A 57,671-nucleotide genomic window follows, 5' to 3' on the forward strand; every position below is an offset into this window, starting at 1 on the left:
CGGAGCAGGGCATTTCCCCGTTTACTGCGTTAAAACGACGGGATCTTTCCAAATGCATACTTCAGACCCCCGCTTGATGATTAAAACGAGGCGGGCTATTTATTCCACTGTAGCCGCCCGAAACGGTGATTCTCTAGGGAGGACAATGCTCCGGCGCACCGCTTATCGCGTTAGAACGATGGGGGTTCCTTTTGTTACAATGACGGTATGTTCCACTTGCGCTACAAAGCTTCCGTCCGGCGTTACATACGTCCAGCCGTCGCCCGATTCTACCACTTCATCAGCGCCGGTCGAGACAAACGGTTCAAACGCAATGACCATGCCGTCCTGTAACAAACCTGTATCGTCTGGGTCATAGTAATTTAAAATATACTCGGGATCCTCATGCAGGGCCTTCCCGACACCGTGGCCCGTCAAATTCAAGAGTACTTCAAAACCATTGTCGTACACTGCTTTTTCAACCGCCCGGCCGATTTGATTCTGCCGATTGCCGGCCCGGATTTTTTTCAGGCCGCTGTCAAACGCCAGCTGCGCACATTCGCACAGCGCAAATAATTCGGGATCTCCTTTTCCGACAACAAAAGAGATGCCTGTATCCGCATAATATCCATCCAGCGATCCGGATACATCCACATTCACAAGATCCCCTTCTTTTAACACGCGGTCTCCCGGAATGCCGTGCGCCACTTCTTCATTTACACTGATACAGGTGTAACCCGGGAAGTCATACTCTCCCTTTGGCCCGGAGACCGCCCCGTTTTCTGCAAACCTCTTGCCTGCCCATTCATCCAGCTCTTTTGTTGTGATGCCGGGCCTGGCTTTTTCCTTCAGCTCATCGCGAATGCTGGCAACAAGCCTCCCGATTTTTTTCAGTCCTTCCAAATCCGCTTCTGACTTGACGATCATGTTGAACGTTCCCTTCTGCTTTAAAGTCATGACTCCATTATATAGAAATAACGTTAGATATCAAAATCCATGGTTCACCCGAACAAAAAAGGATGCCGTGCCCCGCATGCCGGACGCCGTCAAACTTTTCACACTTTTGTCGTATACGTAATGTTTTTGTAATATTATTTAATGTGAGCGTAACCAAAGAATCGACAAATATTGGTATAGTGGGATTACAAGATTCATAGACAGAGGTGGGAAATTTGAAGAAAGTAGCTCCAATACTGCTTGCATTCATGCTGGGGACCGGTTTTTTACTGCCTGCTAAACAAGCGGCTGCTGCATCCTATTCCCCGTCAAAAGTCATCAGTACGGCAAAGAAATATATAGGGACGCCGTACAGGTGGGGCGGCACAAGCCCATCAGGTTTTGATTGTTCCGGCTTTGTAGGTTATACATTTAAAAAGAACGGAAAAAGCTTGCCGAGAACAGCAGCAAGCATTTACAAAAAAGGAAAAAAAGTCAGCAAGTCAAATTTAAAACCGGGCGATCTGGTTTTCTTCCATACTTATTCAAAAGGCGTTTCACATGTCGCCATTTATATCGGCCATAACCAAGTCATCCACTCCGTATCGCAGGGCGTAAAGATCGACAGCCTAAGCAATCCTTACTGGAAACCGCGGTACGTCGGGGCAAAAAGGCTTTGAGATCAAAAAACTTCGGAAAGCTCCCGATGTTTTTTTTTGCACTTTTTCTACCTCTACCCCTTCCCCGGGAATCTAAACCGGGATACAAAAATATGAATTAAAATTTTTTCAATAAATCTTATTTTTTTCTCCCTATTTACCATAAGAAACAAAAAATGCTATGATCGTGCTGCAAGTCTATTAAAAATTTACAGATTTAGGAAGGGGTTACAGCATGAAAAAAATTTGGTTTGCAACTTTTAGCCTTGCCCTTGTGCTTGCACTTGGCGCATGTTCCGGAAATTCAGGGCAGTCCGGGGCAAAGAAACCGGCAAAAAGCAGCACAAAAACAGCTTTGATGAATTTTTATATGAATCTCACCAATCATATCAATGCCCAGGACAGGGATTTAAATACGTATGAACAGGCGATCGCTAAGACGGACGAAAAACCGCCGAAAACTGAGCTTGCCACCATGCAGAAGGAAGCGCAGTCATCCGCAGAAAATGTAGTGAAAGAAATTAAAAATACGAAAATCCCATCCAAAATAAGTAGCTATCAATCGGAGATCAAAACGGCTGTAAAAGATTTGCAACAGTCCTACCAAATGAAAGCGGATGAGTTGAAAAAAACGAACCCTTCGCTGGATGCTGCGAACAAAAAACTGGAACAAGCCAACGATGAACTCGGCAAAGTATTTAAAAAAGCCGGCTTGTCACCGGCCAGACTCCCGGACGATGTTAATTCATAAGGAAGTTTCAAAATATAATCGGGCGATTGCCGACCCAAACGGCTTCCGCTGATGTCCATTCAGAGGGAAGTTTCGAAATACAATCGGGCGATGGCCAATGCCCATTCAAAGGGAAGTTTCAAAATACGACCGGGCGATTGCTGATACTCATTCAAATAAAAGTCTCAAAACACGACCAGGCGATGGCCGGTACCTATTCAAAAGGAAGTCTCAATACACAGCTGGACGATTGCCTATGCCCAATTAAAAGGAAGTCCAAAACAGAAGGCCTGCCGGAGAATCGATTTCCGGCAGGCCTTCTGCGGCATGAAAGACAACGAAACTTTGTATTTCATCTTTTTAAAGCAGAATAATCTTCCCGCTTTTGGAATCCGCCCAGGGAATGAAGCCATCCTCCGGACAAATTTTTCGCATTCAAAAAAACTGATTTGCCTATTCGGGATCTACCAGCTCACCGCGCTTTATGTCTTTTCGCCTCAATTCCACATGCTGCGCTTTTGCATATTTTTTCAACACCGTTTCTTCTTTCGGCGTGACAAGAGAGACAACTGTGCCGGGGTTTGAACCGAGCCGGCCTGTCCGTCCCGAACGGTGGACATATGCGGAACCATCTTCCGGCAAATCAAATTGAATCACATGCGTAATCGCCGGAATGTCCAGGCCGCGGGCAGCGACATCCGTTGCCAAAAGGAGCGGGACATCGCCGTTTTGGAACAACCGGATACTTTTTTCTCTTTCTTCCTTGCGCATATCGCCATGCAATTCGGCGATGGCCAGCCCTTTGAACCGGAGTTTTTCCACTGCAACCGAAACATCCCATTTATTATTAAAAAACACGAGTCCCCGGACCCCCATTCGGGCTATCTTTCGCAACTGCTCGATTTTGTCGCGCGGATCGCTGCTTACGATATAAATATGTTCAACCGGGCTCCGCGCCTCCTCTTTTGCAATGCGAATCAACAGGGGTTCTTTCATCTGTTCCATAGCCTTATGGGCTGCAGCATCAGGCAAAGTGGCTGAAAACAAAAGGAGCTGGCAGTCACGCATGGCGGATTTTACAATTTGTCCGACCGTGCGGCTGTATTCCTTTCCGAGCAGCTGGTCCCCTTCATCGAGCACCATCATTTTCACTTCATGCATTTTCAGTTTTTTCTGGTGGATCAATTCAAGGATGCGTCCAGGCGTCCCGATAACAAGGTGCGGGTGTTTTTTCAGTTTTTCAATTTGCCGTTTCACATTCGCGCCGCCGATCAGCGGGATGCTCCGGATTCCGCTTCCCTGTGACCATTTTCCGGCTTCCTCTTGGATTTGCATGACCAGTTCTTTAGAAGGCGCCAGAATGACAGCTTGAACCGTTTGTTTTCCGGGGTCCATCCGGTCGAGCACAGGCAGCAGGTAGGCGAGTGTTTTTCCCGATCCTGTCGGTGCTGCAGCAATCACATCCCGGCCGTCCAGCACAGCAGGAATCACTTTTTCCTGTACAGAAGCAGGATGTTCAAACGTTGAATTTTTCCATGCCTGTTGTAAAAAAGGCTGTAAATGATGAATGAATGTAGGTTCCATTGTTTTTTCCCTAACCTTCCTTTTCCAGTTCTTTTATCATACACTATCCCGTATGGAAAAGAAAAGTTATCTAACGTAGACCCGTTCTATGTTAAGGAAGATCGCTTAATATCGCCCCTATCTTAACGTAGAGGCGTTCTATGTTAAGGAAGACCGCCTAAAATCGTCCCTATCTTAACGTAGAGGTGTTCTATGTTAAGGAAGACCGAAAAAAAGTCATGCTTTCTTAACGTAGACCCGCTCTATATTAAGGAAGATCGAAAAAAATCGCCCCTTTCTTAACTTAGAGCCATTCTACGTTAAGGAAGATCGCCTAAAATCGTCCCTATCTTAACGTAGACCCGCTCTATATTAAGGAAGATCGAAAAAAATCGCCCCTTTCTTAACGTAGAGCCATTCTACGTTAAGGAAGACCTCCAAAAAGTCACGCTTTCTTAACTTAGAGGCGTTCTATGTTAAGGAAGACCGTTAAAAATCGTCCCTATCTTAACATAGACCCGCTCTACGTTAAGGAAGACAGAAAAAAAGTCATGCTTTCTTAACGTAGACCCGCTCTATATTAAGGAAGATCGAAAAAAATCGCCCCTTTCTTAACGTAGACCCATTCTACGTTAAGGAAGACCGAAAAAAAGTCATGCTTTCTTAACGTAGACCCGCTCTATATTAAGGAAGATCGAAAAAAATCGTCCCTTTCTTAACGTAGAGCCATTCTACGTTAAGGAAGACCGCCAGAAATCATCCCTATCTTAACGTAGATCCTCGTTCCTTACCTTAAAAACCCGTCTAAGTGAAGTGATCGCCAAAATTCTGGCTATTTCCTTCACTTAGACGGGCTCTATGTTAACGGATCAACAATTTTTAAATTGCTTCTTTTTCATAGACACGGGCTACATGAGCGTTTTCGCCAAAACCTCTTCGGTTCCCTTCACGTAAAGTGCGCCTCTTCCAAAATGAAAGCCATTATTTTGCTTCAACGCCTTCAAAAGCTTTGCGTAAAATGTCTTCCAATTCGCTGACAAGCGGCAATTTAGGGTTTGCAGGTGTGCATTGGTCTTCAAATGCGCGGTCTGCAATAATGGCAACCCGTTTTTCAAAGTCCGCCCGGTTCACGCCGGCTGCTTTTAGGCTAAGCGGAATATTGAACAGTTTGCACATCCGGATGATTTCCTGGCAAAGGCTTTCGACACCTTCTTCTGTCGTGCTTGCCGGAAGACCAAGTACGCGCGCGATTTCCGCGTAGCGTTGATCCGCAATAAAATGTTCGTATTTCGGGAATGCCGCAAATTTTTTCGGCTTTTGCGCGTTATAGCGGATGACATGCGGCAACAGAATCGCGTTAGCCCGGCCGTGCGGAATATGGAATTCAGCGCCGATTTTATGGGCAAGTGAATGGTTGATGCCAAGGAATGCATTCGAGAACGCCATCCCTGCCAAAGTCGATGCATTGTGCATTTTTTCGCGTGCCAGTGCATCATTGCCATTTGCGTATGCTTTCGGCAAGTATTCGTGAACAAGCTGGATGGCCTTAATTGCCAGGCCGTCCGTATAGTCGTTGGCCATGTTGGATACATAGGCTTCAATCGCATGGGTCAAAACGTCCATCCCGGTATCGGCTGTTACGGATTTCGGAACGGTCATAACAAACTGCGGGTCAATGATCGCAACATCCGGTGTCAGTTCATAGTCTGCGAGCGGATATTTTGTGTTGTTCTTTTTATCCGAAATGACGGCGAAAGAAGTCACTTCAGAACCGGTGCCCGATGTGGTCGGAATGCAGACCAGCTGCGCTTTTTCACCCAGTTTCGGGAATTTGGCAACCCGTTTCCGGATGTCCATAAATTTTTGCTTCAATTCGTTGAAATCAACTTCCGGATGCTCATAGAACAGCCACATGCCTTTTGCAGCATCCATCGCCGACCCGCCGCCAAGCGCGATAATGACATCCGGCTGGAAGCTTGCCATAGCTGCGGCACCTTTCCGAACCGTTTCAATAGACGGATCCGGTTCGACTTCTGAGAAAATTTCACAGTGCACATAGTCCGGGCGTTTCCGCAAGTAATACAGTACTTTCTCAACGAATCCAAGCCTGACCATATCCGGATCGGTGACAATAAAGGCACTTGAGATATCCGGCATTTTTTCCAGGTATTGGACCGAGTTCTTTTCAAAATACACGCGCGGTGGAATTTTAAACCATTGCATATTGACTCTCCGTTTCGCCATTGTTTTTACATTGTAAAGATTGATGACACCGACGTTTGTGGACACCGAGTTGCCGCCAAACGTGCCGCAGCCGAGTGTCAAAGAAGGCATGTAGGCATTGTAAATGTCGCCGATTGCCCCTTGCGAAGACGGGGAGTTGACAATGATCCGGCCGGCTTTCATTTTTAAGCCGTATTGTTCAATGACTTCATCGTTTGTCGAATGGATCACAGCCGAGTGACCAAGTCCGCCGAATTCGAGCATGGCTTCTGCAAATTCGAAACCTTGTTTTGTGCTGTTGGCTTTGTAACAGGCCAAAACCGGGCTTAATTTTTCTCTGGAAAGCGGGTAGTCCGGGCCGACACCTGTAAGTTCGGCGATTAAAATTTTGGTATCTTCCGGAACATTTACGCCTGCCATTTTCGCAATTTCATAGGCCGGTTTGCCGACAATGGCGCTGTTGACGGATTGCGTCTTTTCATTGATGACGGTTTTCTCAACCTTTTTCTTCTCCGCTTCATTCAGGAAGTAGCATTGATTTGCAATCAATTCGTTTTTCACATTGTCATAAATTTCTTTGTCGATGATGACAGCCTGTTCCGACGCACAGATCATGCCGTTGTCAAACGTTTTGGACAAAATCAAATCATTGACGGCGCGTTTGATATCAGCAGATTTTTCAATATAGCAAGGGACGTTTCCCGGCCCGACGCCAAGCGCAGGTTTCCCGCTCGAATATGCGGACTTTACCATGCCGGAACCGCCCGTTGCAAGAATCAGTGAAATACCCGAATGGTTCATCAATTGCTGTGTCGCTTCAATGGCCGGTTTTTCGATCCATTGGATGCAGTTTTCCGGGGCGCCGGCTTTCACAGCAGCGTCAAGCATCACTTTTGCGGCATGGCTGCTGCATTTTTGTGCGGACGGATGGAACGCGAAAATAATTGGGTTGCGTGTTTTAATGGCAATTAATGCTTTAAACATCGTGGTTGATGTCGGATTTGTTACAGGAGTGACCCCGGCAATAACGCCGACCGGTTCCGCAAATTTAACAATCCCTTCATTATTGTTTTCGTCAATGATGCCGACTGTTTTGTTATATTTAATGTTGTGATAGATGTATTCTGTTGCAAACAAGTTTTTTGTCATTTTGTCTTCATATACGCCGCGCCCTGTTTCTTCCACGGCCATTTTGGCGAGCACCATATGCTGTTCCAACCCGGCAAGTGCCATTTGTTTTACGATATTGTCCACTTGCGCCTGATCCAGTTCCATAAATTCATGCAGTGCTTTTTGCCCTTTTGCGACGAGGGAATCGACCATTTCCGTGATTTGCGCAGATTTGCCAACAACTTTTTCATCGATTGCCATGTTCGTGGCCCCCATTCTAAATGTTTTTGTGAATAATTTCACATGATAGACTAAAAAATATAATTTGTGAAGTATTTCACATGATTTTCTGCCGTTTTACATTTGTTTCTTTTCTTTATGGCTTTATTATAGGCGATTTCACATGCTATGGCTGTGTCAGATTGGTGACAAATGAATAAATCATTTATAAACTTTTTTCTTTAAAATATTGCTTTCCAGCTATGATTTAATTAAAATAAGTTTTTTCCGCCTTTTTACATTGTAAGTGCTTACATTTTATATTTGAATATTTATGCAAAATTCCGTATAGAAATTGCCGTAAAAAAAACCGCTTCTCGCTTGTGAAACCTGCACATTCACAAGGTAGAAACGGAAAAGGAGATGAATTTTATGCAAATCCATCTCCCAGGTGTGTTAGAAATATCTTTTTTTCCAAAAAATAAGGGCTGTAACACTGGAAAGAACCAGAGAGGCCAAAAACGCCAGCCAAAACCCATGGGGGCTTGATTGCCATGGCAGGCCGTGAAGATTCATTCCGAAAAAGCTGGATACCATCGTTGGCAGGGAAAGGATAATCGTGACCGTCGTCAAAAATTTCATCACGCCGTTCACGTTATTGGAAATGACAGAAGCATAGGCATCCATCATGCCGCTTAAAATATTGCTGTGCACTTCACACATTTCGATTGCCTGTTTGACTTCAATCATGACGTCATCCAGTAAGTCCATGTCATCTTCATATACTTTTAGAAAATGCTGCCGTGTCATTTTTTCCAAGACGATTTTATTGGCTTTTAATGAGGTAGTGAAATACACGAGCGTTTTTTCAAGGCTCAACAGTTCGAACAGTTCCTCGTTTCGCATCGATTCGTGCAATTCGCGTTCGATCAAGCTTGATCTGCGGTCGATATATTTTAAATAGTTCAAATAATAGCTTGCAACTTCATACAGAATTTGAAGGGTAAATCTGGTTTTCATGTAGGTGTAAAACCCGCGCACCCGTCTGTGGATAAATTTTCCGATAATCGGATTGTCCTCTAGGCAGACCGTGATGAAATAAAAAGGCGTGACGATAATCCCGAGCGGAATCGTATCATACAGCGCGGAGTCCACATCGTCCTTTACCTTAACCGGAAGGCCGACAATGATTAAAATATCATCGTCTTCTTTTTCAATACGGGAGCGTTCATCGACATCCAGCGGGTCTTTAATAAAATCGATCGGTATATTCGTTTGTTGGACAACCTGGTTGATTTCTTCTTCTGTCGGGTTCACCAGGTTCACCCAGCATCCTTTTGACAAAATTTCTGTTTCCTTCAGTTTGCCGTTTTCGTCCGTTAAATACATATTTAACATGCAGGCACCTCCTCTTCTCTTTTGAGGAAGCTCAAGCATACTTTACTCTTCCAGAGACTGATAACGTGTAGGATTGGTCGAGGCCAGTATGAAGACTTCCTCTTGCTTATGTTTCATGCACGACCTCGGATGCGCGTCAGAATCCATCAGTTATCATCTCCTTTTTTTCTTCGATTCATAAATAGCTGCGAAACCTGCAACCATTTTATTATACCACAATATAGTATGCCTGAATATGTCCGCTTGTTATTTTTTAGCCGGATTATCCGCACAAAAAACTTACATAAAAATAAAAAAGCAATATAATGGCACATTTGTGCATCATATTGCTTCGTGATGGGACATGAGGGGCTCGAACCCACGACCCGCTGATTAAGAGTCAGCTGCTCTTCCAACTGAGCTAATGTCCCGCAGATGACAATCATTATATTATCACAAATCCGGGAAAGATGCAACGAAAAATTTTTTTAGATCCGGGCCGGGCAGATGATTCGTCCCGGCCCGATTGATTCTTATTTTGCAGCTTTTTCCGGACATCGCACATTTTTAGCTAAAAATTTCAATTTGAGGCGCCTGTTTACTCGGCCCCGATAAGTCATAATGACGCGTGTCGATTGAACCGGTACTTTTACTTTATGCCCCATCGCGTTCAGCCCGAATGGCAGCTCTCTTGCGCCCGAAGAGAAGGCTCGCCGCGATAAACCCGGCGCAGGAAATAAGGACCGGCAGCACCACTGTATGCAATCCGAACGGGTTTGGATGCAAGCGGTCCAGCAGAATGTACGAGCCCATGCCGAGTATCATAGAACAAACCGCGCCGTACTTGTTTCCTTTATTCCAGTACAAGCCGAAAATCACCGGCCATATAAAAACGGATTCCAGGCCGCCAAAGGAAAACAAGTTGAGCCATATGATCAATTTCGGCGGGCTGAGCGACAACAGCACGACAATGACGGCAATCGCTGCGGTCACGCTGAAACTTGCCGCTTTCATCTGTTTTTCGGATGCGTTCGGTTTCACATAATTCAAATAAAGGTCTTTGACAAGCGCGGAACCGACGAGAATGAGGAGCGCATCAACGGTAGACATAATTGCGGCCATCGGAGCAGCAAGCACGATACCGGCCGGCACAGGCGGCAGCACTTTCATCGTTAACAGCGGCATTACCGTATCGGGCACTTTCACACCCGGTATGACAGCACGTGCCATCACGCCAATAAAATGCATGCCGAACATAATAAACCCAATGACAATGGTACCGATGATGATCGCCCTGTGCATCGCCCGGGAATCTTTGTAGGACATCGCACGGACCGTAATTTGCGGCAGGCCGACGACACCAATCCCGACCAAAATCCAAAACGACGACACATAGGCAGGGCTCAGGCTGTGCCCGTGTCCGAACGGCGTAATCAGATCCGGGTCCTCTGCAGCAAGTTTGTGCATAATCGGTTCCATCCCGCCGCCCGCTTTAATGGTTGCCACCAGTAAAATAAGCGTGCCGAGAAACATGACCGTGCCCTGGACTGCATCTGTCACCGCCACTGCGCGAAATCCCCCGACTACGACAAACAGCGTAACAGAAGCGGCAAAAATTAGGAGCGACGCCGTATACGACAATCCGGTCAGCGATTCAACAAGGCGCGCACCGCCGATCCACTGTGCCGTCATCGATGAAAACAGAAAAATAATAATGCTTGCTGCCGCCAAAATGACGACGGCATCACTTTGATAACGGCTTTTTAAAAAGTCAATCAGCGTCACCGCCTCATATTTGCGTGCCATAATCGCAAATTTTTTCCCGAGCACCATCAGGACAAAATAGCCGGTTGAAAGCTGTGCCATAGAAAGAAGCACCCAGCCAAGCCCCTGTGTGTACGCCACACCCGGCCCGCCGATAAAGCTGCTGGCGCTCCCGTATGTCGCCACCATCGTCATCGCGAGGATAAAACCGCCGAGCTGCCGTTTTCCGAGAAAATATTCCTGTACAAAAGATTGCGTTTTGATCACGTATTGATTGGCCCAAAAACCAACGGCAAAAATAATGAGCAAAAAAATGAGCAGTGGTGCCAATACCGGCCAGTTCATGGCTTGTCCCCCTCTTCATCATCGAAAGGGATATCCTTAAAAAAGAACTTCACAATGAAGATGACAAGCGCCGTCACGACAATATACCCGGCAATACAGCTGTAAAAAAACCATGATGGCATACCAAATATATAATGATACTGTTTGGCCGGCCGTGAACCGAGGCCGTAAGCAAAACCATACCACCAGAGAAAATTGAACAGCACAAGCCCGACGCCGATCCATGCTTCCTTATGCGCCTGTTTAAATCTTTGGTCACCTTTTTTCAAAATGTGCCATCCCTTCCTTACTTTTGCTACTATCTTACATCTTTTTCATCCGGCCGTGTGATTTTCACCATGAATCAGGTTTGTTTTGCATAAAAGCACTGGAACTTGCAAAATAAGCCGAACGAAACTGGATTCCTTTTCATGGTTGCCAGAAACAACCTCTCTTCTGATCGTCATTGATTTTGACGCGAAAAACTTCATTTCATTCTATATAAGTTGAGCTTAAGTTACATCAAGCCCGAGCGCCAATTTGCACGATGACGATTTTTTACAGCAGGCAACAAAAGCTGCGATATTTTAGCTGGAACTTCGGGTTGTATCCCGATCCCCATCGCACAGCCCGATAAAAAACGCCTGCGTTCGCATATTTCGCGAAACAGGCGTTTTTACCGGCAGACCTGCAAGTTTCAGATCTGATGGTTTTGAATTCTCCATTGCAAATCTTCCAAATACCGGAGCAAATCATCGCGCAGATCTTCCCGGGAAAGCGCCATTTCAATCGTCGATTTGATAAACCCGAATTTTTCGCCGACGTCGTAGCGTTTCCCTTCATAAGCATAGGCATACACTTTTTGGATTTCATTCAATTGTTCAATGGCATCGGTCAGCTGGATTTCACCGCCTGATCCCGTCTTCTGCAATGAAAGGAAATCAAAAATCTCCGGTGTTAAAATATACCGCCCGATAATGGCGACATTTGACGGCGCTTCCTCCACTTTCGGCTTTTCTACAAAGCCTTTCACATCATAAATTCTTCCCTTTTGATCGAGCGGGTCAATAATCCCGTAACGGTTTGTTTCCTCACGCGCGACTTCCATGACGGCAATCACGCTGGAATGGACCTGTTCATAAACATCGATCATTTGTTTCAGGCAAGGCGGTTCAGCTTGGATAATATCATCGCCAAGGAGCACGGCGAACGGCTCATTCCCGATAAATTTGCGCGCACACCAAATCGCGTGGCCCAGTCCTTTCGGTTCCTTTTGCCGGATATAATGGATATCCACTTCTGCAGGCTGGCGCACTTTTTCAAGCAGATCAAATTTTTTCTTTGCGATCAAATTGTCCTCAAGCTCAAATGCGTGGTCAAAATGGTCTTCAATCGCCCGTTTCCCTTTCCCGGTTACGATGATGATATCTTCAATGCCGGAATCAATGGCCTCTTCCACAATATATTGGATTGTCGGCTTATCGACAATCGGCAGCATTTCTTTCGGCATTGCCTTCGTCGCCGGCAGGAAACGTGTTCCAAGCCCCGCTGCCGGGATAATCGCCTTCTTGATTTTTTGCATCATTTGTCACCTCTTTATAAAACGGTCACCGTTTCCTAAACCCGGCGCTTTCCCTGCATCTTTTGCGGCCGTTTCCAATTGGTGCATCACTTTGGGAAGCAGCCGGGAAAATTCATGGGCAGTGAGTGTAGCGGACCCGTTTTCCCGGATCCACAAGTCTGCGCATGCCCCGTGAATATAAACGGCATTGGCAACCGCTTCCTTGATATTAGCATACGTGCATATATTTGCCAAGAGCATGCCGGTTAATGTATCACCGCTTCCGCCTTTTGCCAGGCTGCTGTTGCCGGTTGTGTTTACATAGCCGCTGCCATCCGGAAAAGCCATCACCGTGTACTGCCCTTTTAAAACAACGATGACCCCGTGTTCCTGTGCATATGCGGAAGCAAGCCTGATCCTATCTGCAGCGATTTGCCCGGTCGGTATGTCCGCCATCCTTGAAAATTCCCCTGGATGCGGCGTTAAAACGACCGGCGCCGTGCGTTTCGGGTATGTCCTTTTATGTAATGCACCCGCATCGAGGACAACAGGAAGCGGTTCTTTTAAAACGCCGTGAATGAAAGACTCCAGCTGCTCATCCGGCTCAATCCCGGGACCGATGGCCACCCCGGCAAATTTCTGCCCCAAATCGTTAAGCCGCTTTGAAAAATCCCTTTTTAAATAAGTCGCTTCCGGAACGAGTGTAGCGATCACATTCCGGGCACCGCTTTCCGTAAAAACGGAGAGTTTCCCGATCCCCATCCGCATGGCGCCGATCGCAGCCAGTGCCGCACTCCCCGGCATACCGTCACTCCCGGCAACCAAAAGCCCGGTCCCGAATGTGCCTTTATGGACATTGCCGCTTCTTTCGGGGAGCGAACGGATGACATCTTCTTCTGACCAAATTTTCCATTTTGAAGTATGCGGCAGACCGATCCCGACAGCCTTTGTTTCGCCGAAATAAGCGGAAGAAGGGAATAACAGGCTGGACGGTTTCAAACCATGAAGAGAAAACGTATAATCTGCGTGTACGGTATGCGGATCGGCATCACCCGTATCCCCCGCCACTCCCGTCGGTACGTCAATGGCGGCCACTTTTGCCTTCCGGGTATTGATCCAATCGGTTACTTCTGCAAGATCATCCCTGAGCGGCAGCCTTGTACCAACGCCAAGCAGCCCGTCTGCGATCCAGTCATAATGTTTCTCACGGTCAAAAGGGGCTGCTTCAAAGCCGCACGATTGAAAATAGGAAAAATGCTGCGCAGCCTCTTTCGTTTGCGGCGGGCCTAAAGGAAAGATCAAATCCGCGTTGTATCCGTTCAGTTTTAAATAGCGGGCAAGTACGATCCCGTCCCCACCGTTATTCCCTTTGCCGGAAAGCACCGCAATCGTGTCGCGTTTGGAAAGGAGCGGCGCAAGGGCGCGGTACAGACCGCTTCCGGCATTTTCCATCAGCGTAAACGTATCCATGCCGAAAGAAGCTGCATTTGCATCGGCTTCCTTAATTTCTTTGCTTGTATAAATTTGCATGGCCAAACCCCCCCGTTCTCATAGTTTTATTGTAACACTGCTTGAATGCGACAACATAAAATTTCTAATTTCCGAATCCTTTTTTTGTTTTTTTCGTATTTATGGAAGGGAATGGGTTTTATAGACAAGAAAGAAAGGGGTGGTAGAAATGAAACGAACTGCTGAAATTGTACTGAGCATCATTGGCGCGGTGCTAAACGGACTTGTCGCAATCCTCGTTATCTTCTTTACGATAGCCATGAAAAGCCAAAGTATTATCGACCAGCTGAAAAATGATGCCTCCATACGGGAAGCCGACTTTCAAACAGTCCTTCATACGATCCAGGCGCTCGGCTGGGGAATTGCTGTGGTGCTTATCATCGGAACGGTGATCGGCATTGTCGCCGCTGTTCAACTGAGGAATAACAAAAGGCCGAAGCTGTCAGGCATTTTGCTTATTATCGGTGCATTGCTTGTGTTCTTTTTCACCGTCGGATTCGGGGTGCTCCCGGCGCTGCTTTACCTGATTGCGGGCATTTTGAGCCTCGTGCGCAAACCGCCAGTCATCGTTTAATCGTTTAATAGAGCATGAGCCTTCCTGCATGAGGGAGGCTTATTTTGATGCAAAAAAATAAATACGGCCAAGCGCGATTCCGCCTTTCATGCCAGCTAATCCGGCAATTAAAAAAGCCGGATGAAGATTTCCTGTCAAACGGAACACGGGAGCACGGCGTTTGCCGGTGGCCGTTTCAAAAATTTACCTGTATCATCATCTTCCCGCTCCTTCCCGCCTGAGCCGGAAACGATGCGTGTTTCAAAAAAATGTGATAAAATCATAATAAATCGTTTCAATATTCCGCCATTCAAAGGAACCTGCTTCAACCCGTTCTGTGAATTCTTAAAGGAGATGAAAGAGATGGGTTTATTGCATAAAGGTGTCACGATATTGGCTTTTGACGAAACGTATGATGAACAAAAAAGGATCCAGTCTTTTCCCCATGAAACTATTAATCTGAAACATATCCGCCATACCAATCTTTTTTGTGAAAAACAGGCGCTTTTCCAAATTGAAACGGCACTGGACCGCCGCAAACAAAAAGGCATCACCTTTCTTGGAAGTGGCAACTACCATTATGTGACCTCCCTGCTTTTAAAAAAAGCGCCGAAACCGTTCACCCTTGTGCTGTTCGACAACCATCCGGACATGGACGACAGCTTTGAACAGACACTGCTATCATGCGGGTCGTGGGTATCCTACGCCTTAAAAACGAACCCGCTGCTGAAAAGAGTTGTCATCATCGGCCCGACTTCTTTCAAAACACATCGCCGCCCGCCACAAACCGTCCAAATTTTTCCTTTTAACGGCCGGAATCTTGAAAACCGGAAACGGATTTTATCCGCCATTCCAACAGATACCGTCTATATCAGCATTGACAAAGACGTCCTTTCCCCGGCTTTTGCCGAGACAAACTGGGATCAGGGGAGGATGGGCAAGCAGGAATTGCTGTCCTGTATTTCGGCCATTCTCGATCAAAAGCAAGTATTCGGCATCGATATATGCGGGGAAACCGCAGTCTCGCCGGCTGAACGCTTTCTCCCGCATGCATTTGAAATAAGCCAAAAAAACGACGCCATGAATGCTGAAATCCTCGAAGTTTGCCTGGAGCGGCACCCGCAACCAGCACTGCACGTCTGATTCTTTTTCTTACTTTTTAAAAAAGAAAGACTTGATCTTCCTCTGTAATCATGCTTTAATGTCTATTATACAAAGACATTTGTTTTCTGTAAAAATACATAAAGAGGTGTGATCAAATGAAATCGGACGTTTCAATCGGACTGCTTGGACTCGGAACCGTTGGCTGCGGCGTTGTCAAACTGATCCGGCAGCATCAGGAGGAACTCGTCCATCAGCTTGGGCGTGAAGTAAAGGTGAAACGAATTCTCGTGCGCGACACCGAAAAGGACCGCGGTGTAGACATTGATCCCGCCTCTGTCACTACAAATCCCGATGAGATACTAAATGACCCGGAAATCGATGTCGTCGTTGAAGTGATGGGCGGAATTGATGAAGCCCGCCGGTACATTGTCAAGGCGATTGAAAATAAAAAACATGTCGTGACCGCGAACAAAGATTTAATTGCTCTCTATGGCCCGGAGCTTCAGGAACTGGCCTGGAAAAACCAGTGTGACTTGCTGTATGAGGCAAGCGTCGGCGGCGGCATCCCGATTATCAGGGGGCTTACAGACGGCCTTGTTTCCGACCGGATCCAAAAAGTGATGGGGATCGTCAACGGGACAACCAATTTTATTTTGACCAAAATGATGGATGAAGGCGTTTCTTATGACGAGGCGCTGAAAGAGGCACAGGAACTTGGTTTTGCCGAAGCCGACCCGACATCAGATGTGGAAGGCCTGGATGCGGCAAGGAAAATGGCGATTTTGGCAAGGCTCGCATTCTATACAAATGTGAAACTTGAAGATGTGGAAGTGGAAGGCATTACCCATCTTTCATCCGCAGATTTGCATTATGGGAAAACGCTCGGGTATACGATGAAGCTGATCGGCATGGCGGAATGCCAAGATGAACATATTGAAGTGAGCGTGCAGCCGGCGTTTATCGCCCAAAACCACCCGCTTGCTTCCGTGAAAAATGAATTCAATGCCGTTTATATTAACGGGGAAGCAATCGGCGAAGCGATGTTTTACGGGCCCGGCGCCGGAAGCATGCCGACTGCGACCGCGGTCGTGAGCGATTGTATTGCCGCGATTAAAAACATGCAGCTCGGCGTGAACGGCCGGAACCTCAGGGGCCCGCGCTTTGAACGGAAACTCATGCCGCCTAAGCAGCGCTACGGGCAATTTTATATCCGTATGCATTTAAAAGACCAGGTCGGCGCATTTTCTAAAATTACAGCCGCCTTCAGCGCCCTCAATATCAGCTTTAAACGGATTTTGCAGACGCCTGATAAACGCGATGAGCTTGCGGAAATCATCATTGTTACCCACAAAGTGTCGCTCGACCGTTTCCAAAAGGCGCTCGAGCAGTTAAATGAAATGCCTGTTGTCAAAGAAGTGAACAGCTACTACCGTGTTGAAGGAGAGGCATAAAAACATGAATCAATGGCCAGGATTACTCAAACAGTACAAATCATTTTTACCCGTCACAGACAAAACACCGGAACTGACATTATTTGAAGGCAATACGCCGCTTATCCCGTTTGCCCACCTCTCGGAAAAGCTCGGCGTGGAATTGTACGGAAAATTTGAAGCCTTGAACCCGACCGGCTCTTTTAAAGACCGCGGCATGGTGATGGCGGTTGCGAAAGCGATCGAAAACGGCAGCAGGTCCGTTATCTGCGCCTCCACCGGCAACACTTCCGCTTCTGCGGCCGCCTATGCCGCAAAAGCCGGAATCCGGGCAATCATCGTGATCCCGAGCGGAAAAATCGCGCTTGGCAAACTGGCACAAGCCGTTATGTACGGCGCTGAAATCGTGGAAATTGATGGCAATTTTGACCAGGCGCTTAAAATCGTCAGGAAAGTAAGCGAAACTTCGCCTGTTACACTTGTAAACTCAGTTAACCCTTACCGGCTGGAAGGCCAAAAAACAGCGGCTTTCGAGATTTGTGAGCAGCTGGGTTCAGCACCTGATGTCCTTGCCATCCCAGTCGGCAATGCCGGAAACATCAGCGCGTACTGGAAAGGATTCAAAGAGTTCAATGAGAAATTCGAAACCGGCCTGCCGGAAATGCACGGCTTTGAAGCGGAAGGCGCAGCTGCCATCGTCCGGGACCGGGTGATCGAAAACCCGGAAACGGTCGCAACCGCGATTCGGATCGGCAACCCGGCAAGCTGGAAACTGGCTGTCAACGCCCGCGATGAATCAGGCGGCGTGATTGACTCGGTGTCAGACCCTGAAATTCTTGATGCGTTCCGGCTGCTCGCCCGCAATGAGGGGACGTTCGCCGAGCCGGGTTCATGTGCGTCCATCGCCGGTGTCGTCAAGCAGGTCAAAACGGGACAGATCAAAAAAGGAAGCAAAGTGGTTGCTGTCCTGACCGGAAACGGGCTAAAAGACCCGCAAACCGCCATGTCCCAAGTCGAAGTCCGGCCTGCCGTGCTGCCGGCAACGGAGGAAGCCGTGACAGATTATCTTTCGAATGTGATCCATGTATGAACAGGCTGGTTATCCGCGTCCCCGCAAGCACGGCAAATCTCGGGCCCGGATTTGATTCAGTCGGCATGGCGCTCAACCGTTTTTTAACGCTTGAAGTGCTCAGCAGCGAGGAATGGGTTTTTGAACAAGTATCGCCCCTTTTGCCGCCGCTTCCGGAACACGGTGATCCATTTATCTTAAAAATTGCGCGGCAGGTTGCGGATTTATACGGCGTGCAGCTTGCTCCGTGCAAAGTCATCGTTGACAGTGAAATTCCGCTTGCCCGCGGGCTTGGCAGCAGCGCTTCAGCCGTTGTGGCCGGGATTGAACTAGCCAACTTTGCCGGAAAACTCGGGCTTTCGCTTGCAGAAAAGCTGGACATTGCCACCCGGATCGAGGGGCATCCGGATAATGTCGCGGCATCCCTGTTCGGCGGGCTCATTGTTTCAGTCGAGCAAGGGGACGGACGAGTCGAAGTCGTGCCGTTTTTTGACATTATGGCGGATTTGCTCCTGTTTATTCCCGATTATGAGTTAAAAACGGAAGATGCGCGCAAAGTGCTTCCTGATTTTTATGCACGGAAAGAGGCGGTAAAAGGAAGTGCGGCCAGCAATCTTTTTATTGCGGCGCTCATAAGCGGCCAGTACGAACTGGCCGGAAAAATGATGGAACAGGACCGTTTTCACGAGCCGTACCGGACAAAATTGATCCCCGAATTTTTGGAGATCCGCCGGCTGGCCAAATCACTCGGCGCGTACGGGACGGTCATTAGCGGCGCCGGCCCGACGGTTATTTCACTCGTGCCGTCCGGGCAAGCAGAGGCCATGGCAGAAATGCTCCACGCCCATTTTCCGCATGTACTGGTTGAACCGGCCAAAATTGACCGGACCGGCCTTTCCGTCGAAAAATATGCGGCATCCAATATGCTGAACTTGTAAAAAAAGGTTTGGAGCATCTCCAAACCTTTTTTATTTCCCCAAAAATGAGGCAAGTTCTCTTAACAGTTCATCTTTGTCTTTTTTCAACGCATCCGAAGAGAGCATCTCCCATTTCCGCGGGCGCGGCAAATGCACCTTCAATTCGTGAATGATGGCGGACGGCTGCTGCGACATGACAAAAACACGGTCCGATAGCAGCACGGCTTCATCAAGATCATGGGTAACCATAAGAATCGTCTGGTTTCCTTTCTCCCATGATTCGAGCAGCCAGCGGTGGACATCCATTTTAGTAAAAGCATCGAGCTTCCCGAACGGTTCGTCCAGCAGCATAACCGGTTTTTCGCATAAATACGTGCGCAAAAAGCTGATCCGCTGCCGCATGCCGCCCGAGAGCGAGCCGGGATAGTGGCCGGCGTAATCCTCAAGGCCAAACTGCCGGAGCACCTCCATCCCCCGCAAAACCCGTTCCCGTTTCCGCACCCCTTTTATTTCAAGCGGCAGAACAATGTTTTGCAGTGCCGTCCGCCAAGGCAGAAGCAAATCCTGCTGCGGCATGAAACCGGCGGCATCCTGAACCCCATCCGGTTTGCCGTCAAGCAGCACTTTGCCACCATCCGCCTTTTCAATCCCGGCAATGATATTTAACAGCGTGCTTTTTCCGCATCCGCTCGGCCCGATAAAAGTACAGAATTCACCTTTCCGGATCGTTGCGGAAATGCCTTCCAGCACTTTTTTTCCGCCAAATGTTTTCGTAATACCTTCCAATTGCAAATACGTCATGGCCGGTTTGGAAGAAATTCATTTGTGTAGGCAGCCTTGATGTTGATTTTTTTCTTAATGACTTTATGGTCATAAAGGAAGTCCATATAACGGCGCCACACTTCTTCCTTCTGTACCCCCCATTCCGCGGCATCGTCCTGGTACTTCGTGCTTAGCCACTTCTGGCTGGCGCGGACAAGCCCTTTATTTGTATCCGGCACGTCCTTAATCAGGATATCGGCGGCCTGTTCCGGGTGCTTGATCGCAAATGTATAGCCTTGTGCCGTAGCCTTCATAAAAGATTTGACAAGGGTTTTATCCCCTTTGGCCAGTTTTTCGCTTGTAATGATGACCGGGCTGTAATAATCAAGCGCAGGGTCGAGATCTTTGACCATGATAAGATTCAGTTTTTTCCCGCTCCGCTCTGCCTGGATGCCGTCCCAGCCGTAATAAATCCATTCAAAATCCGCTTCACGCCCAATTGATTTGAAAAAATCCGTCTGGCCGAGCACAATATTTTTTACTTTGCTGTAGTCGGCGCCGTATTTTTCCATGACCGTTTTGATGACGGCTTCTTCAGACGGCGAACCCCAGCCGCCGTAACTTTTTCCTTCAAAGTCTTTCGGAGAAGTGATGTTGTCTTTTTTCAAAGAAGCAAAGCCGGAAGTATTGTGTTGGATGATCGCGGCAATGGACACAATCGGGATTCCTTCCGTCCTTGCCGTGGTGACATTTTCCTGATAGCTGACCCCGAAATCCGCTTTCCCGGAAGCCACCATTTGTTCAGCCGTAATATTGTCCCCCGGCTGGATGATTTTCACATCCAGGCCCTGCTTTTGAAAATAGTGCTTTGTTTTAGCTACATACAGGCCGGTATGATTGGTGTTCGGAAACCAGTCCAGCACAACCGTCACCTTTTGCAGCGCTTTTTGGCTGTTTTCTTTCTGCCCGCTGCCGGTGCATCCAGCAGCAAGCAGCAACATGGCCGCCTGCAAGATGATTAAAATTTTCTTCATTGATGATCTTCCTTTCGGTATACCCATGGTGCGGATAGCCTTTGCAAACATTCAACAGCGCCGTATAAAAGAAATGTGAGCCCAATGATGACAGCAGAAATGGCAAACAGGCGGGCAGTCATAAAAGATTTCGTCGCCCTTGTCAGCATGACGCCGAGCCCTTCGCTTGCACCGAGCCACTCACCGATAATAGCGCCCATCACACTATATGTAACGGCAATTTTTAAACCGGAAAAAAAGTAAGGGAGCACAGCCGGAAATTTGACTTTCCGGTATAACTGCCATTTTGAAGCATGCATGGTCTTTAACAGTTTCACCAAGTCATCATCCACCGTTTGAAACCCTTCCAGGATGCTCAATGCCAGCGGGAAAAAGCAGATTAAAATGACCACAATGATTTTTGACTGGAGCCCGAATCCGAACCAGACGATTAAAAGCGGCGCAATTGCCACAATCGGAATCGTTTGCGAAACGACCAGGAGCGGCCGGACCAGCATCCGGAAAACAGGAACCATATCCATAAAAACGGCAATTGCTGCGCCAATCATAATGGAAAAGGCAAGCCCGATCAATACTTCTTTTGCAGTTTGCCAAGTATTGGGCCAAACCATCCATTGCAGGCTTTTCAATTCCTGCCATACTTCCGTCGGTTTTGGCAACATCCATTCACTGATATGAAAGCCGGCCGTTACCCCTTGCCAGACGAAGAGCAAAAAAATGAGCCAGACAGCCGTGAGCGCCGTGTTAACGAACTGGCTGCGGCGTTTGTTCGCGATATTTTGCAATTTTTTCATCCATTGTCACCCCGGTGCTTGGCCGGTAATGGATTTTGATCGATGTGAGGACATCAATCGCACCGGCTTGAACGCAAGCATCCTGCGCTTTTTTGATGATTTCAAGCAGCTCGTCAAGATCGCCTTCCATCGTCGTTTCCATTGCCCCGACTTCATAACGTACGCCGGCGTTTTGGACGACTTCGATCGCGCGGTCGACGACACCGTATAAGTCATCACTTTTAATATGCGGAACAACTGAAAAAGAAATCGTTACCTGATTCGATTTTTCCATCAAATTCTCCTCCTTTTTTTCAAATAAAAAAGCTTTCATTGCATGCGCAAGAAAGCCTGTCCATCCAAAACATGCCGAAACATGCTTCAATATAAGACTCCCTACGCTGGCATTATCCAGATCAGGTGAAGGGTCGATGCAAAGCGGCATCCTCTCAGCCAAACCGGCTCCCCTGCTTTTTTTCCTTGTAATTTTATTGTAACATGAAAGCCATCCTTTTTGGCAAAAAATTTTCAATAGGATGGTGCGGTGCGCAAGCCGGCCTTTGCCTGCCTTGGTAAAGATTGGGGCGTTAAGATAGCGGGGATTTTTGACGGCCTTCCTTAACATAGAACGCCTCTACGTTAAGATAGCATGTCTTTTTTTCGGACTTCCTTAACATAGAGAGTTCTACGTTAAGATAGCGGAACTTTTTGCCGGCATTCCTCAACATAGAACGCCTCTACATTAAGAAAGCGGGCATTTTTTTCGAGCTTCCTTAACGTAGAACGCCTCTACGTTAAGGAAGCGGGACTTTTGGACAGCCTTCCTTAACGTAGGACGTCTCTACATTAAGAAAGCATGTCTTTTTGTCGAGCTTCCTTTCTATGTTAAGATAAATCCTGCTTTTTTCACCCTTCCTTAACATAGAACGCCCTACGTTAAGATAGCGGGGATTTTTGGTCTCCTTCCTTAACGTAGAGTTCCAACCCGTGCGTAAGTAACGCCGCTTATTCATGCTTTAAAGGCAAGGGTTTCCCTGCATGCCAACCCAAAGTTCCGACTGTTCGAGCGCATAAGCGACATCCAGCAGCCAATGTTCATTTCCTTTCGGCGCAACCAGCTGTACCCCTAAAGGAAGCCCGGCCGCTGTTACATGAACCGGCAGACTGATCGCCGGCTGCCCGGTTAAATTAGCGAGCTGCGTAAACGGGGAAAACGTTAAGCTCGGTTCAAACATGTCATAGACAAGTGCCTGCTGCTTTTCTTTTGGGAGTCCGGTAACGCCAAACAAGCGATCCCGCTCTTTCCCGGTTTGGGTAAGTTCCCCGATTTTTGGTGCCGGAAACGCGGTTGAAGGCGTGAGATACAGGTCATAAGTCTCATGGAAAGCAGCCATTTGTGCTGCGGCTTTATCCCACTCCGCAAGGCTCTTTGCGTATTCCGCCGCCGTGACATTTTTCCCGGCAGCATACAAGACCCATGAAACAGGCTCCATATCTTTTTCCGTAAGCGGGCGTCTAAGTGCGCTTTCCAAATCCGAAAGTTCCGCCGCCATTTCCCCGCAGTTCATTAAATAATAGTTTTCCATCAGCCGCCTGCCGTCAACACCGTTTTTGGCTTCTTCCACAAGATGGCCCTCCTGCTCCAGCCATTTTGCCGTTTTATAGACAGCCTGTTTTGCATCGCGGCTGACAGGCGTCCCGACCGGCGATTCAACCGAAAACGCGATCCGGTATTTTTTCGTTCCACTCCGCTCTAGTTCCTTTACATATCCCGGAAAAAGCGGCGTTTGAAAAGCAGCGGCGGGCTCTACCGTTTGTAGCACATCGAGGAGCGCTGCGCTGTCTCTGATTGTTTTTACCAGCACGAAGTCAATGGCCGCCCCTTGCCATTGCCGTCCACGGCCCGGCCCGACCGGTGTCCTTCCCCTTGTCGGCTTTAATCCTGTTAAACTTGTAAAAGAAGCTGGGATGCGGATCGATCCGCCGCCGTCGCTTGCACCGGCAACCGGTACCATCCCGGAAGCCACCGCAGCCGCGGAACCGCCGCTTGATCCGCCGGGTGAAAAATGGGGATTCCACGGATTGCGCGCCGGACCGTAAAGTTCAGGTTCCGTAATATTTTTTAATCCAAATTCCGGTACGTTTGTATGTCCGAGAATGATAAACCCCGCTTCCTTCAATTTTGCCGTAAAAAAAGCATCTTCTCTGGCACGGTTTTGCTGCAGCAGTTTTGATCCGGATGTGAGCAGCTCGCCCTTTACTGCCTGAGAAAGGTCTTTCAGCAAAATCGGCACGCCGGCAAATGGCTGCTCATCTGTACGGAGCGTGGCCGCTTCCTTTTTTGCTTTCTCAAACCGTGTCCGGATGACGGCATTTAAACGCCTGTTTGTTTTTTCAATCTGGGCCATTGACGCCTCAAGCACTTCTTCCACACTTACTTCTTTTCGCTTTACGAGTCCGGCCAGCCCTGTTGCATCATACGATAGATATTCAGATCCTTCCATCTCTCTCCCTCCATTTAATTCTATATTGACTGAATTTTATGGAGATGTCAAAACCTATGAAACTCGTTTAACCCTTTTTCTACCGGGTAAAAATGCACTATCACCATTAGGAGGCAGATAGAGATGGCAAAAGAAGTAGTTGGTATTTACACAACATTGCAGGAAACGATTGACGTAGTAGACCGGTTGACCGCACAAGGCTACAGCACTTCCAATATTTCTATTATTTCAAACGGGAATGATGGAACTTTATTGAAAAAGCAGACCGGCGCAAATGTGGACCACATCACCACTGTCCAGGATGAACAAAACAGCTCTGTCTGGGAGAAAATCAAAGGGTTCTTCAAGCCGGACTATTATGATGAAACGACAAGAAAACTGACCAATCTGGATCTCCCGCAGGACGAACTGGACCGCTATTCGACTGAAATTGATGCCGGACACTATCTTGTGCTCGTAGACAATGATGCTTCTGCCCTCAATGAAACGGCCGCTCCCGGAACAGCCGATCCTGCCACAGAAGTTTCCGGCCAAACAACAGCATCCGGGTTGAAAAACGAATTTGGCGAAAACTACTCAACGTCGCAAGAAAAAAGGTAGATGTTCGCGAAAAAGTGCTGGATGTCGAAAAAACCCTTACATTTAAAATTTTTGCCAAAACTGTCAGTATCTATTTTGCCTATTCAGCAAGCCCCAAATAGGCCGGCCGCTAAGTTTAAAAGGGCAAACCCGCGCGGAAAAGGCGGGTTTGCCCTTTTTCTTTACGTTGATGATGAAGGATTAGGCGTAACAGGAAGAATCGTTTTAGCGATCGACTGGTCGAGCGCTTCAAATTCCTCTAAAGAAATCGTGTTGTAAAGTTCTTTCCTCGTCTGCATGTCGGGAAGGGCATTTTTTTGCGTTCCTTCGTTTTTGATTTTTTCAAACACCCGTTCATATGCTTTTGCGGCAACACGCAGCGAAGTAACCGGATAAATGACCATTGCGTATCCCATGTTCTGAAATTCTTCCGCTGTGTAATATGGGGTTTTGCCGAATTCTGTCATATTGGCAAGCAGTGGTACTTTTATTTTTTCCGCAAACTGCCGGAATTCATCACGGGACTCGAGCGCTTCCGGAAAAATCGCATCCGCCCCCGCTTCCACATACGCTTCAGCTCGCGTCAAGGCGGACTCCAGCCCTTCGACGCCTCTTGCGTCCGTACGTGCGACAACTACGAGGTGCGGCGCCACACTTTTGAGCGCCCGGATTTTTTCGCACATGTCGGATGTCTCCACAAGCTGTTTGCCGTTTAAATGCCCGCATTTTTTCGGAAGCTGCTGGTCTTCAATCTGAACAGCCGCAACACCTGCTTCGACCATTTCGCGGGCGGTGCGGGCAACGTTCAGCACGCCGCCAAAGCCGGTGTCAATGTCAACAAGAACCGGTAAATCGGTGGCACGCACGAGATCACGTGCACGTTCCGCCATTTCCGTCGATGTGATCATGCCAAGATCCGGAATCCCTTTGCTCGCGGTATAGGCAGCGCCTGATAAATAAAGCGCCTCAAACCCTGTGTTTTTTGCAATGAGTGCCGCCATTGCATCATGCGCGCCGGGGATTTGCAAAATGCCTGGTGCCTGCATGCGTTCCTTAAACCGTTTGGCAAGCGCCTCCTGTGAAGACGGGTGATTGACAATCCAAACCATGGTGCAACATCCTTTCTACAAGGTGAATAAATTAACGAATTCATGAATGGCCATTTTTTCAAGCGCTTCTCCCGCAAGGCAGGCTTCTTTGATCCTTTCCTGCTGCTTCGCGGAATAGTGGGTAGCGATATTATCCGAAAACTTGGTGATGATTTTCGGGATCGCTTCTTCCCTTCTGAAGCGGTGGCCGAGCGGATACTCGACTTCCACATTTTCAGTTGATGTGCCGTCTTCAAAAAAGACTTGTACGGCATTTGCGATGGAACGTTTATCCGGATCAAGGTAATCGATGCTGTATTGTTTGTTTTCAACAACGGTCATTTTTTCCCTCAACGCATCAATGCGCGGGTCAGCGGCGGCTGCATCTTCATAATCGTCCGCCGTAATATTGCCTTTGATCAGGCCGACTGCCGTCACATACTGGATGCAATGGTCGCGGTCAGCAGGGTTATGAAGCGGCCCTTTTTTATCAATGATGCGGATGGCAGATTCATGCGTTGTAATGGTGATATGCTTGATTTGATCCAGTTTCCCGGCGACAACCGGATGGAGTTTGACTGCGGCTTCCGCTGCCGTCTGTGCATGGAATTCTGCCGGATACGATACTTTAAATAAAACATTTTCCATCACATAGGAGCCGAGCGGGCGGGCCAGTTTCAGTTCTTTCCCTTTGAACATCACGTCCTGGAATCCCCACCCGGGTGCGGAAAGCGGCGTTTGATAGCCCATTTCCCCTTTCATCGCAATTAGCGCAAGCGCCACGCCCCTGCTGGTTGCATCGCCGGCCGCCCATGATTTGCGCGAACCGGTATTCGGCGCGTGCCGGTATGTGCGCAACGGGCCGTTATCAATCCAGGCGTGGGAAACGGCGTTCATGATTTCGTTTTTCCCGCCGCCGAGCATTTTTGTCGCAACAGCAGCTGTAGCCACTTTGACAAATAAAACATGGTCAAGCCCGACGCGGTTCAAACTGTTTTCCAAAGCAAGCACACCTTGGATTTCATGGGCTTTGATCATGCCCTCGAGCACATCGCGCACTTTTAGCGGTGCTTTCCCGTTGGCAACGCGCGTCCGGCTCAAAAAATCCGCAACAGCAAGGATGCCGCCGAGGTTGTCGGAAGGGTGCCCCCACTCCGCCGCGAGCCACGTATCGTTATAATCGAGCCAGCGGATCATGCAGCCAATATTAAACGCCCCCGCAACCGGATCGAGCACATAGGAAGTGCCCGGCACATGCGTCCCGTTCGGCACGGTTGTACCCGGAACGATCGGACCGAGCATTTTTGCACACTCCGGAAAACGGAGGGCGAGAATGCCGCAGCCGAGCGTATCCAAAAGCCCGTAACGCGCAGTCTCAAAAGCTTCGGAACTCGTAATCTCTTTGTCTAGCACATAACGGGCAATTTCTTCTATCAGGGCATCCCGCTCCCCTGTTTTTTCATTTACAGCTGTTGTACCGGCCAATTTAAACATTCCCCTTTCCAAACTTCATCTGCAGTGCAACACCGGGTCCTTAAGACAGCGTTTTACCCCAGCTTTTTGTTCACTTTATCTCTTAATGGTCCCGCCTTTTTAAAACCTCATCTTGCGAATGCAAGCCATCCGGTCGCAGGCCTTTTTAAAACTTAATCTTGCGGATGCAAACCGCGCGGGCCTTTGTATTGGACGCGCGGACGGAACAGGCGGTTGTTTTCATGCTGCTCCATCACATGTGCGCACAGCCCGACCGTTCTTGAACTGAAAAAGATCGGCGTATAAAGCGGAATCGGAATGCCGAGCATCCAATAAACCGGGGCTGCATAATAATCGAGGTTCGGATAGAGCCCTTTTTCCTGCGCCATGATTTTTTCCCCGGCTTCGCACATTTCAAGCAGCGAATGATCCCCTTTTTCCGCACAAAGTTCTTTCAGCGCTTCTTTCATCATCAAAGCGCGCGGGTCCATCTTTTTCATGTAGACGCGGTGGCCGAACCCCATTACTTTTTCTTTGTTTTTCAGTTTCGTATAAAGCATTTCTTCAAATTTTTCCACCGTGCCGGCTTCTTTCAGCATCTCCATCACCGCTTCATTGGCGCCCCCGTGCAGATGGCCCTTGAGCGATGCCACTGCGCCTGTTAACGCCCCGTATAAATCGGACAAGGTGGACGCAATGACCCTTGCCGTAAAAGTCGAATTCGGCAGTTCATGTTCGCTGTACAGGACAAGGGAACGGTCGAAAATCTTTTCTTCCTTTTCCGAAGGGACTTTCCCGGTGATCATGTACAGGAAATTGGCGCTGTACGACAAATCCTGCCGCGGTTCAACCGGGTCCTCGCCATTTAAAAGATGGTAGCTGTTTGCAACAATGTTCGGCACATTCCCGAGCAAATGGTATGCACGGTTTAAATTGGCTTTACGGGAGCGGTCCAGCAGGTTTTCATCATACCCCGCCAGCGCTGAAACCCCTGTACGGAGCGCATCCATCGGGTGGGTGGATGCCGGCAATAGCTTCAAAATGTCCAGCACGGCGTCTGGAATCCGGTAGTTTTTCTTTAAACTTTCTTCCAACGCTTTTTTCTCGGCATCATTCGGGAGCGTGCCTTCAAGAAGCAAATGCACGATGTCCAGATAGCTTTTCGTTTTCGACAACTCAATCAAGTCATACCCCTTTAAAACGATCTCGCCTTGGGCCGTGTCAAGAAAAGAAAGCTCCGTTTCAACAGCGACAACCCCTTCAAGCCCCGGCACAAACTGTGTCGTATTTCCCATCTCCATCCATCCTCCGTTTCTGTATTTTGCCAAAACTGTAAGCACTTACAGTTTTATGTAAAACAAAGTTGCCAATACCCCTGATGCTTTCATAAAAAAACATATCATAATATTTACAAAATGACAACGCCCACAGGCTTTGGACGACGATTCAGAACGGTCCTGTGATCCGGCTTTTCAAACAGCCCGGCTTCAGGGAAACTTTCCGTGCTCTTCCTGCCATTTCCCCGGAACAGCCAACAAAAAAAGACAAGTTTAACCTGCCTTGTCTTTTAAAACTATTGCTTTTTCGGTTTTCTCTTAAAACTGCGCTTCACAACATCGAAGAAACTCAGTGACTGAACCATCCGATTCGGATCCACATATTGGCGGACCGCCCGCAACACCCTTTTCGGATCTTTGGAAGAAAAGGTGTATGTCCCGTTTTTCTTCGTTTTGATCGCATAACGCGGGATCCATTTTCCTTTAAACATGACGGAAGCGATCACGTAATCGACTTCTTCCCAAGGAATTTGAATGTATTTGCGCACATCGCGCTCATTGAAAAATTCAAATCCTTTATCGCCGATCATGATTTTGCCGTAATCTGTCAATCCCATATGCGCGGCTGCCTTTATCACCAAATCCACTTTTGTATTGATTGATTGGACCATTTGATCCACCCCGTTCTTTTCTTTTTGTGGTTTCAAAAATTCATATCTATACAGCTTATCTTGATTTCCGGATCTTCGCTTCTAAAAAGGGTCCTGGTTGACCGGTGAAACGGCTGTACATCGCAATTCTTCCCGCAACCGTATTTGTAAATCCGGGGCAAATCTTCCCCGGCTGGCCTCTCCCTTATTATACGAAGTTTTACCGCCTGAAGCAAAACATACTCAGAACCCGTATACAACCCAGGGGCTGGCGGTTTTTTTGAAAAAAGCCCAGGCCAGAAAGCCCGGGCATTTGCCTTTTCTTACATTAAGTGAATTAAATGGAATACGATACCAACAACAAACAATCCAAGAATCATAACGATCGGAGACACTTTCTTTTTCAAAAGCCACATGCAGAACAGCGTCAAAAGCAATGCGGCAAGGCCCGGAATTAAGCTGTCCAGGTTGTTTTGCAATGTCGTGACTTTGACCGGTTCCAATGAGAGGCCGGCAGCTTGCTGTTCAAGCGCCGTTTTAATCCCCTGTGCTCCGGCAGGCAAATGATTCCAGTCAATATAAGCGCCTTTAGAAAGTTTTACTTGTGATACAACTGGTGTAAACTTAATCGATACCCATCTGTTAACCAGCGCGCCAAGGATAAACATCCCAAGGATCGATGCGCCTTTTGTAATATCCTGAAGAATGCCGCCCGATAAGTCCTCCGTAATTCTTGAACCAGCTCTGTAGCCGAATTCTTGTGTATACCACAGGAATCCCATCCGGATGAGGTTCCATGCAACGAAGAAAATAATTGGCCCGAGAATGTTGCCGTTCAATGCCAGAGAAGCACCTAACGCACCAAGGATTGGCCTGACCGTGAACCAGAATACCGGATCCCCGATCCCTGCCAAAGGCCCCATCATCCCGACTTTCACACCTTGAATGGCTGTGTCGTCAACGGGAGCGCCGTTTGCACGTTCTTCTTCAAGCGCTAAAGTTACACCAACAATCGGTGCAGCGACATAAGGGTGAGTGTTAAAAAATTCCAAGTGGCGCTGCAGGGCAGCAGAACGGTCTTCTTTCGTTTTATATAATTTTTTGATGGCCGGAATCATGGTATATGCCCAGCCGCCGTTTTGCATCCGTTCATAGTTCCAGGAACCTTGAAGGAAAGTTGAACGCCACCATACAGAAATACGATCTTTTCTAGATAATTTTAGTTCTTGTGCCATTTTTCTGTCCGCCTCCTTCTTAGTAATTGTCAATAATATCGCCTAACGGATCGCCGGTGTTTGCATTTCCGCCGCCTTTACCGGAGCCGCCTTGTTTGGAGAGCGCCAAATAAATCAGTGCAAGTGACACACCGATACCGCCAAGGCCGATAAGGGTAATTTGCGAAACAGTTGCCAAAACGAACCCAATGGCGAAGAACGGCCATACTTCTCTTGTCGCCATCATATTAATGACCATTGCATAACCAACAGCAACGACCATTCCCCCGCCGATTGCAAGGCCGTCTGTCAACCAGGTCGGCATGGCGGATAACAAGTCACGCACCGGTCCTGCACCAATGGCTAAAACCAGGACTGCCGGAATCGCAATACGCAGCCCTTGCAGGCAAATCGCAACAATATGCCAAAACTCAACTGTTCTGATGTTTCCTTCCCGCGCTGCGGCATCCATTAAGTGGACAATCCCTGTTGCAATGGTACGAACGATGATCGTCAATAAGAGGCCGGCAACCGCAAGCGGAACGGCAATCGCGATTGCAGAAGATACACCGGCTTTGCCTGCGCCGCTTAAAACTAAGATAATGGCAGATGCAACGGATGCAAGCGCAGCATCCGGCGCTACGGCAGCCCCGATGTTTGCCCAGCCTAAAGCGATCATTTGCAGGGTACCGCCTAAGATAATACATGGCACCAAGTTACCTGTAACGAGGCCAATTAACGTACAAGCAACGAGTGGCTGATGGAACTGGAATTGGTCCAAAATCCCTTCCATACCAGCTAAAAATGCTACGATAAAGACTAGTATCATTTGGACAATATTTAAATCCATAACGAGTCGTCCTCCCTTTTCTCCTGATGGGCAGGATTATTTTTGTTTGTTCAGCTCTTCCTGAGCCCTTTTGAGAATTTCGTCCATGTCGCCTTTTGCATCGCCCGGAACTTTGCGCACATCAAACTTTAGCCCCAGTTCTTTCATTTTTTTGAAAGCATCAATATCATTCTGGCTAAATGCCAGCACCTTGTTTGGCTGAACTTTGCCCGGCGAGTGTGCCATGGAACCGACGTTGATTGTTTTCAATGGAACGCCGCCCTCGACTGCACGGAGCACATCCTGCGGGTTTTCAAAAAGAAGCAGGGCGCGCTGGCCACCGAAATGCTGGTCATCTTTCGCAAGTTCAATCATTTTACGGATAGGAACAACGTGTGCCTTTACACCAGGGGGCGCAGCCTGTTGAATCAGTTTCTTCCGAAGTTCGTCCTTCGCTACCGCATCCGATACAACGATGATACGTGTAGGCCGTGTCGTTTTTGTCCAAGATGTTGCGACTTGTCCGTGGAGCAGGCGAGAGTCGATCCGTGCCAGCACGTATTCAAACTTGCCAGGAGCCCCTGCCGTTAACGGTTTTCCGGCAGGCTTGGAAGGTGCGGCCGGCTGTAATGCTTCAGGCCTTACTTTCACGCCTTCTTTCGCTGCGCCTAAAATATGCGCGGCAATGTCCTGGGCTTTGTTCATCGTGGCGCGTGCTGCAAATGCTTCAATGAGCATTGGCAAGTTCATGCCTGAGACGATGGCCCACTTGTCTTTGTGTTCTTCAAACAAGCTGTTGGCCTGGTTGAAAGGTGTTCCGCCCCAAAGATCGACTAAGAAGAGGACTTCATCCTGGTTGTCGAAAGAGGCGACTGCTTCTTTCATTTTTGCCTTTACGTTATCAGGGCCTTCGCTCGGCATCAATGTAACAGCTTTTACATTTTCCTGCTTTCCGAAGATCATCTCTCCGGATTGCAAGACACCATTGGCGAAATCGCCGTGACTGGCAATGATAATTCCTACCATCTTCTTACCTCCCTAATCGTATTGTTACAGTATCAATCTTATAAATAAGTTCTAAAGAACCTGTAACTAAATTCATGGATGTAGCCGTTTTTCCTTTTTGATCAGCTGCATCAAATCGATTTTCCGGTCGGCGGGCACTTGGCGGATTTCCAATTCGATGCCGCGTGCAGCCAGCTTCGCAAAGGCCTGGATATCATCCTCATTGACTGAAATAAAATTGGTGATCATCTTCTTGCCTTCCGTAAAACGCATGCCGCCGATATTGACCGATTTCAAACCAACCCCTGCCTGGACAACTTCCAGTACATCCTGCGGCGAAACAAACAGCAGCATCACTTTCATTTCGTCAAACAGCCGGTTTTGGTAAAGTTCAAACAGTTTTTGCTTCGTAATGACATGTGATTTGATGCTCGGTGGTGTCGCTTGCTTCAATAAAAGCTTTCGCAGCTCGTCATTGGCGGCTTCATCATTGGCCACTAAAATCCGGTCAATCCCCACTGCCCTCGACCAAACCGTGGCAACCTGGCCATGAATCAAACGATCATCAATGCGCGCAAGCCGTATATCCAATGCCATCCGACCACCTCCTGCTAATCAATCGTAAAAAACTTGCCTTTCCGCCTATTATAATGCAAGATGTGTGCCAACTTTTGAGTATCAAAAAACAACCGTTGTCAAATAAGCGTTTTCAGAAATCCTTTTATGCTTATGATACACAAACCGTTTGTTTAATACACATTGAAAAAGGGTTTTATTTTCCATTTCGCTACTGTATTAAAAAGTTCTGCAATACCTGTATCATTTTGATACTTTTGACCTGCATGTGCATTCCGTATCAGGGATATCTCTCCGTCTTTTTCCCCGGCATAAAAAAAGCCTGCAAATAGTGAGAATCTATTTGCAGGTAAAAATTACCGCACGGCTGCAGTTTGCTCGGCAGATAAATGGTCGATCATGTCGGCAATATAATAAAGTTCATCGTCCGACAGCTTCAATTTCAGCTGGTCTTCAAAAATTTGCGCCGCCTTTTTATATTTTTTGATTTTAGCAGTTTTTTCCGGCGTGATGTCATTTTTGTAAATGAGGCCAGAATGGGTGACCATTCTTTCGAGCGCACAACCGATATGAATATTCATATTGATTTTCGATGCGTTGTTAAACGGCCTTTCCGCTATTTTTTCAAGGACAGTGACAAACGCCGTAATCGCTGTGATCACTTTCTTTGGATTTAAAAAGGTTAAAAATTCATTCAGGCTTTCTTCCGTCATTTCCCGCACCATTGCCGGAGACCTTGGCGGTTGTTTCAGCAACTGGTGGTTTTGAATGAGATGGGTGACCTGCGTTTCCCCGTCGCCCATAAACAAAGATTCAAGCGGAACAAACGGTGCCTGGACTTTCGGATCGGCAATCCCGACAGCGAGCAAAATGTCATATTTCTGCATCAGCATTTCTTTCTTTTCTTCTACTTCGTTGATTGGCAGCGGGATAACGGCAATATTGGTTTTGCCGATGTTTTTGAGCAGTCTTGTAATCAGCTGCTTTAATTTTTCCGCCGTCCCTTCCCCTGTTGAACAGACGGAAAGAATGGCCTGCGGTTTCACGGGCTTCCCTGTTTCCCGCGGTTTGCTTTCCATCTGGTAAGATCCGTAGCCGCGGAATTCCTTTAATGACTCATAAATATCGTCGAGATCCATTTCCATAATCGTCGCTTTGCGGATCGCTTCAATGACGAGCGCCGTTGTCACCATATCGATGGTCCGCGTTTTGATGCCCGTTTCCTGTGTAATCACATCGCCAAACCCGGTCAGCGAGCCCATATCGACAAGCAGCAGGACGCCTTTTCCCATATCAATTTCTTTTACCCGCCTCTTCATTTCCTCCAAAACATATTTCGGGTCCATATCAAGCGGCATATCAATGCAGTCCACATTCGATTCACCGAGGAGGCTTTTCACAACACTTACCATGCTGCTTGCGGTGCTGAACCCGTGCGCGGCAACGAGGATCGCCACCTGCTCGGCCTTTTGTTCGTCTATAAGAGATGTGAGCAAAATCGTTAAGTACATGGCTTCTTTTACCGGTACATGCACGCGGTATTTTTCCCCGATCATTTTGCAAATATCAAGTGACAGCTGATACTCCTGCGGTCGGTCATTGATGACATTTTCGATATTCGTATAATTGGCCACCTGCTGGTTTTTTACCCGCTTCAGGAAGGAAGTCAAGTGCAGGCTGAACGCCAGCAAAAAACGTTCATTTACTTTGCACTTCAGCCGTTTTTCCACAATATCCTGCACTTCTTCGCTGAAATTAAGGATATCTTCGCTGACAATTTTTAAGATTTTCTCACGGTTCAGCGCATAGCTTGAAAACTTGTTGTAAAACTTGTTTAAATGGATATCGATGTCCAATTTCAGAAACCGGTTAATGTCTTCATCCGACACGTCCTGTTCCATCATAAAACTGACTTTGTCCTCGATGATGTTGTACAGGTTAAAATCCGGTTCGTACGGGTCTTCTTCAAAGAGCGCCTTGTTTTCCCCTTCCGGATAAACCGTTAAATAGGAATCAATTAAATCGGAAAGCTCCTGGATTTCCTGGCGTTTTCTACTAAAATAGAAGAAACCGTTTTTCAGTTCGGATGGCAGATCTTTAAAGTGGATGGTAATGACATCATCGTGCAGGCAGTGCAGAAAACCGTTGGCGCAGACAAGCTGGATGTTGGATTTCAACTGCCCGACGTTACCGTATGACGTATTGCCAATTAACGCCTTCATCGATTCCGCATCAATTTTAATCGGTTTTTGGACGCGGTTTGCTTCAATGGCAAGCAGGAATTTCAGAATCTCAATCTTGTCAATTGCCGGCCGTTCTTCAAAAGACGGAATCCGGATCAGGATCGGAATACGGCGGACAAACGTTTTCAACAAGGAAGATTCCGGGTCTTCCGTTGTCGCCCCGACGATCAGGACATTGGCGTTGCGATTCCGTTCGGTTTCCCCAAGCTTTGCATACGTCCCCGTATCCATAAAGTAAAAGAGCATTTCCTGTCCTTCAGGCGGGAGCCGGTGGATTTCATCGAGAAACAGCATGCCGCCGTCCGCTTTGGAAACAAGGCCGTCTTTTTCGCTGTCCGCACCCGTAAAGGCGCCTTTAATATGACCGAAAATGTGGGAAATGAGGAGCTGCGGGTTATTCGCATAATCCGCGCAGTTAAAGACAATAAATTGGGCGTCTTCGTCCATAAACGGGGCTGCCAGTTTTGCATAATTGAACATCAAATTGGCAAACAGCGTTTTCCCGACACCAGTCTGGCCGACAATGAGCGTATGAAGGCCGTGCGGGGGATAGAGGACGGCCGCCTTTGCCTGTTCGACCTGCACTTTCAGGCTTGTTTTCGAACCGATCAGGTCATCAAAGGGATTCGTTTCCCAGGCGGTATCATGATTTGCGGACGGACCGTTGCCCGGATCCGGGGATTGCCCGCCCGTCACTTCAAGTATATTTTCATATTCATATTGATCTTCCGGCAATTTCGTTCCGAGAAGGTCTTCCATGATTTGTTTGACCAAGTAATGAACCGGGCGGCCTTTTATTTTGATAATCCGTTTCTGCCGCAACAGCTTGTTCAGCTCGGCACTGACATTGTTTCTTAAAATGCCAAGGTCTTTTGCGATATCCGAAGCTGTAAATCCTTCTATACGGATCCATTCATCAAGCGTTTTGCCTTGCGACTGTTCAACAAGATACGCGTAAATGCGGTCAATCCTTTTCAAAATGCCACCCCATTTCTAAGTATAAACTGTATCTTAATAGTATCACGAATGTATCATCCATCATAGCAGGAATATATTGCGAACAAGTGTCAAGTTTTTGCCAAAAGGAGCTTATCTTTAATACACTTTTAGAACCCACGCTGCTTCAGGTGAAAACGCCCGGTACACCCGAAAAATAGGATAAAAAAACAACGCCGCATATGGGCGCTGTTCATTCAACAATTTTCGGCCGCTTCCATCCATCTGCTTTCCGCAACATCCGGCCGGTTCATTTTCTGTTCCCAAACCGGTTCATGCATGTGTTTCCGGCGAAATTCAGGCGGTTCATTTATTGATCATATTGGGGCTTACTGAATCCGCACTTTCGCCATGCGTTCAGCAAGCCCTGTTTCCCCTTAAGCCCTGTGCCTGCCCCGTCATCGTCTTGCGAAAAGTTTACACTTTCCCGCTTGTTTTCTGTCCGAGCTGCATCCATTCAAACTGGCGGAGTTTCAGTTCGAATAATTTCAGCGGATCCTGATACACTTCCGGATTTTCTTTCATATTCTCCAGCATCTCTTTTGTCTCGGCAATGGCCGCCCCTGTTTCCGCAATCGTTTCGCGGAGAACCGTTTCCGGATTTTTAAAGAACAGGCGGACATCGCGCTCAAGCCCTTGTTCAAACAGCTCGAATTGCAGCATCACTTTATTCGTGACAAGGTTTGCAATTTCCGTATAATCTTCGCTTTCGATAAATTTTTTATAGCGGTTATACAGCATTGTTTTGTTTTGCGAAAGCACACCAAACAATTTGCCCGCGCTCTTTAACAGGACCTGCTGCGGCGTATGGCGCAACAATATATTGACCGGTTCAAAAGGAATTCCGTTTGCCATCCGATCCGCATCACGCCGCCAGTCCTCCATAATTTTAAAATCGCAGGCAAGCGCAAGAATCTCTTCCCCGTACAACTTGTTAAACCCTTCCGCCATTTCATCAAGATAATCCTGGCTTTGCTGCAATTCCCTTTCCGACGCTTCTATCCACTCCGTCACCAGCTCCTCGTATTTCGGGGAAATGGACGTCTGCAAAAAGTGCCGGATCCGGTTGTTCATTTCTTCATTCAACTCGAGATGAATTTTCCGAAAATCACTGTCCGGCTTAATAAAATCGGCGCTTTTCCGTAAAATTTCCGGAATCTTATTTTGCAGTTCATCGCGGATTTTCCGCGTCATGCTGTGATAGGACGAGCGGACAAGCTCGGTTTGTTCATGGATGACATCCTGAAGCTGGTTTGCCGCTCCGTTTAATTTTGCGTACAGATCTTCATGCCGGTTGATTGACTCTACCAGATGCTGTTCATTTTGCAGCCTTTGTTTCAGCAGATCGGCAATCGATTCCCGGATGCAGTGCGAAAGTTTTTCAATCCGGCTTTCTTCCAGGTTTTCCGGCTTGAAATTTTGCCGGAAAAAGCGGGCAAGATCCAGTCCTGCTTCCCGGGATGCATAATTGGACGTATAAGGGTGCAAGTTTGCCTCCGGAAAAATCGTTTTCACCTTTTGTACTGTTTCTTCTACTAAATCTGCCGCTTCCTGCTTGCTGTAAATCATATCCATTTTGGACAGCAAAAAGTGAATCGTTAACCTGGGCACTTGTTCCTTCATTTTCAACAACATATCCGCTTCTTTGTCTGTAAGGGGATCATTTGCATTTAAAACGAATAAAACGCCGTCAACAAAACGCAAATACTCGTATGCCTTTCCCCGCCCCGGCCCGTTCAGCCCGGGAGTATCGATAAAAATAAGCGCATTTTCTTCCAAAAACCGGCTCGGGCCCCGCCATTCAAGCATATCTCCGGGCTCCGGCGCCGCATTGTCCTCTTCCGTTACAGGCGAAATGCCTTTGTCCGAGATCACAGAAAGTGCATGTTCATCATCATGGCGCACCGCCATCACAAACTGTGTCGGCCGTTCGGGCAGCGGGTCGGCCAACACCGACTGGATAAAGGCCGTCTTGCCGCTGCCGTTCATGCCGGCAACGAGAATATGCTGGACATCAAAGTCAATCAGCTCCCTCGCCATCCATTTCAAACGGGTGCTGACAGATAGCCCGTTCCTTTTTGCCCATTGCATAATGGAATCAAAGAGCCGGAGCGCATATTCAAGCTGGTCCAATGTTTGCTCCGCATGATGCAAAATCGTTTCCGCATCGGCAATTTGCTGCGGCCCGATGCTACCCGGAAAAAGATCGCCCCATGCGAGAACCGCAGTGGATGCTTGAAGGGCGTGCGCCTGGTCCGTGATCCGCAGCCAGTTCGTTAAAATGCCCGGCATCACCGGTGCCAGTTGTTTTAACAGATAGCTGCCGCTGATTAAAGAAAGATAGGTTTCCCCGTAAATGGCAGACAGCTCGTGCCACGTTTCAAGCGAATGGAGTTCAAGCCCGGCGAAAAGGTCGTTGAATTCGCGGAGCCAGCCGAGATACGCGCCCTCCGTTTCGTAAGACCGCCAAAGCGCAACCGCAAGTTGTTCAAACTGAATTTGATCCACCTTGTATAAAACGGACAGCGCATCCCGAAAATAATCCGGCGTAATCGTCTTGGTATGCCCTTTTTCAATATACGACTTTAAAATTTGAAACCAAAACAGCGATTCAGTGCGGATGGATTCATTGACAGCCAGTTCAACCGCATTCATCCAGTCTTCGTTTTTTTCAAAGTAGGCACGGGCGATTTTCGTCACATTCGGATAATCCGGGTTCATGGCGACCGCTTGTTTGATTGTCTGGACAGCCTGATCATGCTTTTGCTCCTCCATATAAAGCGAGATGAGCTGAAGCGCGATCTCCGTCTTTAACACGATGGAGTCTGTTTGAACCGACTTGTAAATTTCTTCGGCCATGCTGCTGAGACCGAGTTCAAAATAAGCATCCCCCATGTTTTTTTGCGCCCAAGGTTCAAAGTCGTTATGTATGCTTTCCCATTTAAAAACGGCTGCTTCATAATCTTTATAATGAAAATAAATTTCCCCTTGTGCAAAGCGGATATAGGAAAGATCGGCATTTTCAAGGGCGTTTTCTTTTTCGAACGCTTCCCCGAGCACTTCAAGCGGATGGCGCTCTTCCCCTTCTTTGATAAACGTTTCATAATAACATTTTTGGACAAACTGGTCTTCCGGCTTCATGATTTTCCTCCTCACACGGCCTTTTATATCTCTATCATATTGCATCCGGGATGCAGCGATGTGTAGAATTTTGTCGATTACTTTATTTTATCAAAACATCTCCGGCAAAAAATTTCAGTTCGCTTTCAATTTTGATACAAAAATGAAACATTTGCCATATTTCCGCTTGCATGCCGGCAATTTTGAGCATGTTTCCCGTTTATCACCCTGTTTTTCGCTCATGACATCGTACCAGGAAATGCGCCTGAATGAACGGGAAACGTTTTCTATGTTATAATATTCACATTACAGATTGGAAGGAGCATCAGCCATGGGAAAAACAAAATGGACAGGGTATGCCGGCACCTATACAAAAGGCGCCAGCGAAGGGATTTACACCTTTACCCTCAATACAGAAAAAAAGCAAATTGAAGATGTAAAAGTTGCCGCCAGACTGGACAACCCGACTTATCTCAATATCACGGCAGACAACCGCAATCTGTATGCCGTTGTCAAAGAAGGCAGCCAGGGCGGGGTTGCGGCTTTTTCAATTGATGCGGAAAGCGGTGCTCTAACGGAATTGAACCGAGAATTATCCGGCGGCGCCTCCCCATGCCATGTCAGCGTGGATTCGGCAAAGAAAACGGTCGTCTCCGCCAACTACCATAACGGGACGGTCAACGCCTATCTGACAAACGAAGACGGCAGCCTGCAGCCGGCAGCAAGTGTTATCGAACATACTGGCTCCGGGCCGAACCCGGAACGCCAGGAAAAACCGCACGTCCATTTTGCAGGCTTTACCCCGGATGAAAAATATGTCGTTGCGGTGGACCTCGGCAATGATACGATTACAACGTACGCACATGATGGCGGCAAATTAACGGAAAAAGCCGTCCTTTCCGTCCGCCCGGGAAGCGGCCCACGCCATCTTGCCTTTCATCCGGACCGGAAATTTGCCTACTGCATGACAGAATTGAGCAATGAAGTGATTGTGCTCGAATTTGACGAAGCTTCCGGCACGTTTAAAGATGTCCAGTATATCAAAACGATTCCGGAAGATTTTACGGAAAACAGCCAGGGAAGCGCAATCCATCTCTCTTCCGACGGCCGTTTTGTTTACGCCGGAAACCGCGGCCATGACAGCATTGCCGTGTTTGCAGCCGGGCCGGACGGCAAACTGTCCCTTGTCGAGTACACCTCAACCGAAGGAAGCTGGCCGCGCGACTTTGTGCTTGACCCGACCGAAAAATTTATCGTGGCTGCAAACCAGGAATCGGGCACGCTCGTTTTATACGCCCGCGATCCAGAAACCGGGATCCTCACTTTGCTGCAAAAGGATGTCCCCGTTCCGGAAGCGGTTTGTGTAAAATTTTTGCACGGATAAAATTTTGGCAATTCAAAAGGCGGGCCCCGGTCCGCTTTTTGTTTTTTCCGGGGAAATTCTCATCATTTTATCATGTTCATTTCACAAGTTTTTCTTTTTCATGTTTTACATTTAGGACAGCGGCAAGGAATTGCAGCAAACCATATTTGGCCGGGCTTCCCCCAGAGCCTGGCCAAACCTCCTTTTATCATACCGGCCTTGTGCCGGTTTTTTATTGGTCAAGTTTTTCGGCGACGGAGGCCAGTTTTCCTTCCATCGTGAGCTGTTTGTCCCTGCGGTCGTCGATGCGGATATTCGTTTCAACGCGCTTTATGCCATGTGAAAAAGGGATTTCATGCAGTTTTTCAATGATTTCAAACAGGTCATGGATGTCCCCTTCTATTAAAGTGCTCATCGGAGTCAGCTTGATTTTCACCCTTCCCTGTTCTTTTCCGAGCGCCTTCTCAATCTCCGCCACATATTTGCTGATGCTTGTTGAATCCGTTCCGACCGGAAATATCGTAATATCGGCAATCGCCAATTGAATCCCCTCCTAAATATTCTTCTTTCTTATTATAAGCCAACATCACTTTTCATGTCTCTTTTCATTTTTCTTGTCTATTCTGCTTTTTTCATATGGTTTATTCGAACAACCCGCTTTCTTTCCCTTTTCTTGCAAAACGTTCGGTCATACGGCTGAGCAGTTTCTTGGCTGCAGTCCCGAAAATAAGCGCAACTGCCAGAAATCCTGCCAGATAAACGATATCTGTGATCACTGCTTCCATCAGCATTCCGCCAACCGCTTCACGCATTAAGCCAATCCCATAAGTAAATGGCAAAAGCGGATGAATATGTTGAAAAAAAGACGGTTCCATCTGGATTGGAAAAGTGCCGCCCGACCCGGAAATTTGCAGGACAAGCAGGACAATACCAAGTGCTTTTCCCGCATTGCCAAAAACAGAAACGAGTGTATAGACCATCACATTAAAAACAGCGCCAATACCGATACCGAACAAAATAAACCAGGCTTTTTCTTGCACATCCACATGCAAAATAAAAAGATCACCCGCCGCCGTAATCGCCGACTGGAAAAGCGCAATCGTTAAAAACAGCAGCAGTTTGCCGAAATAGACTTGCCAGCTGGCATATGCGCCGCCATGATGGTGTTCAACCGACAGCAGGGATACCAATAACATTGCCCCCACCCAAAAAGACAGGACCGTATAAAACGGAGCCATACCCGCACCGTAATTTTTGATAGGGTATAGCACTTTTTCTTTCAGCGATACCGGCTGCTTTAAAAATCCGCTTTCTTCCTGTGCATCGTTCTTCAGCAATTGAATCCACTGATCTATATTGCCCTGTTTTTCAAACGACCGGATTTTATCAGCCAGTTCCCTGATTTTTCTCTCAGCAGCCGGCAGTTCCGTTTCAGCCGTTTTCAATTTTGCCTTCCCGATTGCAAGCCCAGTTTTCGTATCGCGGAGAATCGCCTGGATATCCGGCAGGCTGCCTTCCAATTTCTGAAACAGTTTATTTGCTTTTGCACTGTCCTGCCCGGCTTGCGCCACAAATGTTTTTAAATCCGCGGCGATGTTGGCACCATCGTTTCCAATCAGGCTGCCTGCAATGACCCCGGCACGGCCGGCTTCTTGCTTTAGATCTGCCTGCAATGCTTCCGGCAGCAACCCGTTATGGGCCTGTTGGAGAATTTTCCCGTTTAGGTCCTGCTGTTTTTGAAAGGATTGGCTGAGTGCAGTAAACCGGGCTGCCATACGCTTAAGATGCTCCGAACCGGTTTCTTCAGCAGCGGTTCGGAGCAAATCACTGAACGCGTCAGAGATCTGTTTGCTATTTTGCAAGATCATCATATTTTTTGGCGCTGTTTCTGCAATTTTCGTTTTGTCCGCCAGCATACTCACCTGGTTCGAGACAGCAGGGGCGGCATTCAGTGCTTCCAGTCCGGTTTTGATCACGGTATCCGTCTGCTCAAGCAAACTTCCAGTGTTTCCAAAAAAGCGGGACATGTCCCCTGAGACGGTTTTGCCGTGTTTTGCAAGCAGCAGGACATCGGGCATCGCGCCTTCTGCCTGTTTTCTTACTGCGTCTGCTTTCGTAATATCCCGATCTGCCGTCCTGATGATCCGGTTAAGCTCCGGAATGTCTCCCTCCAATCTAAAAACCCATGCTTTAAAATTTTCAATATCCGGCAAATCCCTTTCAAGTTCAATGCCGATTTGATTAAACATTGTAAAAATCGCTTTGCTAACGGTTTTTACAAATTGCGCACTAATTTGCTGTGTAATGGCAGACGCACCCGACCCTGTTATTTTAGGCGCAATCGCATTGATTTTTTCATTAACGGTATAAGTAATGACCGGTTTCTCCGGCTTATCACCCAGGATGGAAGCCAGTTTTTCCGAAAAATTTTCCGGGATGGTCAGGCTCGCATAATATTCTCCGGTCTTTACGCCGCGTGCGGCTTCCTTCTCCTGCACAAACCTCCAGCCGAGCGCTTTATTTTGTTTCAACTTTTTTATAACTTCATTCCCGGCGTGTACTTTTTTTCCGTTGATCGCTGTCCCCCGGTCCAAATTCACAACGGCTACCGCAATTCCTTTTGTGTGGCCGTATGGGTCCCAGGATGCCTTGATGTTAAACCAGGCATACAATGATGGAAGAATGATCAAGGCGGCAATGATCAGGCTTGCTGCCCAGTTTGTTGTCATTTTTTTCAAATCAGTTGCATAAATCTTCCATACCTTTTTCATTGGCAGCCTCCAAGTGTTGTTGTATCTTTATGTTTTCCAACCGCTTGAGCTGTCATGTACACGCAAAAAAGCCTGTGCGTCTCCGTTTTCGCACAGGTAACGTTAATATGATGAATGAAGGCCGGTGCCCATATTCGCAGTTTTTCAAGCAACAAGTCCGTTATTTCACCGGCAATGTCTTGCCCTGCACTTATTCATGTCCGGATAACGCCGAAAACCTGCTTTATTTCCGACTGCAGCTGCTCCAGTAAAGGAAAAGAATGGTGCAACGCAATAGTTTCTGCAATCTTTCTATAGTACCATTCCTGTTTTTCTTTTCCACGGCTGAACGCATTCCACACGCTTTCCCCGCTTTTTCGCAATTCTTCGTGTATCGTTTTCAAGTTATGGAGTTTATCTGCGCATATGAGCATACAAATTTCCTCTTCTGCCGTTTTTAATCGCTCGATGGTATGCTGCTTCCGTTCCTCCCACCGCACATTTTTAGGCGGTTCAGTGCAGGCTTCAACAATCCGGGCAACATTGCTTCCAAACTCGGCTTTTATCTCCTCGTTTGTCACCGCAGTATCTTCAACCGTATCATGGAGAAGCGCTGCTGCGACCACTTCTTTGCGGCAGCCTTCTTTTAAAAGCATCATGGCAACCGCATACGGATGCACAATATACGGCAGGTCGGACGCTTTCCGGTATTGGCCTTCATGTGCTTTTGCCGCAAATTCAATTGCTTTTTCCACCATTTCCATTAGAAATTCCTCTCTTCATACAAAGCTGCTTTTATCATCATACCAAAACGGCGCGGCTATACATGAATGAAAATCGAAAAGCTCAGCACTACTTTTGGACTTCTTAAACATCAAAAGAATCCTTGACCGGCACAAAGGCACAGAATATTCCTTCCCATCCTGTCTGAATTGAAAAAGAAGCTGATCCCTGCTTCTTTTTATCTATTTTCTTTGCCTTTACCCCCTCGAATTCTTTTATGTTATCACTTTTTCCCACTTCTCGATATGCTTTATCCGACCATTGCTTGAGCACAGTGATCTGCCGCTGTACCCGCTTTATTTCTTTTTGCTGCTTTTCATACGCCCGTTTCTGCTGACGGAGGCAGAAGTCTAATAACTGCCCACCATCAGCCGAAAAAGCACCCAAATCTATCTTTTCCCTTTTTCACATGATTTGAGTCCGTTTTCATTCTCGTAATATGAATTTAATCGTATTGTAATCTTCCTTTCTACCTATTTGTGTTATAACAAGAGTACGGAGAAGGGAGTTGTCTTATGCACTTAAAAAGGCGAATTGCAGTTATGGCGTTTGCCATATTCGTTGGCACGGCACAACTAAATGCCTATGCAGAAACAGATCAAGGTTCCTTACAGAAAAAATTGGATGAAAATACGCAAACCATCCAAAAGAAAGAATCGGAGAAAAAAGCCGTCGAAAGCAAAATGGAGAATTTGCAAAAAGACTGGAATACATTGCAATCGTCCATTCAAAAAAATAAAGATAATATCGCAGCAACCGAAGCGAAAATCCAGTCAGCAAAAGATTCTATCGAAAAGAAAAAAGAGGAAATTGTAAAGCTGGAGGACCAAGTTTCTGCACGGGAAGGCGTGATTAAAAAACGCCTCGTTGCCATGCAAAAAAACAACCAATACGACTATGTGATTGAAACGATTTTAAACGCGGAAAGCATTGGCGACCTGATCAACCGGGTCAGTGCAGTCGCGACCCTGCTGAACGCTGATACAAGCCTTTTGGATCAGCAAAAAGCAGACCTTGCGAAAATTGAAGCCGATAAAAAAGCCATTGCAGACCAGGAAAAAGTGCTCGAACAGGAGCAGGCAAACTTAAAAAGCAGCCAAGCAAAACTGCAAACAGATTTAAAAGAAAAGGAAAAGGCATTGTCGGGACTAAAATCGAAGTATGACAGCATTCAAAATGAGTTGTCACAAGCGGAACAAAAACAAACCGACTTGAATACAAAAATCAGCAACCTGCAAAAAGAAATAAAGGCACAGCAGGCGGCTGCAAAAGCAAGGGAAGAAGCCCTCGCAAAACAAGCACGCGATGCTGAAGCCGAAAAAGCAGCAGAAGTGCAAGCAGAAAAAAACGCAGAAGCACAAGCGGATAAACCAGCGGAAGCCGGCGCCAAGAAAACGGCCGGAACCAAACCCGCCGCATCTGCCGGCCACAGCACGCCAGAAGGCAAATCCTTTTATGTGACGGCAACATCTTATAACCATGAAGATACGAAGTCGGACATTACTGCTACAGGATATAACATTAAGAAAAACCCGAACATGAAATTGATCGCTGTCGATCCGTCGGTCATTCCGCTCGGCAGCAAAGTCTGGGTTGAAGGATACGGGGTTGCCATCGCAGCCGATACCGGTGGTGCCATTAAGGGCCATATCATCGATGTCCTGATGCCGAACAAAAAAGCTTCCATCGCATGGGGGCGCCGTACGGTCAAAGTGATCATATTGAATTAAGAAAAAGCAGCCTTGAACCGATTCAAGGCTGCTTTTTTATATCCACCTATGGGGTCCCGTATAAAATGAACTTAAGTTTTTACATCAAGCCCGAGCACCAATTTGCATGAAGGAGGCAGCTGCGATATTTTGGTCAGTTTATTAAAGTAAATTTCAATTGTTCGCGTCAAAATCAATGATCATCATGGCTTCCGGCAACACACAGAGAGTAGGAATCTTTAGTTCAACTTGTATAGCATAAATTTAGAAGCGGACACGGAACAAACGTGAACATTTTCGGCAGTCCTTTTCCAGGCAGGCGCCGGGATTTTTTCCAAAGAAAAAGCCGGGCCTCCCATGAAGCCCAGCTGGCATGCTTACAATACAGGTGCCATCGTTTCTTTTAATACTTTAACAGAATGGCTAAATTGTTCCTGTTCTTTGTCGTTCAGCTCGATTTCAACCACTTCACGGACGCCTTGGCGGTTAATAACGGCAGGAACACCAATGTACACATCGCTGTTTCCGTACTGGCCTTCCAAAAAGGCAGAGACTGTCAAAACACTGTTTTCATTGTTCAGGATCGCTCTTGTGATCCGAGTCAGAGACATCCCGATGCCGTAAAATGTGGCCCCTTTTCGTTCAATGATATGGTAAGCCGCATCTCTCGTGTTGACAAAAATATCATCTAATGTTTTTTGGTCAATGGTTCCCTTTTGCAGATAGCTTTCAATGGTGTCATAACCGATCGTTGTATGGCTCCAAACCGGAAGTTCCGTGTCGCCGTGTTCGCCGATAATTGCGGCATGGACATTGCGCGGGTCAATTCCGAAGTGGGCGCTCAAAGAGTTGCGGAGACGCGCGGAGTCAAGCACTGTGCCCGAACCGATAACATGTTCTTTCGGCAGGCCGGACTCTTTCCAAGTTACATATGTCAAAATGTCAACCGGGTTGCTGGCAACAAGAAAAATCCCGTTAAAGCCGCTGTCCATGATGCTCTTAATCATGCCTTTAAAAATTTTTGCGTTTTTGGCAACAAGATCAAGCCTTGTTTCGCCCGGTTTTTGCGGGGAACCTGCCGTAATGACAACAAGATCGGCAGTGCCGCAATCGGAATAATCGCCTTTCCAAACGCGGGTCGGCGTAGGCGCAAATGGCAGGCCGTGGTTCAGGTCCATGGCTTCCCCTTCTGCTTTTGCTTCGTTAATATCGATTAAAACAAGCTCTTCTGCAACACCCTGATTAATCATGGCGTAGCAGTAACTTGTACCAACTGCACCCGTTCCAACCACTGCAATACGATTGACCTTTTTCATGTATAATCTTCCTTCCCATCAAAAGTAAAAAATATATCCACTGTATGAAAGCAGTTTTGCAAGCCCGGCATGGCGGGCCCCTATCCAGTCTATGGATATTGTGCCAACTCCTAATGGATTCCATACTGCTTTTCCTTTAAAGCAGGACGATTAAACTTTTGCAGCAAATGCTGCCATACGGTTTGTGAAAGAGATGGACGGCATGCTCTTTTATGACTGAAATTGATCGTTCCGTTCATTTTCTTTTCTTCCACATGGGTAAGTATACCACTATTTTTGTGATCAGATTCACATATTTTATGGCGAAAATTTGAAAATTCACCTGCCTGCATGAAGGAAAATGACGGTTTTTCCGTTATTATCCGTTTACATTTTTCACAAATGATTTTATTTGAAAAGGTCAGATATGTAAACGGTATTCCCTTTTGTGCGCACTTTCACAAATTGACCCGGGCAGAGAAATGAATGGCTGATCCCACCCAAATGATTGAATGCCTGCTCTGTCCTCCAAAAACGCAGAATCTGCCCGCTTAAAAAAAATCCGCATCACATGCATGGAAGCGTGGACGGCAGACATCGACAAAAACGCAACTGTCCAGTCATTCAATTGCGCATCATAAATGGACGTGATGTGGACAGCCAGTACGCCGAGCATAATAAAGCCTCACATAAAATCAATTTCATATAAATGCACTTTTTTCAAAGAAAGCATCTCCTTTTCTCTTCATACCGGCTGCTTTATTTGTACTCTAACAACGATTTCTTAATTTATTATTAAAGAAGAAAAAAACGGTTTCACCGCCAATTCTTTTCTTCCCATCCCCGGTACTTGCCCCGCAAAAAACACGAATGATATTTACCGTTGACTTTTAATTGTTCGCATTTTATCCTTAATTTATCCTTCTATGTAGGGAATGTTCCTTTGCTGTTTTTTAATTTTATAAAGTATTAGACTTTTTTCATTTTACAAGTATAATAATAAGTATCATTTTCTTTGTGCATTTTTCTACCAAATGAAAGGAGCGATTATCCTTGCATCAAATTGATGAAAAGAAAGCACCCCGGATGGCACTGCAGGCAGACATGGATTTTCTCGCCGGGCTGCTGGATAAAGTGATCCTATTTGAAGGCGGCGAAGCATTGCTCAAAACGATCCAAAATATTCGCTCCCTGGCACAAAAAGCGAGGGAAACAGGCGATGAGGCTTTCTACCTTCAATTAAAAAAAGAAATTACAGATCTGAATTCGCCAGAACGCCAGGAAGTCATCCGCGCCTTCTCTACCTATCTGCAATTATTTAATATTACCGAGCAAAATTTTAGGATTAAGCGCCGGCGGGAGTACCAATCGGAAGATACAGACCAGGTTCAACCGCGTTCACTTGAAGATGGCATCGAAACGCTGCGGAAAGAAAAAGTGCCGGCTGAAATGGTTGCAGAACTGCTGAACAGCTTATCGCTTGAACTGATTATCACGGCACACCCGACAGAAGCAACAAGGCGGACCATTCTGCAAATCCACAAACGCATTGCAGATCTTTTAAAAGCGCTCGAATATGCAAACACCCGTTACGAGAAAAAAGTCATTGAAGAAACGATTTTGAATGAGATTACCATTTTATGGCAAAGTTCCGAAATCCGCGAGAAAAAACCGTCCGTTCTCGACGAAGTGAAAAACGGGCTTTACTATTTCGACAATGTCCTGTTCGACGTGCTGCCGCGCATACACGAAGACTTGGAAGACTATCTGCACGAATCGTACGGACAGCGATTTAAAGTCCCTTCCTATCTTCATTTTGGCTCGTGGATCGGCGGCGACCGGGACGGAAACCCGAACGTGACCGCGGACATCACCTGGAAAACGCTCGAAATGCAACGTGAACTCGTATTGGAAAAATATAAAAAGTCGCTTACAACACTCCGGGAGCTCCTCAGCCATTCTTCCAAAAAAATAAGCGCCAGCCATGCCCTGCTTGCGTCTGTGGAAAGCGAAGAAAATACAATGCCGGCTGCAAAATTATGGCCGACAAAAGATGAAATTTACCGCAGAAAACTGACGATTATGATCCATAAACTGGAATGTGTGGGGAAAAACAATGGCGGCTATCACTCCACAGAGGAGCTCCTTGCCGATCTGTATATGATCCGGGACAGCGTGAACCAGCACCATCCGGCCGGGCATCCGATTAAATTGCTCCGCAAAGTCATCCGCCAGGTCGAGTTGTTCGGTTTCCACCTGGCATCACTCGATATCCGCAACCATAGCGGCGAGCATGAATCGGCCCTTGCCGAGGTGCTTTATAACGTCAATATTGCGAAGGACTATAAAAATCTGTCCGAAGATGAAAAAGTCGCGGTGCTCCTGAAGGCTCTAAACGACCCGCGGCCGATGATTTCAATCTATGATACTTTTACGCCGGAAACGCAGGAAGTCATCAATACATTCCGGATGATCAAACGCGCCCACCAAACATTTGGCGAACGGTCCATCCAGGTATATTTGATCAGCATGGCACATTCGGTCAGCGACGTGCTGGAAGTGCTCGTGCTCGCGAAAGAAGCCGGCCTGTACCGCGTCTACCCGAACGGCGAAATTTTAAGTGAGATCCATATCGCCCCGCTTCTTGAAACGATCGAAGACTTGCGGAATGGCGCGAAAATGCTCGAAACCCTTTTCCAAATGCCCATTTACCGCAACCATTTAAAGGTGCGCGGCAATCTGCAGGAAGTCATGCTCGGCTATTCCGACGGCAGCAAAGACGGCGGCACGATGACGGCGAACTGGCAGCTGTACAAAGCACAGAAAGAGATCCACGAAATGGGTGCCAAATACGGCATTAAGCTGAAGTTTTTCCACGGGCGCGGCGGTTCACTCGGACGCGGCGGCGGCCCGCTTTATTCAAGCCTTTTGTCCCAGCCGCCGGTTACACTTGGCGACGGCGTGAAAATCACCGAGCAGGGCGAAGTGCTGTCATCGCGCTATTTGCTGCGCGACATTGCCTACCGGAGCCTTGAGCAGGCGACATCCACGATGATGTGTGCCATCACAGAACAAAAACAGAACGAGAAAAATGGCAAAACGCCAAACGAAGAAGCCGTCACGGCAATGGATAAAATTTCCGAATATGCGCTTGAAAAATATCAGGAACTCGTCTTTCGCGACCCTGATTTCCTTTCCTATTTCAAGCAGGCCACGCCTTTAAATGAGATCGGCGAACTCAACATCGGCTCCCGCCCGATGAGCCGGAAAGGGAGCGCCCGTTTTGAAGACTTGCGCGCCATTCCGTGGGTATTTTCCTGGACGCAAAGCCGCCAGCTCCTTCCCGCCTGGTACGCAGCCGGGACAGGCCTGAGCAAATATGTGGAAGAAACCGGCAATTTCAAGTTGCTTCGGGAAATGTATGCATCATGGCCGTTCTTCCATGCAACGATCAATAACCTGCAAATGGCATTGATCAAGGCGGAGCTTTCCACGGCTGAAGAGTATACGAGACTGGTGAAAGATCCTGAAGTTGCCGGCCGGATTTTCGGCCTGATCAAAGCGGAATATGAACTGACGAAGGAAATGGTTTTAAAGATTGCGGACCAAAAAGAGTTGCTGGATTACACGCCGAACATTAAAGAATCAGTGCGCCTCCGCAACCCGTATGTCGACCCGCTGAACCTGTTCCAGGTCTATCTTATTTCGCAACTGCGTGAACGCGAAAACAAAGATGAAAAAGCCCGGCACCTGCTGATGGAGGTCCTGCTTACGATCAACGGCATCGCCGCAGGGCTCCGGAATACAGGCTGATAGCAATCCCAAAAGCTCTTTTTAAAACAAAAAAACCGTTGGGAAAATCATTTTTTCCCGGCGGTTTTTCTCATTTTCCGGATGTTTTTCTGAAGGGCTGTCCCCGAAAAAGCTGGCGGAGCCCCCTTTTTTGACGGAAATGGTAAAAAGAATGCAGCACTTATTGTATAATGGGTTTAAGAATATGCCGGGGGTGGGCCAATGGATGACTTCATCGGATTGATTTCAGTCATTTTAATTTTTTCGGTGCCAATTGTCGCAATTGTCACAAATTTCTTTAAGTCGCGTGAAAAAATAAAGGTGCAAATATTGGAGAAAGAACTGGAGCTCGAAAAGCTGAAAAACGAAAACTTCCTGCTGGAAACAGAAAAAATGAGGCTGGAATTGCAAAAAATGGAGCTGGACGGGCCCAAGGATGAGTGGGTAATAAGCCGGGACCGGTAAATGTAAAACAGCTAAAAGAGCGGCTGCTCATTTGCCGCTCTATTTCACCTGCTGCTGGCCGCCGGAAAGCTGTGCCGGAAGATGCTGGGCACGGCCATCCCTTTCTCCACTGTGGCCGTCTGGACTGTCTTTGTGCTTGCGTCTGCACGGTCTGCCTTGCTTTTTACATAGAAAAGCGGCCCTCCCCCGATGGCCGCAACAATCAAAACGGCTGCAATATCCACTTCTTCATCATTATGTTCTCCTTTTTTGTTTTCCAATTTTAACAGGAACCATCTGTTCTGCTTTCCGGCTTCATTATGGGGCGCAAACTTAAATTTTTCTTAATGCTTTCTTTTCAAAATGCGGATGATTGTAAAGCGGCAGCACAGCCATGCCTGATACAACCGGGATATGATGGGAATCGACAAAAAAGGATATTCAAGCGTAGCGAATCATGCTATAATAAACAATTATATGACGAAAAAAGAGAGGGCCATCGATGAAGAAAAAAATCCTGATGTCCTTTTTAAGCCTAATTGGGATCCTGGTCATCGCCTGTGGCGGCTACGCCTATTATGTTTATCACTCGGCAAAAGCCGCGGCTAATAAAATGCATGAATCGCTGGCAGGCACTTCAAATGAAAGCATCTCAAGCCAGAACGGGCAGCCGATTTCCATTTTGCTGCTCGGTGTGGATGAACGTGCAAATGACACCGGCCGTTCCGATGCCATCATTGTGATGACCATTAATCCGAAAAAAGGCACGACACAGCTCGTCAGCATCCCGCGCGATACAAGGGCGCTGATCGCCGGACGCGGCACCTATGACAAAATCAATGCTGCATATGCATATGGCGGAACCAGTATGGCACTGCAGACCGTTGAGGACTTTACCGGTATCCAAATGGATTATTATGTGAAAATCAACATGCAGGCCCTGAAAAAACTGGTCAATGCGGTTGGCGGCATTACCGTCAACAACACAATTGACTGGCATGACGAAGGGTACTATAAAAAAGGGTACCATTACAAAAAAGGGGAAATTCATCTGAACGGAGCCCAGGCGCTCGGCTATGTCAGAATGCGCCATCTTGATCCGGAAGGCGATTTTGGCCGCAATAAACGGCAGCGGAAAGTGATCGAGGCGCTGATCCGGAAAGCAACCAGCATTTCTTCTGTGGCAAAATACAGCAGTATCCTTGATACGCTTGGCGACAATGTCAAAACAAATATGACGTTTAATGACATGCTTACGATTGAGAAAAATTACCGGAATGCCGCCAAAAACATTACCGAGTATGAAGTAAAAGGCACCGATGCCAACTTTGACGGGATCTATTATTTGGCGGTGTCAGATGCTGAAAAAGAAAAAGTCACGCAAATGCTGGAAGAAAATCTGTCTGGTGACTAAGGAATAGTGGAAACAAACAACCCGCTTCCGGCATGCAGAAGCGGGTTGTTCTGTCAACGGCTTTCAATAAACCGGATTACTTCTTCAAGCGGCGTTTCTGCCATTGACCCGAGGCGGTGGTCAATCTCGCCGAACTTGAGGTCTTTTGTTACCCGGTTCGGGACGACTACGCATGCCATACCGGCGCGTTTTGCCGCAAGCGACCCGTTTGGCGAATCTTCGAAGACGAGGCATTGTTCCGGTTCCACGCCGAGACAGCCGGCCGCTTTCAAATACAAAGCAGGGTCCGGTTTGACTTTTTCAACGTCATCGGAAGATTTGATGCAGTCAAAATAAGCGAGAAGGCCAAGCTGGCGCAAATAGCGGTGCAGCCATTTCCTGTCAGAGCTTGAAGCCAGTCCGACTTTAAGCCCGAGGTTCTTGGCCGACTTTAAATAATCTTCCACGCCTTCGCGGGCCGCGCCTTTTTCGAGCCGTTTTAAAAACATTTCCTCCAGCTCGTGGTCCAGTTTTTCTGTATCAAGCGGCTTTTTGATCTGCTCTTCAAGATATTTAAACGGCTTAAAACCCGAATGCGTGCCTACCCCCTTTCCCCATAGTTCAAGCGGCATCTCGCAATTGTAGCCGCGAAAAATTTCACAAAGCGCTTCATAGTGTTCCGATTCCGTATCCATAATCAGCCCGTCGAAATCAAAAATCACAGCTTTTATCATCCGTAAAACCCCTTTCTGTTTCCCTTAACATTATACGTTAAAAACACTTTTCCTCCCGGAATGGTTTTGAAATCTTTTCCAAAATATTAAATACCGTATTCCTTCACAAAGTTGTAAATTATTTCTGGATAATGCCAGTATTTGACAAATCTATGAAAAATATATGAACTTTTTATGAAATTTTTATGAAACATGGCGGAATAAGGGTAAAAGACAATACATCTATATCTTTTTATTGTAAAATAGGTTAGCACCATAATAAAGGTGAAAAAATAAAAGTACCACCTTTTTTTCATTTGCTTTTATTTGTACACTATTTTACCAAACCGGAAGGAGAGAAAAAATGTGTTGAGGAAACTACCTTGGAAGCTGGTGCTGCTTTTGTCCCTCACATCGCTCTTTTTGCTCGGCGGATGTGACACCAAAATTGCAGTGCTCGACCCACAAGGCCCAATGGCGCGGGAACAATATCATTTGATTGTTTACTCATCCATCTTAATGGCCTTTGTATTCGTCGTTGTCCTTGGGTTGTATCTTTATATGGTGATAAAATACAGGGCGTCGCGTCTGCCGGCTGATTATAAACCGCCGCAAATCCACGGCCATAAAGTGCTGGAAACGGTGTGGACCATTATCCCGGTGCTGATTATTATCGCCATTGCCATTCCAACCGTTAAAGCAAACTATTCGGTTGAAGAAACGCCAAAATCCATGAAAAGCGAAAAACCTTTAACGATTTATGTCACGTCATCGGAATGGAAATGGATTTTCAGTTATCCGGAACAGGGCATTGAAACCGTTAACTATGTAAACATCCCGGCTGGGCGGCCAATCAATTTCGAATTGACATCATCCGGTACGATGGCATCTTTCTGGATCCCTGAACTTGGCGGACAGAAATATACGATGCCGAACATGACGATGAGGCTGATTCTGGCTGCAGACCACCCTGGCGAATATACAGGAAGAAACGCAAACTTCAACGGGGAAGGCTTTGCAAAGATGGACTTCGATGTGTTGGCCCAAACACCGAAAGATTTTAATGCGTGGGTGAAGGAAGTCAAAAGCAGAGCGCCTCAAATGAAAAAATCGGATTATGAAAAACTGATTAAAAAAGAAGGCCTCGTAGGAAGACAGACTTACACGGGAACCCATTTAAAATGGGATAAACCGGATGAACAAAAAAGCTATTATGAAGAATCGGAAAAAGGTGAGAAACAAAATCACCATCACCACCACGATATGTCCGGTATGGATATGGGCGGAAAATAATCATTGGAATAGGAGGAAAACAGTGTGAAACTTAGTGATTTTTTCGTCACCGGTGAACCGGCCATATATGCCGCCGAAGTTGGCATGGCACTTGGCGCGGCCGCTGTGATCTTTTCTCTAACCTATTTCAAGAAATGGAAATGGTTATGGAAAGAATGGCTGACAACCGTTGACCATAAAAAAATCGGGATTATGTACATTATCGTTGCGGTATTAATGTTATTCCGCGGCGGTGTCGATGCTTTAATGATGAGAACACAGCTTGCACTGCCGAACCAGCATCTGCTTGATGCCAACCATTATGACGGGATCTTTACGACCCACGGGGTTGTCATGATCTTATTTATGGCGATGCCGTTTTTGTTCGGCCTGATTAACGTTGCTGTTCCGCTCCAAATCGGGGCGCGCGATGTTGCCTTCCCGCTTTTGAACGCATTCAGCTTCTGGGCAATGGTTGCAGGGATGTGCCTCTTTAATATTTCATTTATTATCGGGGGTTCCCCTACTGCCGGCTGGACGAACTACTTCCCGCTTGCAGGCCCGGAATTTACAAAAGGTGTCGGAAACAACTATTATGCAATGGGCCTGCAGCTTTCCGGGATCGGGACACTGGCAACAGCCGTGAACTTCATTGTCACGATTCTGAAAATGAGGGCGCCGGGCATGACATTAATGAAAATGCCGATGTTCGTATGGTCTACTTTGATTACTTTTATCATCGTGCTTTTTGCTTTCCCTGTTTTGACAGTGGCTTTGGCAGAAGTAACGTTTGACCGTACTTTCGGCGCACACTTCTTTACCATGGGTTCAGGCGGCAGCCCGATGTTATGGGCAAACTTGTTCTGGATCTGGGGCCACCCGGAAGTGTACATTGTGTTGCTGCCATCTCTTGGGATTTACGCGGACATTATCGCTACATTCTCGGGTAAACGATTGTTTGGATATGCCTCCATGGTCGTTGCGATGGCTGGTATCGCATTCTTCAGTTATTTCACATGGGTTCACCACTTCTTTACAATGGGGAACACATCCGTCGTAAACTCGTTCTTCTCGATCTCAACGATGATTATCGCGATACCAACGGGTGTCAAATTATTTAACGAAATCTTTACATTGCATAAAGGGAAAATTAGAACAACAACGCCTATGCTTTGGTCGCTTGCCTTTATCCCGACATTTTTGATCGGCGGGGTTACGGGTGTTATGCTTTCCATGGCAGCAGCAGACTATCAATATCACAATTCATATTTCCTGATTGCCCACTTCCACTATACATTGATTCCGGCAGTCGCCTATGCATGTTTCGCAGGGCTCCACTACTGGTATCCGAAAATGTTCGGCTATATGCTGAATGAAAAACTGGGCAAAATTACGTTCTGGTTGTGGATGGTCGGCTTTAACCTTTGCTTCCTGCCGCAATTCTTTGTCGGCCTCGACGGAATGGCGCGCCGGATGTACACGTATGAAGCAGGACTTGGCTGGACAGGTTGGAACTTCGCCTCTACAGTAGGTGCCTATATCATGGGGATTGGGTTCCTCGTCCTGGCTTGGAACATTGTTTACAGCATTAAACATGGCGTTCGCGACACGACCGGTGATCCTTGGGATGGCCGCACATTAGATTGGGCAACCCCTACACCGGTTCCGGAATATAACTTTGCGAAACAGCCGGTTGTCTCTACACTTGATGCGTTCGCAGAATACAAAGAAAACGGCACACCGATTTACCGGGATGAAGAGTACAAACCGATCCATATGCCAAATAACTCGGCAATGCCATTTTTCTCCGCTGTATCGATGGGACTTGCAGGTTTCGGCCTTGTCTGGTCCTGGTGGTGGCTCGCCATTCTCGGCGGTTTGATGATGCTCGGCTGCCTTGCGTGGAGATCGTTTGACCCGGATAAAGGGCACTATATCAGTGTAGAAGAAATCATTCGCACAGAAAATACAAGAGCAGGAGGTGTAAAACGATGAGCGACGAACATTTGGATACATCATTGCCACTCGAATACCAGCGCAATCAGGACCGTTTAACCATTTTCGGTTTCTGGGTTTTCCTGGCGGCTGAAATCACTTTGTTTGCAACGCTGTTTGCAACGTATTTCACACTCCAGCACCAAACAGCAGGCGGGCCTGTTCAGCAGGACATCTTTGAGCTCAAAGGTGTCCTGATTGAAACCTTTGTCCTTTTGACAAGCAGTTTTACATGCGGAATTGCCGTCTTCAATATGCGCAACCGGAATAAAGGCGCGATGCTCGGCTGGTTTATCGTTACCCTTCTTCTCGGTTTAACTTTCGTCGGCTTTGAAATCAATGAATTTGTCACGTACGTTCATGATGGGGCAACACTGCCGACAAGCGCATTCCTTTCCGCATTCTATTTATTGCTCGGAACGCACGGATGCCACGTTTCCCTCGGGATTTTATGGGGAATATCGATTATTATACAACTGATCCGCCGTGGTTTAACGCCGATGACGGCACGCAAATTTTTCGTTGTAAGTATTTACTGGCACTTCCTTGATGTTGTCTGGATCTTTATCTTCACTTTCGTTTATTTAGGAGGGTTGATGAAATAATGGAGCATCATTCAAAATATCCGATCGGCCATGTCATCGGTTTTCTGCTTTCAATCGTATTGACCCTTTTGGCACTGTATGTTGCTTTATATACCAACCTTTCTAAAACGGCGATCATCTGGACAATCGGATTGTTTGCCTTCCTCCAGGCTGGCGTGCAATTATTTATGTTCATGCACGTCAAAGAAGGCGAAAACGGAAAGATCAATGTCAGCAATATGATCTACAGCATCATCATTGCGATCGTCGTTGTTTACGGAACCATCTGGGTTATGCACTTTTAACCAAAAAACCTGCATCCTTTTAGCGGATGCAGGTTTTTTTATGGCTTGTCCGGACAGACGCATTTGCAAATACGGCCAAATCGGCGATTCTTCCCGAGGGCCGGTTTATGGCTTGAACGCATC

47 protein-coding genes, 1 tRNA gene and 1 riboswitch are annotated in these 57,671 nt (G+C 47.2%); of the genes, 17 read left to right on the forward strand and 31 right to left on the reverse strand.

Features of this window, described 5'->3' with window-relative positions:
• Window positions 1-162: 162 nt before the first annotated feature.
• Complete coding sequence (gene map, locus NFR98_RS02590) at window positions 163-906, reverse strand: type I methionyl aminopeptidase (protein WP_014095983.1); 744 nt, start codon at window positions 904-906, stop codon at window positions 163-165.
• A gap of 245 nt (window positions 907-1,151) precedes the next feature.
• Here map and NFR98_RS02595 point away from each other — a divergent pair, with 245 nt between their 5' ends.
• Both NFR98_RS02595 and NFR98_RS02600 read left to right on the forward strand, forming a co-directional pair.
• Window positions 1,152-1,595: a C40 family peptidase gene (locus NFR98_RS02595; RefSeq protein WP_014095984.1), complete on the forward strand. Its 444-nt coding sequence runs from the start codon at window positions 1,152-1,154 to the stop codon at window positions 1,593-1,595.
• Window positions 1,596-1,809: 214 nt separating this feature from the next.
• The gene (locus tag NFR98_RS02600; protein ID WP_061087156.1) at window positions 1,810-2,325 is read left to right on the forward strand and encodes a hypothetical protein; all 516 of its coding nucleotides are present in this window, start codon (window positions 1,810-1,812) and stop codon (window positions 2,323-2,325) included.
• Between the two features lie 432 nt (window positions 2,326-2,757).
• Here the strand turns inward: NFR98_RS02600 and NFR98_RS02605 are convergent, their stop codons facing one another.
• From NFR98_RS02605 to NFR98_RS02640, 8 genes are all read right to left on the reverse strand, one after another.
• The gene (locus NFR98_RS02605; RefSeq protein ID WP_014095986.1) at window positions 2,758-3,888 is read right to left on the reverse strand and encodes a DEAD/DEAH box helicase; all 1,131 of its coding nucleotides are present in this window, start codon (window positions 3,886-3,888) and stop codon (window positions 2,758-2,760) included.
• A gap of 960 nt (window positions 3,889-4,848) precedes the next feature.
• The gene (adhE, locus tag NFR98_RS02610) at window positions 4,849-7,461 is read right to left on the reverse strand and encodes a bifunctional acetaldehyde-CoA/alcohol dehydrogenase (RefSeq protein ID WP_017551965.1); all 2,613 of its coding nucleotides are present in this window, start codon (window positions 7,459-7,461) and stop codon (window positions 4,849-4,851) included.
• A gap of 414 nt (window positions 7,462-7,875) precedes the next feature.
• Window positions 7,876-8,817, reverse strand: coding sequence for a magnesium transporter CorA family protein (locus NFR98_RS02615; RefSeq protein WP_014095988.1), 942 nt, complete (start codon window positions 8,815-8,817; stop codon window positions 7,876-7,878).
• Window positions 8,818-9,154: 337 nt separating this feature from the next.
• Window positions 9,155-9,227: transfer RNA gene (locus tag NFR98_RS02620), tRNA-Lys, on the reverse strand.
• 223 nt (window positions 9,228-9,450) lie between these two features.
• Window positions 9,451-10,905, reverse strand: coding sequence for a sodium/pantothenate symporter (gene panF / locus NFR98_RS02625; RefSeq protein ID WP_014095990.1), 1,455 nt, complete (start codon window positions 10,903-10,905; stop codon window positions 9,451-9,453).
• Window positions 10,902-11,174 carry a YhdT family protein gene (locus NFR98_RS02630; protein ID WP_251459608.1) on the reverse strand — a complete coding sequence of 91 codons (273 nt, stop codon included), beginning with the start codon at window positions 11,172-11,174 and terminating at the stop codon, window positions 10,902-10,904. The genes panF and NFR98_RS02630 overlap by 4 nt, the downstream gene beginning before the upstream one ends.
• A gap of 407 nt (window positions 11,175-11,581) precedes the next feature.
• The gene (gene galU, locus NFR98_RS02635; protein WP_013858519.1) at window positions 11,582-12,469 is read right to left on the reverse strand and encodes a UTP--glucose-1-phosphate uridylyltransferase GalU; all 888 of its coding nucleotides are present in this window, start codon (window positions 12,467-12,469) and stop codon (window positions 11,582-11,584) included.
• Between the two features lie 3 nt (window positions 12,470-12,472).
• The gene (locus tag NFR98_RS02640; RefSeq protein ID WP_251459610.1) at window positions 12,473-13,975 is read right to left on the reverse strand and encodes an NAD(P)H-hydrate dehydratase; all 1,503 of its coding nucleotides are present in this window, start codon (window positions 13,973-13,975) and stop codon (window positions 12,473-12,475) included.
• Between the two features lie 148 nt (window positions 13,976-14,123).
• On the opposite strand from NFR98_RS02640, the gene NFR98_RS02645 reads away from it, so the two are divergent.
• The 5 genes from NFR98_RS02645 (at window position 14,124) to thrB (ending at window position 19,048) form a co-directional block, all read left to right on the forward strand.
• Window positions 14,124-14,528: a DUF4064 domain-containing protein gene (locus tag NFR98_RS02645; protein ID WP_251459612.1), complete on the forward strand. Its 405-nt coding sequence runs from the start codon at window positions 14,124-14,126 to the stop codon at window positions 14,526-14,528.
• Window positions 14,529-14,870: 342 nt separating this feature from the next.
• A complete protein-coding gene (locus NFR98_RS02650) occupies window positions 14,871-15,650 on the forward strand; it encodes an arginase family protein (protein ID WP_035182353.1) in 780 nt (259 codons plus the stop codon).
• 116 nt (window positions 15,651-15,766) lie between these two features.
• Window positions 15,767-17,062, forward strand: a complete 1,296-nt coding sequence (locus NFR98_RS02655) for a homoserine dehydrogenase (RefSeq protein ID WP_251459614.1) — start codon at window positions 15,767-15,769, stop codon at window positions 17,060-17,062.
• A 4-nt stretch (window positions 17,063-17,066) separates the two neighbouring features.
• Window positions 17,067-18,131, forward strand: coding sequence for a threonine synthase (gene thrC / locus NFR98_RS02660; RefSeq protein WP_251459616.1), 1,065 nt, complete (start codon window positions 17,067-17,069; stop codon window positions 18,129-18,131).
• Window positions 18,128-19,048, forward strand: a complete 921-nt coding sequence (thrB, locus tag NFR98_RS02665) for a homoserine kinase (protein ID WP_251459618.1) — start codon at window positions 18,128-18,130, stop codon at window positions 19,046-19,048. Before thrC ends, thrB begins: the two co-directional genes overlap by 4 nt.
• 30 nt (window positions 19,049-19,078) lie before the next feature.
• Here the strand turns inward: thrB and NFR98_RS02670 are convergent, their stop codons facing one another.
• From NFR98_RS02670 to NFR98_RS02690, 5 genes are all read right to left on the reverse strand, one after another.
• On the reverse strand, window positions 19,079-19,828 hold the full coding sequence (locus NFR98_RS02670; RefSeq protein ID WP_251459620.1) for an ABC transporter ATP-binding protein: 750 nt from the start codon (window positions 19,826-19,828) through the stop codon (window positions 19,079-19,081).
• Window positions 19,825-20,823 (reverse strand): ABC transporter substrate-binding protein, encoded by a 999-nt coding sequence (locus tag NFR98_RS02675; protein WP_251459622.1) that lies wholly within the window; start codon window positions 20,821-20,823, stop codon window positions 19,825-19,827. Before NFR98_RS02675 ends, NFR98_RS02670 begins: the two co-directional genes overlap by 4 nt.
• Window positions 20,820-21,617 (reverse strand): ABC transporter permease, encoded by a 798-nt coding sequence (locus NFR98_RS02680; RefSeq protein WP_251459624.1) that lies wholly within the window; start codon window positions 21,615-21,617, stop codon window positions 20,820-20,822. The genes NFR98_RS02675 and NFR98_RS02680 overlap by 4 nt, the downstream gene beginning before the upstream one ends.
• Complete coding sequence (locus tag NFR98_RS02685) at window positions 21,568-21,891, reverse strand: MTH1187 family thiamine-binding protein (RefSeq protein WP_251459626.1); 324 nt, start codon at window positions 21,889-21,891, stop codon at window positions 21,568-21,570. Before NFR98_RS02685 ends, NFR98_RS02680 begins: the two co-directional genes overlap by 50 nt.
• Before the next feature lie 81 nt (window positions 21,892-21,972).
• A riboswitch (TPP riboswitch) is annotated at window positions 21,973-22,075 on the reverse strand.
• A 537-nt stretch (window positions 22,076-22,612) separates the two neighbouring features.
• Window positions 22,613-24,100, reverse strand: coding sequence for an amidase (locus NFR98_RS02690; RefSeq protein ID WP_251459627.1), 1,488 nt, complete (start codon window positions 24,098-24,100; stop codon window positions 22,613-22,615).
• 123 nt (window positions 24,101-24,223) lie between these two features.
• Between NFR98_RS02690 and NFR98_RS02695 the strand changes: the two genes are divergently transcribed.
• Window positions 24,224-24,700: a YflT domain-containing protein gene (locus NFR98_RS02695; RefSeq protein ID WP_251459629.1), complete on the forward strand. Its 477-nt coding sequence runs from the start codon at window positions 24,224-24,226 to the stop codon at window positions 24,698-24,700.
• Between the two features lie 161 nt (window positions 24,701-24,861).
• Here the strand turns inward: NFR98_RS02695 and prpB are convergent, their stop codons facing one another.
• The 10 genes from prpB to NFR98_RS02745 form a co-directional block, all read right to left on the reverse strand.
• On the reverse strand, window positions 24,862-25,788 hold the full coding sequence (prpB, locus tag NFR98_RS02700; RefSeq protein ID WP_207368523.1) for a methylisocitrate lyase: 927 nt from the start codon (window positions 25,786-25,788) through the stop codon (window positions 24,862-24,864).
• Window positions 25,789-25,803: 15 nt separating this feature from the next.
• A complete protein-coding gene (locus NFR98_RS02705) occupies window positions 25,804-27,261 on the reverse strand; it encodes a bifunctional 2-methylcitrate dehydratase/aconitate hydratase (protein ID WP_251459631.1) in 1,458 nt (485 codons plus the stop codon).
• 152 nt (window positions 27,262-27,413) lie between these two features.
• Window positions 27,414-28,535, reverse strand: a complete 1,122-nt coding sequence (gene mmgD / locus NFR98_RS02710; RefSeq protein WP_017551979.1) for a citrate synthase — start codon at window positions 28,533-28,535, stop codon at window positions 27,414-27,416.
• Window positions 28,536-28,813: 278 nt separating this feature from the next.
• Window positions 28,814-29,188 carry a DUF956 family protein gene (locus NFR98_RS02715; protein WP_014096008.1) on the reverse strand — a complete coding sequence of 125 codons (375 nt, stop codon included), beginning with the start codon at window positions 29,186-29,188 and terminating at the stop codon, window positions 28,814-28,816.
• A gap of 302 nt (window positions 29,189-29,490) precedes the next feature.
• Window positions 29,491-30,402 carry a PTS system mannose/fructose/sorbose family transporter subunit IID gene (locus tag NFR98_RS02720; protein ID WP_014096009.1) on the reverse strand — a complete coding sequence of 304 codons (912 nt, stop codon included), beginning with the start codon at window positions 30,400-30,402 and terminating at the stop codon, window positions 29,491-29,493.
• Between the two features lie 19 nt (window positions 30,403-30,421).
• Window positions 30,422-31,231 (reverse strand): PTS mannose/fructose/sorbose transporter subunit IIC, encoded by an 810-nt coding sequence (locus NFR98_RS02725; RefSeq protein ID WP_014096010.1) that lies wholly within the window; start codon window positions 31,229-31,231, stop codon window positions 30,422-30,424.
• Between the two features lie 36 nt (window positions 31,232-31,267).
• The gene (locus NFR98_RS02730) at window positions 31,268-32,236 is read right to left on the reverse strand and encodes a mannose/fructose/sorbose PTS transporter subunit IIA (RefSeq protein ID WP_014096011.1); all 969 of its coding nucleotides are present in this window, start codon (window positions 32,234-32,236) and stop codon (window positions 31,268-31,270) included.
• Between the two features lie 72 nt (window positions 32,237-32,308).
• The gene (locus NFR98_RS02735; protein ID WP_061565697.1) at window positions 32,309-32,812 is read right to left on the reverse strand and encodes a PTS sugar transporter subunit IIB; all 504 of its coding nucleotides are present in this window, start codon (window positions 32,810-32,812) and stop codon (window positions 32,309-32,311) included.
• 335 nt (window positions 32,813-33,147) lie between these two features.
• Complete coding sequence (locus NFR98_RS02740) at window positions 33,148-36,012, reverse strand: sigma-54-dependent transcriptional regulator (RefSeq protein ID WP_061565696.1); 2,865 nt, start codon at window positions 36,010-36,012, stop codon at window positions 33,148-33,150.
• A 435-nt stretch (window positions 36,013-36,447) separates the two neighbouring features.
• Window positions 36,448-39,171: a GTP-binding protein gene (locus NFR98_RS02745; protein ID WP_251459633.1), complete on the reverse strand. Its 2,724-nt coding sequence runs from the start codon at window positions 39,169-39,171 to the stop codon at window positions 36,448-36,450.
• A gap of 310 nt (window positions 39,172-39,481) precedes the next feature.
• Here NFR98_RS02745 and NFR98_RS02750 point away from each other — a divergent pair, with 310 nt between their 5' ends.
• Complete coding sequence (locus tag NFR98_RS02750) at window positions 39,482-40,534, forward strand: lactonase family protein (protein WP_017551984.1); 1,053 nt, start codon at window positions 39,482-39,484, stop codon at window positions 40,532-40,534.
• A gap of 211 nt (window positions 40,535-40,745) precedes the next feature.
• Here NFR98_RS02750 and NFR98_RS02755 read toward each other — a convergent pair whose 3' ends face one another.
• From NFR98_RS02755 to NFR98_RS02770, 4 genes are all read right to left on the reverse strand, one after another.
• On the reverse strand, window positions 40,746-41,054 hold the full coding sequence (locus tag NFR98_RS02755) for an MTH1187 family thiamine-binding protein (protein ID WP_017551986.1): 309 nt from the start codon (window positions 41,052-41,054) through the stop codon (window positions 40,746-40,748).
• A gap of 100 nt (window positions 41,055-41,154) precedes the next feature.
• Window positions 41,155-43,284, reverse strand: coding sequence for a YhgE/Pip domain-containing protein (locus NFR98_RS02760; RefSeq protein ID WP_251459635.1), 2,130 nt, complete (start codon window positions 43,282-43,284; stop codon window positions 41,155-41,157).
• Between the two features lie 194 nt (window positions 43,285-43,478).
• Window positions 43,479-44,027 (reverse strand): HD domain-containing protein, encoded by a 549-nt coding sequence (locus tag NFR98_RS02765; RefSeq protein ID WP_035182371.1) that lies wholly within the window; start codon window positions 44,025-44,027, stop codon window positions 43,479-43,481.
• Window positions 44,028-44,130: 103 nt separating this feature from the next.
• The gene (locus NFR98_RS02770; RefSeq protein ID WP_110139058.1) at window positions 44,131-44,433 is read right to left on the reverse strand and encodes a hypothetical protein; all 303 of its coding nucleotides are present in this window, start codon (window positions 44,431-44,433) and stop codon (window positions 44,131-44,133) included.
• Window positions 44,434-44,561: 128 nt separating this feature from the next.
• Between NFR98_RS02770 and NFR98_RS02775 the strand changes: the two genes are divergently transcribed.
• The gene (locus tag NFR98_RS02775) at window positions 44,562-45,776 is read left to right on the forward strand and encodes a 3D domain-containing protein (protein WP_014096019.1); all 1,215 of its coding nucleotides are present in this window, start codon (window positions 44,562-44,564) and stop codon (window positions 45,774-45,776) included.
• A 356-nt stretch (window positions 45,777-46,132) separates the two neighbouring features.
• Here the strand turns inward: NFR98_RS02775 and NFR98_RS02780 are convergent, their stop codons facing one another.
• Window positions 46,133-47,071: an L-lactate dehydrogenase gene (locus tag NFR98_RS02780; protein ID WP_014096020.1), complete on the reverse strand. Its 939-nt coding sequence runs from the start codon at window positions 47,069-47,071 to the stop codon at window positions 46,133-46,135.
• A gap of 1,083 nt (window positions 47,072-48,154) precedes the next feature.
• Between NFR98_RS02780 and ppc the strand changes: the two genes are divergently transcribed.
• Window positions 48,155-50,863: a phosphoenolpyruvate carboxylase gene (gene ppc / locus NFR98_RS02785; protein WP_437184212.1), complete on the forward strand. Its 2,709-nt coding sequence runs from the start codon at window positions 48,155-48,157 to the stop codon at window positions 50,861-50,863.
• Window positions 50,864-51,064: 201 nt separating this feature from the next.
• Window positions 51,065-51,307: a hypothetical protein gene (locus NFR98_RS02790; RefSeq protein WP_046721204.1), complete on the forward strand. Its 243-nt coding sequence runs from the start codon at window positions 51,065-51,067 to the stop codon at window positions 51,305-51,307.
• A gap of 44 nt (window positions 51,308-51,351) precedes the next feature.
• On the opposite strand, the gene NFR98_RS02795 is transcribed toward NFR98_RS02790, so the two are convergent.
• Window positions 51,352-51,567: a hypothetical protein gene (locus NFR98_RS02795; protein ID WP_046721203.1), complete on the reverse strand. Its 216-nt coding sequence runs from the start codon at window positions 51,565-51,567 to the stop codon at window positions 51,352-51,354.
• A gap of 221 nt (window positions 51,568-51,788) precedes the next feature.
• Between NFR98_RS02795 and NFR98_RS02800 the strand changes: the two genes are divergently transcribed.
• On the forward strand, window positions 51,789-52,700 hold the full coding sequence (locus NFR98_RS02800; RefSeq protein WP_251459640.1) for an LCP family glycopolymer transferase: 912 nt from the start codon (window positions 51,789-51,791) through the stop codon (window positions 52,698-52,700).
• Between the two features lie 53 nt (window positions 52,701-52,753).
• On the opposite strand, the gene NFR98_RS02805 is transcribed toward NFR98_RS02800, so the two are convergent.
• Window positions 52,754-53,413 (reverse strand): HAD family hydrolase, encoded by a 660-nt coding sequence (locus NFR98_RS02805; protein WP_035189428.1) that lies wholly within the window; start codon window positions 53,411-53,413, stop codon window positions 52,754-52,756.
• 345 nt (window positions 53,414-53,758) lie between these two features.
• Here NFR98_RS02805 and qoxA point away from each other — a divergent pair, with 345 nt between their 5' ends.
• The 4 genes from qoxA to qoxD are packed head-to-tail and all read left to right on the forward strand — an operon-like array spanning window position 53,759 to window position 57,548.
• The gene (gene qoxA, locus NFR98_RS02810; RefSeq protein WP_029713784.1) at window positions 53,759-54,685 is read left to right on the forward strand and encodes a cytochrome aa3 quinol oxidase subunit II; all 927 of its coding nucleotides are present in this window, start codon (window positions 53,759-53,761) and stop codon (window positions 54,683-54,685) included.
• A 24-nt stretch (window positions 54,686-54,709) separates the two neighbouring features.
• Entirely contained in the window at window positions 54,710-56,659 is a 1,950-nt protein-coding gene (gene qoxB / locus NFR98_RS02815) for a cytochrome aa3 quinol oxidase subunit I (RefSeq protein WP_251459642.1), read from the forward strand.
• Entirely contained in the window at window positions 56,656-57,264 is a 609-nt protein-coding gene (qoxC, locus tag NFR98_RS02820; protein WP_251459644.1) for a cytochrome aa3 quinol oxidase subunit III, read from the forward strand. The genes qoxB and qoxC overlap by 4 nt, the downstream gene beginning before the upstream one ends.
• On the forward strand, window positions 57,264-57,548 hold the full coding sequence (qoxD, locus tag NFR98_RS02825; RefSeq protein WP_251459646.1) for a cytochrome aa3 quinol oxidase subunit IV: 285 nt from the start codon (window positions 57,264-57,266) through the stop codon (window positions 57,546-57,548). Before qoxC ends, qoxD begins: the two co-directional genes overlap by 1 nt.
• Window positions 57,549-57,671: the final 123 nt, after the last annotated feature.

It is taken from the genome of Weizmannia agrestimuris (genome assembly GCF_943193165.1).
GTDB lineage: Bacteria > Bacillota > Bacilli > Bacillales > Bacillaceae_C > Weizmannia > Weizmannia faecalis.

Coding starts and splice junctions, on each gene's coding strand:
- NFR98_RS02705 (WP_251459631.1), bottom strand. CDS start 27,261: ATGTTTAAATTGGCCGGTACAACAGCTGTAAATGAAAAAACAGGGGAG.
- NFR98_RS02780 (WP_014096020.1), bottom strand. CDS start 47,071: ATGAAAAAGGTCAATCGTATTGCAGTGGTTGGAACGGGTGCAGTTGGT.
- panF (WP_014095990.1), bottom strand. CDS start 10,905: ATGAACTGGCCGGTATTGGCACCACTGCTCATTTTTTTGCTCATTATT.
- NFR98_RS02600 (WP_061087156.1), top strand. CDS start 1,810: ATGAAAAAAATTTGGTTTGCAACTTTTAGCCTTGCCCTTGTGCTTGCA.
- NFR98_RS02615 (WP_014095988.1), bottom strand. CDS start 8,817: ATGTTAAATATGTATTTAACGGACGAAAACGGCAAACTGAAGGAAACA.
- NFR98_RS02720 (WP_014096009.1), bottom strand. CDS start 30,402: ATGGCACAAGAACTAAAATTATCTAGAAAAGATCGTATTTCTGTATGG.
- NFR98_RS02605 (WP_014095986.1), bottom strand. CDS start 3,888: ATGGAACCTACATTCATTCATCATTTACAGCCTTTTTTACAACAGGCA.
- NFR98_RS02775 (WP_014096019.1), top strand. CDS start 44,562: ATGCACTTAAAAAGGCGAATTGCAGTTATGGCGTTTGCCATATTCGTT.
- NFR98_RS02670 (WP_251459620.1), bottom strand. CDS start 19,828: ATGACGTATTTGCAATTGGAAGGTATTACGAAAACATTTGGCGGAAAA.
- map (WP_014095983.1), bottom strand. CDS start 906: ATGATCGTCAAGTCAGAAGCGGATTTGGAAGGACTGAAAAAAATCGGG.
- galU (WP_013858519.1), bottom strand. CDS start 12,469: ATGATGCAAAAAATCAAGAAGGCGATTATCCCGGCAGCGGGGCTTGGA.
- NFR98_RS02685 (WP_251459626.1), bottom strand. CDS start 21,891: ATGGAAAAATCGAATCAGGTAACGATTTCTTTTTCAGTTGTTCCGCAT.
- NFR98_RS02695 (WP_251459629.1), top strand. CDS start 24,224: ATGGCAAAAGAAGTAGTTGGTATTTACACAACATTGCAGGAAACGATT.
- NFR98_RS02760 (WP_251459635.1), bottom strand. CDS start 43,284: ATGAAAAAGGTATGGAAGATTTATGCAACTGATTTGAAAAAAATGACA.
- thrC (WP_251459616.1), top strand. CDS start 17,067: ATGAATCAATGGCCAGGATTACTCAAACAGTACAAATCATTTTTACCC.
- ppc (WP_437184212.1), top strand. CDS start 48,155: ATGGATTTTCTCGCCGGGCTGCTGGATAAAGTGATCCTATTTGAAGGC.
- NFR98_RS02715 (WP_014096008.1), bottom strand. CDS start 29,188: ATGGTCCAATCAATCAATACAAAAGTGGATTTGGTGATAAAGGCAGCC.
- NFR98_RS02805 (WP_035189428.1), bottom strand. CDS start 53,413: ATGATAAAAGCTGTGATTTTTGATTTCGACGGGCTGATTATGGATACG.
- NFR98_RS02645 (WP_251459612.1), top strand. CDS start 14,124: ATGAAACGAACTGCTGAAATTGTACTGAGCATCATTGGCGCGGTGCTA.
- NFR98_RS02725 (WP_014096010.1), bottom strand. CDS start 31,231: ATGGATTTAAATATTGTCCAAATGATACTAGTCTTTATCGTAGCATTT.
- NFR98_RS02750 (WP_017551984.1), top strand. CDS start 39,482: ATGGGAAAAACAAAATGGACAGGGTATGCCGGCACCTATACAAAAGGC.
- NFR98_RS02690 (WP_251459627.1), bottom strand. CDS start 24,100: ATGGAAGGATCTGAATATCTATCGTATGATGCAACAGGGCTGGCCGGA.
- NFR98_RS02800 (WP_251459640.1), top strand. CDS start 51,789: ATGAAGAAAAAAATCCTGATGTCCTTTTTAAGCCTAATTGGGATCCTG.
- adhE (WP_017551965.1), bottom strand. CDS start 7,461: ATGGCAATCGATGAAAAAGTTGTTGGCAAATCTGCGCAAATCACGGAA.
- NFR98_RS02730 (WP_014096011.1), bottom strand. CDS start 32,236: ATGGTAGGAATTATCATTGCCAGTCACGGCGATTTCGCCAATGGTGTC.
- NFR98_RS02790 (WP_046721204.1), top strand. CDS start 51,065: ATGGATGACTTCATCGGATTGATTTCAGTCATTTTAATTTTTTCGGTG.
- NFR98_RS02745 (WP_251459633.1), bottom strand. CDS start 39,171: ATGAAGCCGGAAGACCAGTTTGTCCAAAAATGTTATTATGAAACGTTT.
- NFR98_RS02680 (WP_251459624.1), bottom strand. CDS start 21,617: ATGAAAAAATTGCAAAATATCGCGAACAAACGCCGCAGCCAGTTCGTT.
- NFR98_RS02675 (WP_251459622.1), bottom strand. CDS start 20,823: ATGAAGAAAATTTTAATCATCTTGCAGGCGGCCATGTTGCTGCTTGCT.
- NFR98_RS02765 (WP_035182371.1), bottom strand. CDS start 44,027: ATGGAAATGGTGGAAAAAGCAATTGAATTTGCGGCAAAAGCACATGAA.
- mmgD (WP_017551979.1), bottom strand. CDS start 28,535: ATGGGAAATACGACACAGTTTGTGCCGGGGCTTGAAGGGGTTGTCGCT.
- NFR98_RS02655 (WP_251459614.1), top strand. CDS start 15,767: ATGAAATCGGACGTTTCAATCGGACTGCTTGGACTCGGAACCGTTGGC.
- NFR98_RS02650 (WP_035182353.1), top strand. CDS start 14,871: ATGGGTTTATTGCATAAAGGTGTCACGATATTGGCTTTTGACGAAACG.
- prpB (WP_207368523.1), bottom strand. CDS start 25,788: ATGGTTTGGATTGTCAATCACCCGTCTTCACAGGAGGCGCTTGCCAAA.
- NFR98_RS02640 (WP_251459610.1), bottom strand. CDS start 13,975: ATGCAAATTTATACAAGCAAAGAAATTAAGGAAGCCGATGCAAATGCA.
- qoxC (WP_251459644.1), top strand. CDS start 56,656: ATGAGCGACGAACATTTGGATACATCATTGCCACTCGAATACCAGCGC.
- qoxD (WP_251459646.1), top strand. CDS start 57,264: ATGGAGCATCATTCAAAATATCCGATCGGCCATGTCATCGGTTTTCTG.
- NFR98_RS02735 (WP_061565697.1), bottom strand. CDS start 32,812: ATGGCATTGGATATACGGCTTGCGCGCATTGATGATCGTTTGATTCAT.
- thrB (WP_251459618.1), top strand. CDS start 18,128: ATGAACAGGCTGGTTATCCGCGTCCCCGCAAGCACGGCAAATCTCGGG.